At 72.3% G+C, this 54,749-nt stretch carries 54 protein-coding genes, 1 tRNA gene, 2 pseudogenes and 1 riboswitch (1 of these 58 only partly in view); of the genes and pseudogenes, 27 read left to right on the forward strand and 30 right to left on the reverse strand.

Features of this window, described 5'->3' with window-relative positions:
- Positions 1-105 precede the first annotated feature (105 nt).
- Positions 106-549, reverse strand: a complete 444-nt coding sequence (locus ACF09K_RS07305; protein WP_392241518.1) for an Hsp20/alpha crystallin family protein — start codon at positions 547-549, stop codon at positions 106-108.
- A gap of 162 nt (positions 550-711) precedes the next feature.
- Here ACF09K_RS07305 and ACF09K_RS07310 point away from each other — a divergent pair, with 162 nt between their 5' ends.
- Positions 712-1,014 (forward strand): hypothetical protein, encoded by a 303-nt coding sequence (locus ACF09K_RS07310; protein WP_392241519.1) that lies wholly within the window; start codon positions 712-714, stop codon positions 1,012-1,014.
- Positions 1,015-1,050: 36 nt separating this feature from the next.
- Here ACF09K_RS07310 and ACF09K_RS07315 read toward each other — a convergent pair whose 3' ends face one another.
- Positions 1,051-2,073 (reverse strand): GlxA family transcriptional regulator, encoded by a 1,023-nt coding sequence (locus ACF09K_RS07315; protein ID WP_392241520.1) that lies wholly within the window; start codon positions 2,071-2,073, stop codon positions 1,051-1,053.
- A 320-nt stretch (positions 2,074-2,393) separates the two neighbouring features.
- Between ACF09K_RS07315 and ACF09K_RS07320 the strand changes: the two genes are divergently transcribed.
- Complete coding sequence (locus ACF09K_RS07320; protein ID WP_392241521.1) at positions 2,394-2,903, forward strand: hypothetical protein; 510 nt, start codon at positions 2,394-2,396, stop codon at positions 2,901-2,903.
- 173 nt (positions 2,904-3,076) lie between these two features.
- On the opposite strand, the gene ACF09K_RS07325 is transcribed toward ACF09K_RS07320, so the two are convergent.
- Both ACF09K_RS07325 and ACF09K_RS07330 read right to left on the reverse strand, forming a co-directional pair.
- Positions 3,077-4,585: an MFS transporter gene (locus ACF09K_RS07325; protein ID WP_392241522.1), complete on the reverse strand. Its 1,509-nt coding sequence runs from the start codon at positions 4,583-4,585 to the stop codon at positions 3,077-3,079.
- A 53-nt stretch (positions 4,586-4,638) separates the two neighbouring features.
- Positions 4,639-5,949, reverse strand: coding sequence for a DUF445 domain-containing protein (locus tag ACF09K_RS07330; RefSeq protein ID WP_392241643.1), 1,311 nt, complete (start codon positions 5,947-5,949; stop codon positions 4,639-4,641).
- A 194-nt stretch (positions 5,950-6,143) separates the two neighbouring features.
- Between ACF09K_RS07330 and ACF09K_RS07335 the strand changes: the two genes are divergently transcribed.
- Positions 6,144-7,559, forward strand: a complete 1,416-nt coding sequence (locus tag ACF09K_RS07335) for an SGNH/GDSL hydrolase family protein (protein ID WP_392241523.1) — start codon at positions 6,144-6,146, stop codon at positions 7,557-7,559.
- A gap of 151 nt (positions 7,560-7,710) precedes the next feature.
- On the opposite strand, the pseudogene ACF09K_RS07340 reads toward ACF09K_RS07335, so the two are convergent.
- The 4 genes and pseudogenes from ACF09K_RS07340 to ACF09K_RS07355 all read right to left on the reverse strand — a co-directional run bounded on the left by ACF09K_RS07340 (position 7,711) and on the right by ACF09K_RS07355 (position 11,162).
- Positions 7,711-8,392: pseudogene (locus ACF09K_RS07340) on the reverse strand (DUF1707 domain-containing protein).
- Between the two features lie 10 nt (positions 8,393-8,402).
- Positions 8,403-9,512: an ATP-binding cassette domain-containing protein gene (locus ACF09K_RS07345; protein WP_392241524.1), complete on the reverse strand. Its 1,110-nt coding sequence runs from the start codon at positions 9,510-9,512 to the stop codon at positions 8,403-8,405.
- On the reverse strand, positions 9,410-10,174 hold the full coding sequence (locus ACF09K_RS07350; protein WP_392241644.1) for an ABC transporter permease: 765 nt from the start codon (positions 10,172-10,174) through the stop codon (positions 9,410-9,412). Before ACF09K_RS07350 ends, ACF09K_RS07345 begins: the two co-directional genes overlap by 103 nt.
- Before the next feature lie 187 nt (positions 10,175-10,361).
- On the reverse strand, positions 10,362-11,162 hold the full coding sequence (locus ACF09K_RS07355) for an ABC transporter permease (RefSeq protein ID WP_392241525.1): 801 nt from the start codon (positions 11,160-11,162) through the stop codon (positions 10,362-10,364).
- A gap of 687 nt (positions 11,163-11,849) precedes the next feature.
- On the opposite strand from ACF09K_RS07355, the gene ACF09K_RS07360 reads away from it, so the two are divergent.
- The gene (locus ACF09K_RS07360) at positions 11,850-14,639 is read left to right on the forward strand and encodes a transglycosylase domain-containing protein (RefSeq protein ID WP_392241526.1); all 2,790 of its coding nucleotides are present in this window, start codon (positions 11,850-11,852) and stop codon (positions 14,637-14,639) included.
- A gap of 46 nt (positions 14,640-14,685) precedes the next feature.
- On the opposite strand, the gene ACF09K_RS07365 is transcribed toward ACF09K_RS07360, so the two are convergent.
- The 3 genes from ACF09K_RS07365 to ACF09K_RS07375 all read right to left on the reverse strand — a co-directional run bounded on the left by ACF09K_RS07365 (position 14,686) and on the right by ACF09K_RS07375 (position 15,935).
- On the reverse strand, positions 14,686-15,006 hold the full coding sequence (locus ACF09K_RS07365; protein WP_392241527.1) for a DMT family transporter: 321 nt from the start codon (positions 15,004-15,006) through the stop codon (positions 14,686-14,688).
- Between the two features lie 36 nt (positions 15,007-15,042).
- A riboswitch (guanidine-III (ykkC-III) riboswitch) is annotated at positions 15,043-15,117 on the reverse strand.
- A gap of 79 nt (positions 15,118-15,196) precedes the next feature.
- Positions 15,197-15,499, reverse strand: a complete 303-nt coding sequence (locus tag ACF09K_RS07370; protein WP_236052880.1) for a co-chaperone GroES — start codon at positions 15,497-15,499, stop codon at positions 15,197-15,199.
- 97 nt (positions 15,500-15,596) lie between these two features.
- Positions 15,597-15,935, reverse strand: coding sequence for a DUF3618 domain-containing protein (locus ACF09K_RS07375; RefSeq protein WP_392241528.1), 339 nt, complete (start codon positions 15,933-15,935; stop codon positions 15,597-15,599).
- Positions 15,936-16,036: 101 nt separating this feature from the next.
- Between ACF09K_RS07375 and bcp the strand changes: the two genes are divergently transcribed.
- The 4 genes from bcp (at position 16,037) to ACF09K_RS07395 (ending at position 18,213) form a co-directional block, all read left to right on the forward strand.
- Complete coding sequence (bcp, locus tag ACF09K_RS07380; protein WP_392241529.1) at positions 16,037-16,504, forward strand: thioredoxin-dependent thiol peroxidase; 468 nt, start codon at positions 16,037-16,039, stop codon at positions 16,502-16,504.
- A gap of 369 nt (positions 16,505-16,873) precedes the next feature.
- On the forward strand, positions 16,874-17,266 hold the full coding sequence (locus tag ACF09K_RS07385) for an HNH endonuclease (RefSeq protein ID WP_392241530.1): 393 nt from the start codon (positions 16,874-16,876) through the stop codon (positions 17,264-17,266).
- Positions 17,263-18,126 (forward strand): HNH endonuclease, encoded by an 864-nt coding sequence (locus ACF09K_RS07390; protein WP_392241531.1) that lies wholly within the window; start codon positions 17,263-17,265, stop codon positions 18,124-18,126. Before ACF09K_RS07385 ends, ACF09K_RS07390 begins: the two co-directional genes overlap by 4 nt.
- A gap of 12 nt (positions 18,127-18,138) precedes the next feature.
- A tRNA-Leu gene (locus ACF09K_RS07395) sits at positions 18,139-18,213 on the forward strand.
- Between the two features lie 55 nt (positions 18,214-18,268).
- Here the strand turns inward: ACF09K_RS07395 and rdgB are convergent.
- The 4 genes from rdgB to ACF09K_RS07415 all read right to left on the reverse strand — a co-directional run bounded on the left by rdgB (position 18,269) and on the right by ACF09K_RS07415 (position 20,957).
- Complete coding sequence (rdgB, locus tag ACF09K_RS07400) at positions 18,269-18,871, reverse strand: RdgB/HAM1 family non-canonical purine NTP pyrophosphatase (RefSeq protein ID WP_392241532.1); 603 nt, start codon at positions 18,869-18,871, stop codon at positions 18,269-18,271.
- 209 nt (positions 18,872-19,080) lie between these two features.
- A complete protein-coding gene (locus tag ACF09K_RS07405) occupies positions 19,081-19,491 on the reverse strand; it encodes a hypothetical protein (RefSeq protein ID WP_392241533.1) in 411 nt (136 codons plus the stop codon).
- 237 nt (positions 19,492-19,728) lie between these two features.
- Complete coding sequence (gene rph, locus ACF09K_RS07410) at positions 19,729-20,466, reverse strand: ribonuclease PH (RefSeq protein WP_392241534.1); 738 nt, start codon at positions 20,464-20,466, stop codon at positions 19,729-19,731.
- A gap of 89 nt (positions 20,467-20,555) precedes the next feature.
- Positions 20,556-20,957 carry a glucose PTS transporter subunit EIIB gene (locus tag ACF09K_RS07415; protein WP_392241645.1) on the reverse strand — a complete coding sequence of 134 codons (402 nt, stop codon included), beginning with the start codon at positions 20,955-20,957 and terminating at the stop codon, positions 20,556-20,558.
- A gap of 63 nt (positions 20,958-21,020) precedes the next feature.
- Between ACF09K_RS07415 and ACF09K_RS07420 the strand changes: the two genes are divergently transcribed.
- Both ACF09K_RS07420 and ACF09K_RS07425 read left to right on the forward strand, forming a co-directional pair.
- Entirely contained in the window at positions 21,021-22,322 is a 1,302-nt protein-coding gene (locus ACF09K_RS07420) for a PTS transporter subunit EIIC (protein ID WP_392241535.1), read from the forward strand.
- Positions 22,323-22,559: 237 nt separating this feature from the next.
- Positions 22,560-23,813 carry a PTS transporter subunit EIIC gene (locus ACF09K_RS07425; protein WP_392241536.1) on the forward strand — a complete coding sequence of 418 codons (1,254 nt, stop codon included), beginning with the start codon at positions 22,560-22,562 and terminating at the stop codon, positions 23,811-23,813.
- 95 nt (positions 23,814-23,908) lie between these two features.
- Here the strand turns inward: ACF09K_RS07425 and ACF09K_RS07430 are convergent, their stop codons facing one another.
- A complete protein-coding gene (locus ACF09K_RS07430; protein WP_392241537.1) occupies positions 23,909-24,661 on the reverse strand; it encodes an MBL fold metallo-hydrolase in 753 nt (250 codons plus the stop codon).
- Between the two features lie 247 nt (positions 24,662-24,908).
- Between ACF09K_RS07430 and ACF09K_RS07435 the strand changes: the two genes are divergently transcribed.
- Entirely contained in the window at positions 24,909-25,409 is a 501-nt protein-coding gene (locus tag ACF09K_RS07435; RefSeq protein ID WP_392241538.1) for a type II toxin-antitoxin system PemK/MazF family toxin, read from the forward strand.
- A 67-nt stretch (positions 25,410-25,476) separates the two neighbouring features.
- Here the strand turns inward: ACF09K_RS07435 and ACF09K_RS07440 are convergent, their stop codons facing one another.
- The 5 genes from ACF09K_RS07440 to ACF09K_RS07460 form a co-directional block, all read right to left on the reverse strand.
- On the reverse strand, positions 25,477-26,427 hold the full coding sequence (locus ACF09K_RS07440; protein WP_392241539.1) for a PLP-dependent cysteine synthase family protein: 951 nt from the start codon (positions 26,425-26,427) through the stop codon (positions 25,477-25,479).
- 9 nt (positions 26,428-26,436) lie between these two features.
- Positions 26,437-26,715 carry a MoaD/ThiS family protein gene (locus ACF09K_RS07445; protein WP_392241540.1) on the reverse strand — a complete coding sequence of 93 codons (279 nt, stop codon included), beginning with the start codon at positions 26,713-26,715 and terminating at the stop codon, positions 26,437-26,439.
- A gap of 101 nt (positions 26,716-26,816) precedes the next feature.
- A complete protein-coding gene (locus tag ACF09K_RS07450; RefSeq protein ID WP_392241541.1) occupies positions 26,817-26,912 on the reverse strand; it encodes a putative leader peptide in 96 nt (31 codons plus the stop codon).
- 88 nt (positions 26,913-27,000) lie between these two features.
- Entirely contained in the window at positions 27,001-27,423 is a 423-nt protein-coding gene (locus ACF09K_RS07455; protein WP_392241542.1) for a Mov34/MPN/PAD-1 family protein, read from the reverse strand.
- Between the two features lie 131 nt (positions 27,424-27,554).
- A complete protein-coding gene (locus ACF09K_RS07460) occupies positions 27,555-28,988 on the reverse strand; it encodes an amino acid permease (RefSeq protein WP_392241543.1) in 1,434 nt (477 codons plus the stop codon).
- 19 nt (positions 28,989-29,007) lie between these two features.
- Between ACF09K_RS07460 and ACF09K_RS07465 the strand changes: the two genes are divergently transcribed.
- A complete protein-coding gene (locus ACF09K_RS07465) occupies positions 29,008-29,259 on the forward strand; it encodes a hypothetical protein (RefSeq protein ID WP_392241544.1) in 252 nt (83 codons plus the stop codon).
- A 250-nt stretch (positions 29,260-29,509) separates the two neighbouring features.
- On the opposite strand, the gene ACF09K_RS07470 is transcribed toward ACF09K_RS07465, so the two are convergent.
- Together ACF09K_RS07470 and clpS are read right to left on the reverse strand one after the other, a co-directional pair.
- On the reverse strand, positions 29,510-30,112 hold the full coding sequence (locus ACF09K_RS07470; protein ID WP_392241545.1) for a DUF2017 domain-containing protein: 603 nt from the start codon (positions 30,110-30,112) through the stop codon (positions 29,510-29,512).
- 11 nt (positions 30,113-30,123) lie between these two features.
- Positions 30,124-30,441, reverse strand: coding sequence for an ATP-dependent Clp protease adapter ClpS (gene clpS / locus ACF09K_RS07475; RefSeq protein ID WP_392241546.1), 318 nt, complete (start codon positions 30,439-30,441; stop codon positions 30,124-30,126).
- A gap of 137 nt (positions 30,442-30,578) precedes the next feature.
- On the opposite strand from clpS, the gene ACF09K_RS07480 reads away from it, so the two are divergent.
- Both ACF09K_RS07480 and ACF09K_RS07485 read left to right on the forward strand, forming a co-directional pair.
- The gene (locus ACF09K_RS07480) at positions 30,579-31,925 is read left to right on the forward strand and encodes a nicotinate phosphoribosyltransferase (protein ID WP_392241547.1); all 1,347 of its coding nucleotides are present in this window, start codon (positions 30,579-30,581) and stop codon (positions 31,923-31,925) included.
- Positions 31,926-32,271: 346 nt separating this feature from the next.
- Positions 32,272-32,859 carry a nicotinamidase gene (locus ACF09K_RS07485; protein ID WP_392241548.1) on the forward strand — a complete coding sequence of 196 codons (588 nt, stop codon included), beginning with the start codon at positions 32,272-32,274 and terminating at the stop codon, positions 32,857-32,859.
- A gap of 190 nt (positions 32,860-33,049) precedes the next feature.
- Here ACF09K_RS07485 and ACF09K_RS07490 read toward each other — a convergent pair whose 3' ends face one another.
- Entirely contained in the window at positions 33,050-33,403 is a 354-nt protein-coding gene (locus tag ACF09K_RS07490) for a hypothetical protein (protein WP_392241549.1), read from the reverse strand.
- A gap of 144 nt (positions 33,404-33,547) precedes the next feature.
- On the reverse strand, positions 33,548-35,893 hold the full coding sequence (locus ACF09K_RS07495; RefSeq protein WP_392241550.1) for an immune inhibitor A domain-containing protein: 2,346 nt from the start codon (positions 35,891-35,893) through the stop codon (positions 33,548-33,550).
- Between the two features lie 352 nt (positions 35,894-36,245).
- Between ACF09K_RS07495 and ACF09K_RS07500 the strand changes: the two genes are divergently transcribed.
- Positions 36,246-36,521 carry a hypothetical protein gene (locus ACF09K_RS07500; RefSeq protein ID WP_392241551.1) on the forward strand — a complete coding sequence of 92 codons (276 nt, stop codon included), beginning with the start codon at positions 36,246-36,248 and terminating at the stop codon, positions 36,519-36,521.
- Between the two features lie 63 nt (positions 36,522-36,584).
- On the opposite strand, the gene ACF09K_RS07505 is transcribed toward ACF09K_RS07500, so the two are convergent.
- Complete coding sequence (locus ACF09K_RS07505) at positions 36,585-37,286, reverse strand: RDD family protein (RefSeq protein ID WP_392241552.1); 702 nt, start codon at positions 37,284-37,286, stop codon at positions 36,585-36,587.
- Between the two features lie 90 nt (positions 37,287-37,376).
- Complete coding sequence (locus tag ACF09K_RS07510) at positions 37,377-39,077, reverse strand: RDD family protein (RefSeq protein ID WP_392241553.1); 1,701 nt, start codon at positions 39,075-39,077, stop codon at positions 37,377-37,379.
- Positions 39,078-39,303: 226 nt separating this feature from the next.
- Here ACF09K_RS07510 and ACF09K_RS07515 point away from each other — a divergent pair.
- Positions 39,304-39,792, forward strand: a pseudogene (locus ACF09K_RS07515) (SsgA family sporulation/cell division regulator); the annotation flags it as partial.
- Positions 39,793-39,911: 119 nt separating this feature from the next.
- Here the strand turns inward: ACF09K_RS07515 and ACF09K_RS07520 are convergent.
- Positions 39,912-41,318, reverse strand: a complete 1,407-nt coding sequence (locus ACF09K_RS07520) for an FAD-binding oxidoreductase (RefSeq protein WP_392241554.1) — start codon at positions 41,316-41,318, stop codon at positions 39,912-39,914.
- Positions 41,319-41,410: 92 nt separating this feature from the next.
- On the opposite strand from ACF09K_RS07520, the gene ACF09K_RS07525 reads away from it, so the two are divergent.
- Positions 41,411-42,907 carry a tetratricopeptide repeat protein gene (locus ACF09K_RS07525; protein WP_392241555.1) on the forward strand — a complete coding sequence of 499 codons (1,497 nt, stop codon included), beginning with the start codon at positions 41,411-41,413 and terminating at the stop codon, positions 42,905-42,907.
- Between the two features lie 21 nt (positions 42,908-42,928).
- Here the strand turns inward: ACF09K_RS07525 and hppD are convergent, their stop codons facing one another.
- Positions 42,929-44,074 carry a 4-hydroxyphenylpyruvate dioxygenase gene (gene hppD, locus ACF09K_RS07530; RefSeq protein ID WP_392241556.1) on the reverse strand — a complete coding sequence of 382 codons (1,146 nt, stop codon included), beginning with the start codon at positions 44,072-44,074 and terminating at the stop codon, positions 42,929-42,931.
- A 122-nt stretch (positions 44,075-44,196) separates the two neighbouring features.
- On the opposite strand from hppD, the gene ACF09K_RS07535 reads away from it, so the two are divergent.
- From ACF09K_RS07535 to ACF09K_RS07580, 10 genes are all read left to right on the forward strand, one after another.
- Positions 44,197-44,691 (forward strand): Lrp/AsnC family transcriptional regulator, encoded by a 495-nt coding sequence (locus ACF09K_RS07535; RefSeq protein WP_392241646.1) that lies wholly within the window; start codon positions 44,197-44,199, stop codon positions 44,689-44,691.
- Between the two features lie 6 nt (positions 44,692-44,697).
- Positions 44,698-45,345, forward strand: coding sequence for an ABC transporter permease (locus ACF09K_RS07540; protein WP_392241557.1), 648 nt, complete (start codon positions 44,698-44,700; stop codon positions 45,343-45,345).
- Positions 45,338-46,570 carry a betaine/proline/choline family ABC transporter ATP-binding protein gene (locus ACF09K_RS07545; RefSeq protein ID WP_392241558.1) on the forward strand — a complete coding sequence of 411 codons (1,233 nt, stop codon included), beginning with the start codon at positions 45,338-45,340 and terminating at the stop codon, positions 46,568-46,570. Before ACF09K_RS07540 ends, ACF09K_RS07545 begins: the two co-directional genes overlap by 8 nt.
- Entirely contained in the window at positions 46,567-47,376 is an 810-nt protein-coding gene (locus ACF09K_RS07550; protein ID WP_392241559.1) for an ABC transporter permease, read from the forward strand. Before ACF09K_RS07545 ends, ACF09K_RS07550 begins: the two co-directional genes overlap by 4 nt.
- Positions 47,373-48,329 (forward strand): glycine betaine ABC transporter substrate-binding protein, encoded by a 957-nt coding sequence (locus tag ACF09K_RS07555; protein ID WP_392241560.1) that lies wholly within the window; start codon positions 47,373-47,375, stop codon positions 48,327-48,329. Before ACF09K_RS07550 ends, ACF09K_RS07555 begins: the two co-directional genes overlap by 4 nt.
- 423 nt (positions 48,330-48,752) lie before the next feature.
- Positions 48,753-50,672 carry an ATP-binding protein gene (locus ACF09K_RS07560; protein ID WP_392241561.1) on the forward strand — a complete coding sequence of 640 codons (1,920 nt, stop codon included), beginning with the start codon at positions 48,753-48,755 and terminating at the stop codon, positions 50,670-50,672.
- Positions 50,673-50,792: 120 nt separating this feature from the next.
- Positions 50,793-51,212, forward strand: coding sequence for a roadblock/LC7 domain-containing protein (locus ACF09K_RS07565; protein ID WP_382783735.1), 420 nt, complete (start codon positions 50,793-50,795; stop codon positions 51,210-51,212).
- Positions 51,209-51,565 (forward strand): DUF742 domain-containing protein, encoded by a 357-nt coding sequence (locus ACF09K_RS07570; protein WP_363088542.1) that lies wholly within the window; start codon positions 51,209-51,211, stop codon positions 51,563-51,565. Before ACF09K_RS07565 ends, ACF09K_RS07570 begins: the two co-directional genes overlap by 4 nt.
- On the forward strand, positions 51,546-52,163 hold the full coding sequence (locus tag ACF09K_RS07575) for an ATP/GTP-binding protein (protein ID WP_392241562.1): 618 nt from the start codon (positions 51,546-51,548) through the stop codon (positions 52,161-52,163). Before ACF09K_RS07570 ends, ACF09K_RS07575 begins: the two co-directional genes overlap by 20 nt.
- Positions 52,160-53,422 carry a cytochrome P450 gene (locus ACF09K_RS07580; protein WP_392241563.1) on the forward strand — a complete coding sequence of 421 codons (1,263 nt, stop codon included), beginning with the start codon at positions 52,160-52,162 and terminating at the stop codon, positions 53,420-53,422. The genes ACF09K_RS07575 and ACF09K_RS07580 overlap by 4 nt, the downstream gene beginning before the upstream one ends.
- 317 nt (positions 53,423-53,739) lie before the next feature.
- Here ACF09K_RS07580 and ACF09K_RS07585 read toward each other — a convergent pair whose 3' ends face one another.
- A protein-coding gene (locus ACF09K_RS07585; RefSeq protein ID WP_392241564.1) for a cytochrome P450 crosses the window boundary here: on the reverse strand, positions 53,740-54,749 show its 3' portion. The gene runs 217 nt beyond the window's last position; 1,010 of the gene's 1,227 nt are visible here — the last part of the coding sequence; the start codon falls outside the window, past its right edge — the gene reads right to left on this strand; the stop codon is at positions 53,740-53,742.

A 54,749-nucleotide genomic window follows, 5' to 3' on the forward strand; every position in this document is an offset into this window, starting at 1 on the left:
GTAGGGGGGGGGGGGGGGGGGGGGGGGGGGGGGGGGGGGGGGGGGGGGGGGGGGGCGGGGGGGGGCGGCCGCCCCGCCCGGGGGGGGGGGGGGGGGGGCGGGACGTCAGCCGCTGATCTGCTTGCGGCCGCCGTCGCCGCCGGAGATCTGGATGCGGCGCGGCTTGGCCTGCTCGGCCACGGGGATGCGCAGGGTCAGGACGCCGGCCTCGTACGAGGCGTCGATGCGCTCCGTGTCCAGCGTGTCGCCGAGGAAGAGCTGGCGGGTGAAGGTGCCCGTCGGGCGTTCGGCGACGACCAGTTCCGCACCTTCGGGGGCGGGGGCGCGGCGCTCGGCGCGGACGCTGAGGACGTTGCGTTCGACGTCGAGCTCGATCGTCTCGGGGTCGATGCCGGGGAGGTCGAAGTGGACGAGGAAGTCGTCCCCCGAACGGTAGGCGTCCATCGGCATGGCGGCGGGGCGGTTGCCGGTCCCCGTGGCGGCGTTGGTACCAAAGACCTGCTGCGCGAGTCGGTCGAATTCGCGGAAGGGGTCGGTACGCATGAGCATCACAGTCCACTCCTCTCTTCAGAACTGTCGGTGCGATGCCCTACGACTTCTTATATAGCTCGAAGGAGGAAACTTGACAAGCCTCGACTCAGGTCGGGGGTGATTCGTGGTCGCGCACTACCCTTTGGGCGACTTCGGGGGACTCGATTCGTGGAGGCAGTGATGGCGAAGGTTCCCAGTTCGGTGATCGCCGCGGGCGGGCTCGTCGGCGGGTACGGCGTGGCCCGGTGGACGAGGAAGCGGCCGCTCGGCGGGGCCGTGCTCGCCGTGGCGGGGGCCGCGGCGGCGCAGCAGTGGCGGCAGCGGGCGGGCGGGAAGGCCGCGGGCGCGCTGGGCGTGGCCTACGTCGCCGCGTTCGCCGGGTCGCACCCGCTGGCCAAGAAGGTGGGCGCCTGGCCGTCGGTGTTCGCGGTCGCGGGCGCCGTCGCGCTGGCCTCCTGGGCGGTCGCGGACCGCCGGGGCTGACCCCGCCTGCTCCGGATCCCCCGCCCCGCAGGACCCCTACCCCGCCTGCGCCGCCGGCCCCGGCCGTGGCGCCGTACCCGTCCCCGGCTCCGGCCCCACCCGTGGCGCCGTACCCGAGCGGAACGCCCGCCGGTAGCCCTGCGGGCTCGTCCCCACCACCTTGCGGAAGCGTTCGCGGAAGGCCGTCGGGGAGCCGAAGCCCGTCTGTGCCGCGATCCGTTCGACGGAGTGCGCGGTCGTCTCCAGCAGGTACTGCGCCCGCCGCACCCGCGCCCGGTGCAACCACTGCAGGGGCGTCGTGCCGGCCTGTTCGCGGAAGCGGCGGTTGAGGGTGCGGGTGCTCATGCCCGCCCGGTCCGCGATCTCGTCCAGGGTCAGGTCGCGGGCGCAGTGCTCCTCCATCCAGCGCAGGACGGGTTCCAGGGTGGCGCCGGACGGGGCGGGCGGCAGGTCGTGGACGATGAACTGGGCCTGGCCGCCCTCGCGTTCGAGGGGCATGACCGACATGCGGGCGGCCTGTGCGGCGACGGCCGAACCGTGGTCCCGGCGGATCATGTGCAGGCACATGTCGAGGGCCGCGGCGGCGCCCGCCGAGGTCAGGAACTGGCCGTTGTCGACGTAGAGGACGTTCGCGTCGACCGTGATCCCCGGGTGGCGTTCGGCCAGTTCGCGGGCGGCGGTCCAGTGGGTCGTCGCGCGCAGGCCGTCCAGCAGGCCGGTCGCGGCGAACAGGAACGCGCCGACGCAGATCGACGCGATGCGCGTGCCGTTCGCCGCCGCCGCGCGCAGCGCCTCCGCGACGCCGTCCGGCAGCGGGTCCCGCGGCTGCCGCACGCCGGGCAGGATGATCGTGTCCGCCTCCGCCAGGGCCTCCACGCCGTAGGGCGCCCGCACCGTGAACGCCCCCGCGCTCACCTCGCCCGACGGGTACGGCGAGCAGACCCGCACCCGGTACGCCTCCCGGCCGTCGGGCAGCCGGGCCCAGCCGAAGGCGTCGATCGGGGCGGACAGGTCGAAGGGGATGACCCCGTCCAGGGCCAGGATGACGACGGTGTGCATGGCGAGAGGGTAGGGGTACGACGGGATGGCGCCAACCCGTGAACCCGGCGCCCCGGCAATCTGGCCTCCCAGCAGCTCGGCGGCCCGGCGACCCGGCGACCCGGCCGGCCTGCGGACCGGCGGGACCGCTTCGCCGCCTTCCGGCGCCCGCCTCCTGTCCGTCCCCCACCCCCTTCCCATCCGTCCCCCACCCCCTTCCCACTCGCTTCCCGCCCGTCTCCCGCCCGGCACCGGCTGCGGGGAAGCGGCTGGCGGGAATCCGTCGGACCCTGGCAGTCCCGCCACTTCTGCGGGGCCGGCCGGACGCCTACCGTCGGCCCGTGACCAAGTTCCTCCTCGCCGTCCACGTCATCGCCGCCATCGTCGCGATCGGTCCCGTCACCGTCGCCGCGAGCATGTTCCCGCCCGCCGCGCGCCGGGCCCTGGCCGCCCCGCAGGACGTCCGCGCGGCCGGGACCGTACAGCTGCTGCACCGGATCTGCCGGGTGTACGCGGCCGTCGGGATCACCGTGCCCGTCTTCGGGTTCTTCACCGGGAGCGCGATGGGCGTGCTCGGCGACGCCTGGCTGATCGTGTCGATCGCGCTGACCGTCCTGGCCGCGGTCGTCCTCGTGGTGCTCGTGCTGCCCGGTCAGGAGGTCCTCGTGGAGGGTCACCCCGACACCGGCACCGGCACCGGCACCGGCGCCGGCACCGATCAGGGCGCCGTGGGCACCGTGACGCGGGAGGCGACCGTCCGGCTCGCCATGTCCACCGGGATCTTCAACCTGCTGTGGGCGACGGTCACCGTCCTGATGATCGTCCGGCCGGGGTCGACGACGGGGGCGTAGGAAGCGGAGGGGCGGAGGCGGCGTGGAGCGCGTGCCCTCCGTCGGAAAAAGCCTCCCGGGGACCGTTCTCCAGGTCCACGGGAGGCTTCCTCCGCTCTCGGGTGCCGGGGCTTCCGCCGTCGGGCCCTCCGAGGCGCCCCTTCGTCGTCGGCCGTCCGAGGCACCCTCCGCCGTCAGGCCCCCGAGGCCTCCTCCGCCGTCGCGACCCCCATCGCCGGGCGGGCCTTCGCCGCCGCCGTCAGGGGCGTCGCGATGTCCTCCAGGGAGCGGCGCTCGGCCCGTACCGCGAGGAACGCGGCGACCAGGCCCGCCGCGCACATCAGGCCCGCGCCGATCTGGAAGGCGAGGACCGTGTCGCCGACCTTGCCCGTGCCGGTGAGGTCGGCGAACAGCAGGGGGCCGCTGATGCCGCCCGCCGCGGTGCCGAGGGCGTAGAAGAAGGCGATGGACATGGCGCGGGTCTCCATCGGGAAGATCTCGGAGACCGTGAGGTAGGCGCTGGAGGCGCCCGCGGAGGCGAAGAACAGCACCGCGCACCAGCAGGCCGTCATGGTGGTCGCGCTCAGCGCGCCGCGGTCGAACAGCCAGGCCGTGGCGAACAGCAGCAGGCCGGAGAGCAGGTACGTCGACGAGATCATGATCCGGCGGCCGACCGTGTCGAACAGCTTGCCCAGCAGCAGCGGGCCGAAGAAGTTGCCGAGGGCGATCACGGCGAAGTAGTAGCCGGTGTGGCCGGTCGGCACGTCGAAGAAGGTGGTCAGGATCGCGCCGAAGCCGAAGGTGATCGCGTTGTAGAGGAAGGCCTGCCCGATGAAGAGGGAGAAGCCGAGGACCGCGCGCCGGCGGTAGTCGGAGAAGACCGTGCGGGCGATCTCCAGGAAGGAGACGCCGCGGCGCTGGTGGATGGTGAGTTCGCCCTCGGCCGCCGGCAGCGGCCCGCCCCGCTCGGACTCGATCCGCCGCTCGATGGAGGAGACGATCTCCTCCGCCTCCCGGTCCCGGCCGTGGATCAGCAGCCACCGCGGACTCTCCGGGACGTGACGCCGTACGAGGAGGATGACCAGGGCGAGGACGGCGCCGAGCGCGAACGTCAGGCGCCAGCCCACGTTCGCCGCGAACAGGTCCGTGTTCAGCGCGACGATCGACAGCAGCGAACCGCCGACCGCGCCCAGCCAGAAGCTGCCGTTGATCATCAGGTCGACGCGGCCCCGGTACTGCGCCGGGATCAGCTCGTCGATCGCGGAGTTGATCGCCGCGTACTCGCCGCCGATGCCGAAGCCGGTGAGGAAGCGGAAGAGCAGGAACCACCAGGTGTCGAAGGAGATCGCGGTCAGCGCGGTCGCGGCGAGGTAGACCGCCAGCGTGATCATGAAGAGTTTTTTGCGCCCCCAGCGGTCCGTCAGGCGCCCCCAGAACAGCGCGCCGATACAGGCTCCCGCCACGTAGAGGGCGGCGGCGATGCCGGTGACCTGCCCGGAGGTGATGGGCAGGCCGCTGCCGGGCTCCGACAGCCGTCCGGCGATGTTGCCGACGACCGTGACTTCGAGGCCGTCGAGGATCCATACCGTGCCGAGACCGATCACGATCGTCCAGTGCCAGCGCGACCAGGGGAGGCGGTCCAGGCGGGCGGGGATGTCCGTCGTGATGGTGCGGCCGGACTCGGCCTGTGCGGCTGTGGTCATGGGCTCCCTCCTCGTCCAGCGGAACCACCACCGGATGCCCCGAGGACGGGCCGCTACGCCCCCAGCGCCCGCGCCACCGTGTAGATCAGCAGGCCCGCCAGCGAGCCGACCACCGTGCCGTTGATGCGAATGAACTGCAGGTCGCGGCCGATGTGCGCCTCGATCTTGCGGGTGGTGTGCTCGGCGTCCCAGCCGGCCACGGTGTCGGTGATCAGCAGGGTGATCTCCTTGCGGTACGTCGACACCACGTGCACCGCCGCGCTCTCCACCCAGCCGTCGACCTTGCCCTGCACCTTCTGCTCGGTCGCCATCCGGGACCCCAGCGACAGCAGCGCGGCCCGCACCCGCAGCCGCAGCTCGCTGCGCTCGTCCTCGGCCGCGGAGACGATCATCGCGCGGACGGCCGTCCACACGGACGCGATCAGGTCCTGGACCTCGCCGCGGCCCAGCACCTCGCCCTTGAGTCGCTCCACCTTCGCGCGGGTCTCGGTGTCGGACTGGAGGTCGGCGGCGAAGTCGCGCAGGAAGCGGTCCAGGGCGCCGCGGGCCGGGTGGGAGGGCATGTCCCGCATCTCCGCGCAGAACCGCAGCAGCTCCTTGTAGACCCGCTCGCCGATGCGCTTGTCGACGAACCGGGGCGTCCAGCCGGGCGCGCCGCCCTGCACGGCGTCCATCACCGAGTCGGAGTGCAGCACCAGCCAGTCGTGGGCCCGCCCCACCACCAGGTCGACGGCCCGCCGGTGGCCGCCGTCCGCGACGACCTTCTCCAGCATCTTGCCCATGCCCGGCGCGATCTCCTGGGCGTTCGCCCGGCGCGTGATCGCCTCCCCGACCACCGCCTGCACGTCGGAGTCCCGCAGCACGGTCAGCGCGCCCCGCAGCGCCGTCGCCAGCTCCGCCGTCACCCGCTCCGCGTGCTCCGGCTCCGCCAGCCAGGTCCCCAGCCGGCTGCCGATGCCGACCGCGCGCAGCCGCTGCCGCACGACCTCGCCGGAGAGGAAGTTCTCGCCGACGAACTCGCCCAGGGAGACGCCCAGCTGGTCCTTCTTCGTCGGGATGATCGCCGTGTGCGGGATGGGCAGGCCCAGCGGACGGCGGAACAGGGCGGTGACGGCGAACCAGTCGGCGAGCGCGCCCACCATGCCCGCCTCGGCCGCCGCCGCCACATAACCCGCCCAGGGGCCGGCGCCCCGGTGGGAGGCCCACTCGGCGAGGGCGTACACCACCGCCACGAACACCAGCAGCCCGGCCGCGGTGAGCTTCATGCGCCGCACGCCTCGTTGGCGCTCCTCGTCGGCGGCGCTGAAGACGTTCATGGCGCGCGCCGCGGGCGTCGCCCCGTCCTGTGTTCCCTTGCGTTCCATCCGCTCCACCCGTTCCCGGTCCCCCGTGACCCGCACGCCGCCATTGTCCCCACCTGTCCGGTGTCCCACCCGTTCGACTCCTGGAACGAAACAGGAGTTCCCGGCGTCTGTCAGGTGGGGGAGTTCAACGGTGATCTCCCGCACTGTCCTGCCGGAGCCTCGCCGCTCCACCGTCCGAGGAGACACACACCCGCATGACCAGGCACGACGGCGGGGGTCCCGGGGTGCCCCATGCCCGCCGCAGCATCCGCCTCCACCCCCGTCCCGACATCCGTGACCGCGCCCGTCACCACGCCCTCCTGTCCGCGCTCCTCGCCGTGACCGTGGGCCTCTCGGCCGCCATATACGCCGGGGTCGACGCCGGGGACGGCGGGCGCCGCCACGACGACGTCCTCGCCGCCTCCCGCACCGGCCCCCACTCCGCCGCGGCCGCCTCCACCGGCGTGTGGGTCGGCAGCTGGGCCGCCGCCCCGACCGGCCGCGAACCGCTCACCGAGACCGACGGCACGGCGGGACGCACGGTGCGCAACGTCGTGCACACCAGCGTCGCGGGGACGAGTGCCCGCATCACGCTGTCCAATCTCTACGGCACCGGCCCGCTGACCGTGAGCGCCGCCACCCTCGCCGTCGCGGCGGACGACGACGGTCCGGCCGCCGACCCCGCCACCCTGCGCCGACTCACCTTCGGCGGCCGCCCGTCGATCACGATCCCGGCGGGCGGACAGGCCGTCAGCGACGCCGCCCCGCTCGCCGTCCCCGGCGACACCGACGTCCTGGTCAGCCTGCACACGCCGTACTCCGCGGGCCCGGTCACCTTCCACCACCGGGCCCGGCAGACGAGCTACGTCGCCGACGGCGAGCACACCGGCGACGTGAGCGGAGCCCCGTACACCGGGCAGATCACCTCCTGGCGCTACGTCACCGCGCTGGACGTCCTCAACGACGGGGCCGACGGCACCGTCGTCGCCCTCGGCGACTCCATCACCGACGGCTCCACCTCCACCCCTGGCGCCGACCGCCGCTGGCCCGACGTCCTCTCCGACCGGATCCACGCCGCCCTCGCCGCCGGCGGGGACGCCCCGCGCTACGGCGTCGTCAACGCCGGCATCAGCGGCAACCGCGTCCTCGCCGGCGGACCGGGCCGGCCCGCGGCCAACGCCAGCGCCCTCGACCGCTTCGAACGGGACGTCCTCGGCCGGCCGAACGTGCGGGCCGTCGTCATCGACCTCGGCGTCAACGACATCCTCCGCGCCCGCACCACCGCCGACCCCGACGCCGTCCTCGACGGGCTGCGCGCCCTGGTCCGCCGCGCCCACGCCCACGGCGTCAAGGCCGTCGGCACCACCCTGCTCCCCTTCCGCGGCTTCCGCGGCTACACCGACGCCCGCGAGGACGTGCGGCAGGAGATCAACGCGGCGATCCGGTCCGGCTCGGTGTACGACACGGTCGTGGACGTCGACCGGGCGATGCACGACCCGTACGACCCCCGGCGGCTGCGCTCGGAGTACGACTCCGGCGACCACCTCCACCCCAGCGACCGGGGATACCGCAAGATGGCCGAACTGATCGAGTGGGAGCAGCTCAGGGGGGCGGGCCGGGCGGATTCGTAGCCCGCGGCCGGGGCGGAGACGTAGCCGGCTCGGGCGGGGGCACGGTGCGGGCCGGCGGAGGGCGCGGCGCGGGCCGGCGGGAGGCACGGGCCGACGGGGCGCGGGACGGAGCAGCGGGGAGCAGCGGGGAACCCGGCGCGGGTGGGGCGTCTCAGTGCCCCAGATGGCGCCGTCCGTCCCGGTCCCGGGGCAGCTCCCGCTTCCCGCGGTCCCGCCAGGGCTTGCGTTCGACGCCGACCCCGCCCCAGAAGGCGAACCCGGTGATCACCACCCGGGGGGCGCCCGGCGCGGCCGGCACCCCCTGCTCCCGGTGGTCGAAGCCGCCCATGATCCCGACGCCCCGCACCACGACCTCGACGCCGGGCGGCACCACGACGTTCACCCCGCCCATGACGGCGACGCAGTTGATCACGACCTCCCCGGCCGCGAAGTCCGCCTCACGCAGGTCGAGCTCGCCGCCGCCCCAGAAGGCGAAGGCGGTGAACCGCCGGGGCACCGTCCACCGCCCCTTGCGCTGGAAGCCGGACATGACGGCCACGGCCCACGCGGACGACCCCTCGCCGCCCGTGATCCGCCCCGCCCACTCCCCCCTCGCCCCGCTCCCCGGGCTTGTGCAGCGACACGGCGGGCGGCGCGGCGGCCCCCGCCGCCGGCAGGTCACGCGTGAGCGGCGTCAGCTCGCCGTAGGTCCGCGCCCGGTACGCCGCGTCCAGCCGCTCCTCGAACTCCGCCATGTCGAGCCGGCCCTCGGCGAGGGCCTCCCGCAGGACCTCGGCGACCCGCTCACGGTCGGCGTCGGAGGCGCGGAGGTCCGGGACTGCGTCGTCGGTCATGCACGGCAGCCTACGAGTTCCCCGTGCCCGGCACCACGGTCTCCGAGGGCTCCCGGCCCGCGTACATGCGGCCGATCACCGCCTCGATGTCGGGCTCGCGCACCGACAGGTCCACCAGCGGGTACCCGGCCGCGATCCGCGCCACCAGCGGGGCCGCCGACACGGACGCCGGGAAGGCCAGCCACTGGCGCGGCCCCTCCACCCGCACGACCCGCGCCTCGGGGCCCGCGTCCACGGGCGGCAGCTCCCGCTCCAGGTCCACGACCAGGGTCCGTTCGCTCTCCCCCGCCTCGTGCAGCCCCGCGAGCGGACCGTCGTACATCATCCGCCCGTGGTCGACGACCATCACGCGGGAGCAGAGCCGCTCGATGTCCTGGAGGTCGTGGGTGGTGAGCAGGACCGTCGTGCCGCGCCCGGCGTTCAACTCGCCCAGGAACTCCCGCACCCTCGTCCTGGACACGACGTCGAGGCCGATCGTCGGCTCGTCGAGGTAGAGGATCTCGGGGTCGTGCAGCAGCGCCGCCGCGATGTCGCCGCGCATCCGCTGGCCGAGCGAGAGCTGCCGCACCGGCACGTCCAACAACGCCTCCAGGCCGAGGAGTTCGACGAGCCGGTCGAGGTTCTCCCGGTAACGGGCGTCCGGGATGCGGTACATGCGGTGCGCGAGCCGGTAGGAGTCGATCAGCGGGAGGTCCCACCACAGCGACGTCCGCTGCCCGAACACCACCCCGATGCGGTGCGCGAGCCGGGTGCGCTCGCGGGCGGGGTCGATGCCCGCCACCCGCAGCCGGCCGCCGCTCGGCGTGAGGATGCCCGTCAGCATCTTGACCGTCGTCGACTTCCCGGCGCCGTTCGGCCCGATGTACCCGACCATCTCACCGCGCGCCACGGTGAACGACAGCCCGTCCACCGCCCGCACCCGCCGCCGCTCCCGGCGCAGGAAACCGGTGCGCCTGCGCACGTCGAAGACCTTCTCCACACCGTCGAGTTCGATGAACGCGTCCACCGCCACCTCCGTCAGTTCCCCGTGCTCCGATACGACCTCAGCCCCGCCCGCCAGGCCAGCCCCGCCGCCGCGCAGCAGAGCGCCGCCACCAGCGGCGGGGCGTACGCCGTCCATCCCGGCAGGCCCAGCGGAGACGGCCGCCCCAGCACGTGCGCCGCCGGCACCCAGTTCACGAAGGCCAGCGGGAACACGAACGTCACCGCGCGCACCAGTTCCTTCCCGAACACCGTCGGCGGGTACTGCAGCAGCGTCTGGCCGCCGTACGTGAAGGCGCTCTGCACCTCCGCCGCGTCCTGCGCGACGAACTGGAACGCCGCCCCCGCCACCAGCACCGCGCCGAAGATCACCGCACCGCCGGCCAGCGTCACCGGCACCAGCAGCACCCTGTCCGCCGTCCAGTCGACGTCCACCGCCGCCAGCGCGTACCCCAGCACCAGCACCCCCTGGGCGATCCGGGAGAGCCGGCGCAGCGCGAACCGGTCCGCCGCCACCTGCGCCAGCACCGGCGCCGGACGCACCAGCAGCGTGTCGAGCGTGCCGTCGCGCACCCGCGAGCCCAGCCGGCCCGCCGAGCCGATCGCCAGGTCCGCGATCCCGAACGAGGTCGCGGACAGGCCGTACAGGAGGGCCACCTCCGGCAGCGTGTAGCCGCCGAGCGCGTCGATCCGCGAGAACATCAGCAAGATCGCGACAAAGTCCAGGCCCGTCACCAGCAGCCCGCTCAGCAGCGTCATCGCGAACGACAGCGGATAGACCATCGTCGAACGGATCCACATCCCCGCGATCAGCCGGTACGCCCGCAGCCCCTCCCGCACCCGCCCGGCCGGCCCCGCCGGCCACGCCTCCCACGCCTCGTCCGCCGGTCCCGCCTCCCACGCCGTCCGCGCCTCCCGCACCTTCGGTGCCTGCCCCGCCCGCCACGCCTCGTCCGCCCGTCCCGCCTCCCCCACGGGTCCCGTCGTCTCACCCACCCTGGACCACCACCCGCCGCGTCGCCGCCGCCTGCACCACCCGTCCCAGCACCAGCAGCACCACCGCCCAGCCCGCCTGGAAGACGTACGTCCCCCACGCCCCGGCCTCCCCCATCAGCAGGTCCGCCGGCATCTGGAGCATCGCCGACCACGGCAGCGCCCGCACGATCCGGCCCAGCGGCTCCGGGAACGCGTTCAGCGGCAGCGCCATTCCCGTGCAGAACATCCCCGTCACCACCAGCATCTGGAGCGCCCCCGTGCCGTCCAGCAGCCAGAAACCGCTCAGCGCCACCAGGAACCGGATGCCGAAGCTCACCACCATCGCCAGCAGCAGGGCCACCAGGAACCGCAGCCACGACCAGGGGTCGGCGGGCAGCGCCGTCGGGAACACCAGCGTCCCGAACACGAACGGGACCACCCCCCGGCCCAGCAGTTGGAACGCAGAGCGCCCCAGGTCGGCGGCCAGCCACCACATCTGGAGATCGACCGGGCGGTACAGGTCGACCGCCACCGCACCCGACCGGATGCGCTCCATCAACTCCGCCTCGAAACCGCCGCCCTGCATCGCGAGCGTCGCGAACAGCGCCTGCCCCAGCCAGACGTACGTCACCGCCTGCGCCTGGTCGTAGCCCCCCAACTGCGGCCGCTCGTCCCACAACGCCAGGTATGTGTAGACGAGGATCAGGCCGAAAACCGTGTTGGTGAACACCCCCGCCGCCGTCGCCACGCGGTAGGTCGCGTACCTTCTGAAACCCCCCGCCGCCACGGCCGCGTACAAGCGCACCGAACCCACGGCACCAGCCCTCCTCACCCGCGGCGATCCCGCGCCCGTCCCGCCACGGCGGCGAAGCGCAGGAGCCTAGTGGGCGGGCTTCCCCCCGCGCCACGCGATTTCCGGGCACCCGTCCGGCGCGCGCGGCACGGGGCGCGTGCGGCACAACACGCGCCGATTGCCGGGAACGGAACGCATGGTGCGAGAGTCTTCAACAGGGGGCGCAGAACGCGTACGACACGTACGGCCACGTACGAGGCGAATCAGGAGTCCGAGCAACACATGAGCGACGAGCCGCAGCCGAAGCCGAAGCAGCCCACCGGGGACCGGGCGACCGGTACCCCCGAGGCGGCCGGCACACCCGAGGCTGCCGGTCCACCGGAAGCGCCGCGGGAACCCGGGGCCTCGCGGGAACCCGGGGCCGCGCGGAAACCCGGAGCGGCACAGAAGTCCGGAGCGGCACAGAAGTCTGGAGCGGCACGGGAACCCGAGGGCGCACAAGAACCCCGGGCGGCACGGGAAACCGGGGCCGCACGGAAACCCGGGGCCGCACGGAAACCCGGAGCGGCACGGGAAACCGAGGGCGCGCGGGAAGCCCAGGACGCCCGAGGGTCCGAGGAGACGCGTGAACTCCGGGCCGTACGGGAGCCCCGGGCGGCACGGAAAGCCGGGGACGCGAGGGAAGCCGACGACGCGCGGGGGCCCGAGGTGACACGCGAACTCCGGGCCGTACGGGGCCCCGGCGCGGCCCGCGCTTCCTCCGGGGCCGCGCGTGCCCCCGAGGCCGCCGGGGTCCCCGGGGCGGCCGGTACCTCCAAAGCGGCCGGTGCCCCCGGGACGGCCCGCACACCTGGAGCAGCCCGCACACCCGAGGCCGCCGGTACCCCTGAGGCCGCCGGTGTCCCCGAGGCGCGCCGGGCCGCCGCCGCGGCCCACCGGCCCAAGGCCGCGCACACCCCGGGCCCGGCCCGCGGCGGCCCGGCCCCCGCCCCCCGGGCGGCCGGCGCACCCGCGGCGGCCCGCACGCCCGGGGCGCCCGACGCCCCCCGGGCGGCGAGCCCCGCCGGCACCCCCGACCGCGCCGACACGACAGACCACACCGACACGACCGACACGGTCAACGCGGCCGACGCCGTCGACGGGCCCAAGCGTCCGAAGCGGCCCAAGCGCACCGGCTGGCGCCGCCTCTTCCCCACCTGGCGCATGATCCTCGGCACCTTCGTCCTCGGCGTGGTCCTCGTCGTCGGCCTGTTCTTCGTCGGCTACTCCATGGTGAAGATCCCGTCGGCCAACGCCCTCGCCACCAAGCAGAGCAACGTCTACCTCTACGCCGACGGCACCGAGATCGCCCGCGACGGCACCGTCAACCGCGAGAACGTCGACCTCTCCCAGATCTCCAAGGACGCCCAGCACGCCGTCCTGGCCGCCGAGGACCGCGACTTCTACAGCGAGTCCGCCGTCGACCCCAAGGCGATGCTCCGGGCCGGCTGGAACACCGCCCTCGGCAAGGGCAAGCAGTCCGGCTCCACGATCACCCAGCAGTACGTGAAGAACTACTACCTCGCCCAGGAACAGACCGTCACCCGCAAGGTGAAGGAGTTCTTCATCGCCATCAAGCTGGACCGCGAGACCTCCAAGGACGACATCCTCGAGGGCTACCTCAACACCAGCTACTTCGGCCGCAACGCCTACGGCATGCAGGCCGCCGCCAAGGCCTACTACGGCGTCGACGCCGCCGAACTCACCGCCGCCCAGGGCGCCTACCTCGCCGCCCTGGTCAACGCGCCCAGCGAGTACGACGTCATCGCCCACCCCGAGAACCGCAAGGCCGCCGAAGCCCGCTGGAACTACGTGCTCGACGGCATGGTCACCAAGGGCTGGCTCAGCGAGGCCGACCGCACCGGACTGGCCTTCCCCGGCCCCAAGGAGACCTCCGGCGCCGACAACGGCATGTCCGGCCAGCGCGGCTACCTCGTCACCGCCATCAAGGACTACCTGCGCACCAACAAGATCGCCACCACCGAGGAACTCGAGGCCGGTGGCTACCGCATCACCACCACCCTGGACAAGAAGAAGCAGAACGCCTTCGTCAAGGCCGTCGACGACCAGCTGATGGACAAGCTCGACCCGAAGAACCGCAAGGCCGACACCTACGTCCGCGCCGGCGGCGCCGCGGTCGAACCCAAGACCGGCAACGTCCTCGCCCTCTACGGCGGCATCGACTACGTCAAGCAGTACACCAACAACGCCACCCGCCGGGACTTCCAGGTCGGCTCCACCTTCAAGCCCTTCGTCCTCACCGCGGCCGTCGAGAACGACTCCGAGACCCAGGACCGCCGCCGCATCACCCCCAACACCGTCTACGACGGCACCAACAAGCGCCCCGTGCAGGGCTGGAGCGGCGAGACCTACGCCCCCGAGAACGAGGACTACGTCAACTACGGCGACATCGACGTCCGCACCGCCACCGACAAGTCCGTGAACTCCGTGTACGCGCAGATGGCCGTCGACGTCGGCCCCGAGAAGGTCAAGCAGACCGCCGTCGACCTCGGCCTGCCCGGCGACACCCCCGACCTCAACCCCTACCCGTCGATCGCCCTCGGCACGGCCACCGCCAGCGTCCTCGACATGGCCGAGGCCTACGCCACCCTCGCCAACCACGGCCGGCACGGCACCTACACCCTCATCGACAAGGTCACCAGGAACGGCGTCGACGTCGCCGACCTCCCCGAGCGCAAGACCTCCCAGGCCGTCAGCCGCGAAGCCGCCGACACCACCACCTCGGTGCTGCGCAGCGTCGTCCAGAACGGCACCGCCACCGCGGCACTCGCCGCCGGCCGCCCCGCCGCCGGCAAGACCGGCACCGCCGAGAAGGACACCGCCGCCTGGTTCGCCGGCTACACCCCCGACCTCGCCACCGTCGTCGCCGTCATGGGCCAGGACCCCGTCACCGCCGCCCACAAACCGCTCTACGGCGCGCTGGGCCTGCCCCGCATCAACGGCGGCGGCGCGCCCACCCAGATCTGGGCCCAGTTCACCAGGAACGCCCTCAAGGGCACCCCCGTCAAGGACTTCACCCTCCGGCTCCAGGAAGGCTCCGAGGAAACCGCCCTCCCCTCCTCCGAACCCTCCGCGGGCGAGCCGAGCACGAGCGACGAGACGGACGGCACCACCGGCGGCCAGAACACCCAGACCCCCGGAACGAGCCAGGGCGGGACCGACGGCGGCACCACCGGAGGCAGCACCACCGGCGGCGGCACGACGACCGGCGGCACCCCCACCACCGGCGGCACCACCGACGGCGGCAGCACGGGCGGGAACACCTCCACCGGCGGCACCCCCACCACGGGCGGCACCACCGGCGGCGGCACGGGCGGCACCACCGGCGGGGACACCTCCACCGGCTCGACCACCGACGGAAGCACCACGGACGGCGGCACCGGCACCCTGGGCGGCACCTTCCCCCAGCTCGCGAACCGCCGGCCGGTCGAGGAGTGACCCACCCCGGACCCCGCCGCCGTCGCCGTCGGGGTCCGGCCAGGGGTCAGTGCCCCGAGGTCGCCTTCAGCCCCACCACGGCGACCAGCAGCAGACACACGAAGAAGATCCGGGCGGCGGTCGCCGGCTCCCCCAGCACCGCCATGCCGAACACCGCCGCCCCCGCCGCCCCGATCCCCACCCACACGCCGTACGCGGTACCGATCGGCAGCGAACGGGCGGCGTACGACAGCAGCAGCATGCTGGCGACGATCCCGGCCCCGGTGAACAGGCTCGGCACCAGCCGCGTGAACCCGTCGGTGTACTTCATCCCGACCGACCAGCCCACCTCCAGCAGACCGGCGACGACCAGCAGGACCCAGGCCATGACAGCACCTCCGAGAAACGAGCGCTCGACGACTACGGTGCGTCGTCTTCGCCTTCGTCCACCCCGGTACGGCGCGTCTCGTCGGGGTCCCTCCACGCCAGCAAAGCACACCGAAGCACACGGGAGAAGGGCTGGTGACCACGGTCACCAGCCCTTCCCACCCGCAGCGTCACCCGCTGCCTCACCGCTGTCAGAGATACAGGCCCGTCGAGTCCTCCGACCCCTCGAACCGGTCCGCGGCCACCGCGTGCAGATCACGCTCGCGCATCAGCACGTACGCGACGCCCCGCACCTCCACCTCGGCCCGGTCCTCCGGGTCGTACAGCACCCGGTCGCCCGGCTCGACGGTCCGCACGTTCTGGCCGACCGCCACGACCTCCGCCCACGCCAGCCGACGGCCCACGGCCGCCGTCGCCGGGATCAGGATCCCGCCGCCGGAACGCCGCTCGCCCTCACCGGTCTCCTGACGCACCAGGACCCGGTCGTGCAGCATCCGGATGGGGAGCTTGTCGTCGTGGTCGCTGTGCCCGCTTCTGTTACCGCTCACGCCACGAACCTACCTGCCTCCGCCCGGCGGCGACGCCTCCGGGTCAGCCCTTGCGGCGCCGCGTACCGAACGTGAGCAGACCCACGACCCCGATCACCACGAGGGCCACCGGCACCACCCGCTCCAGGCGCGGCGCGCCCTCCTCGTCCACGAACTGCGCCCGCACATCGCTCACCATCCGGTTGACCTGCACATAGGCCCTCCCGAGGGTGTGATCGACATTGGCCGCGACCTTCGCCCTGGCATCGCCGACGATGGTCTTCGGGTGCACCCGCACCCCGATCTCGTCGAGCGTCTCGGCCAGCACGTCTCGGCGGCGCCTGATGTCCGCCTCGATCTGCGCCGGGGTTCTGGTGTCCGACGTGTCCGACGTGTCCGCCACGGTGGGGCCTCCGAAGTGAGCCGACGTTTCCTACGTGTTCTGGACAGTCTGTCAGTTCCCCGCGCGCCCGCACTGTCAGGACCCCCGGTTACGCTGGCCCGATGAGCGAGCGACTCCAGCCCGGGGACGTGGCCCCCGCCTTCACCCTCCCCGACGCCGACGGCCACCAGGTGTCCCTGTCGGACCACAAGGGCCGCAAGGTCATCGTCTACTTCTACCCGGCCGCCCTGACCCCCGGCTGCACGAAGCAGGCCTGCGACTTCACCGACAACCTCGACCTCCTCGCCGACGCCGGGTACGACGTCATCGGCATCTCCCCGGACACCCCCGAGAAGCTGGGGAAATTCCGCGAGAAGGAGTCCCTGAAGGTCACCCTGCTGGCCGACCCCGACAAGAAGACCCTGGACGCCTACGGCGCCTTCGGCGAGAAGAAGAACTACGGCAAGACCTACCTGGGCGTCATCCGCTCGACGATCGTCGTCGACGAGGACGGCAAGGTCGCGCACGCCTTCTACAACGTCCGGGCGACCGGCCACGTAGCGAAGATCATCAAGGACCTGGGCATCTGAGTCCCCGCCCCTCTTCCCCGCGGCCCGCACCGGCACCCCGGCACGGGCCGCTCCCCCTTTCCGGGCGTGACCGCCCGACAGACGTTTCGTTACTCCGTACGAGACCACGAACGGGTGGTCGGGGACGGAGGGGATTCGGTGGCCGCGAGGTACACCCGTGAGTTGCTCCAAGAAGCCGCTCGTGCGACAGCGAACTGGGACGATGCCGTGCGGTGGTGTGGAGGGACGCCGACCGCGGGCAGCAGACGCTATCTGCGACAGAAGATGGCGGACGCGGACATCGACGTCTCCCACTTCCCCGCCGGATGGGCCCGTCACAGTGAAGCGCTGCTGCGAGAGGCAGTGGCCGCGTCCTGCAGTGTCAAGGAGGTGGTTCGCCGCCTGGGCATCAACCCGGTGGGCGGCAACCACTCCCACATCAGCCGCCGCATCACGAGGCTCGGCATCGACACATCCCACTTCACCGTGCGACGAGGGGCACCGAAGGGCTCGCGGGGCAATCCACTCGCCCTCGGATCACCGGACGACGGCAGAACCCCCGGCAGCCGCCTTCGGCAACGACTCCTGCGAAACGGTGTCGAGGAGGTCTGCACGATGTGCGGCACGGGCCCCGAATGGAACGGCAAGCCCCTTCGGCTGGAGGTCGACCACATCAACGGCGACTGGTGGGACAACCGGCCGGAGAATCTGCGACTCCTCTGCCCCAACTGCCATGCGGTGACGGACACCTACCGCGGGCGCAAGCAGAGGACGATCACATGAACAGGCCGCAGTTGACGTGCGCCGTGCTGACCCGGGCTGCCGCCAGGGCCACGAGCACCACCGACCTGATGTGCGAGCTGGGCATCCCCGTGGGCAGCGGCCCGCGCCGCTATCTGAACCAGCGCCTTCGGCACTACGGCATCGACACCTCCCACTTCCGGGAGCAACCCCTGCCACAGCGTGAGCGGCGCAGCTACCCGGAAAGCCTCCTCCGGGAAGCGGCCGCCCGCTCGTACAGCATCAAGGAGATGCTGGAGTACATGGGCTTCCCTCCGTGCGACAGCCCGTACGGCCACATCAGGAAGCAGCTGGACAAGTTCGGGATCGACACCTCGCACTTCACCGGAGGTCGCAGATACGGACCCGGCATTCCTCGCCGCGACGAACTGGCACCCGCGGTCGAGGCGGCGACAAGTCTGGCCGGCGTTCTGGCCGTCCTCGGCCGGAAAGACAACAATGCGGCCCGGACGCTCGTGAAGCGCGGCATCGAGTTCCACGGTTTGTCGACCGCGCACTTCACAGGCCAGGGCCACTTCCGTGGTACTCGTTCCCCGAACCGGAAATCCGCGACCGAGATCCTGGTGCTCCTCCCTCCCGGAAGCCCACGCACCAAGACACTGCTGCTCAGGCGGGCCCTCGACGATCTCGCGGTACCGCATGTCTGCGCTGAATGCGGACTCGGAGACACATGGCAGGACCGCAAGCTCGTGCTGGAGATCGATCACGTCAACGGCCACCCTCTGGACAACAGGCGGCAGAACCTGAGGTATCTGTGCCCTTCCTGCCACAGCCAGACAAGCAGTTTCTCGAACCGCCGCCGGGCGCAAGTCACTTCCCCGGCACCTGGGCAGGCACAGTAGAGTAAGCGACCTGGGCCCGTACTCCAGCTGGCTAGAGAGCGCCGGTTTAGGTCCGGTGTGTCGTGGGTTCGAGTCCCACCGGGCCCACGGACAGATCAAGCCCCGCACCTTCGATTCAAAGGTGCGGGGTCTTTGCGTTGTCTCAGCCCAGCAGCTCCCGCACCACCGGCACCAGCTCCCGGAACGCCTTCCCGCGGTGGCTGATCGCGTTCTTCTCCGCGGGGGTCAGTTCCGCGCAGGTGCGGGTCTCGCCGTCCGGCTGGAGGATCGGGTCGTAGCCGAAGCCGTTCGTGCCGGCGGGGGTGTGGCGGAGCACGCCCGTCAGCCGGCCCTCGACGACGCGTTCCGTGCCGTCGGGGAGGGCGAGGGCCGCCGCACAGGCGAAGTAGGCGCCCCGGTGTTCGTCGGCGATGTCGGAGAGCTGGGCGAGGAGGAGGTCGAGGTTGGCCTTGTCGTCGCCGTGGGTGCCGGCCCAGCGGGCCGAGAAGATGCCGGGGGCGCCGCCCAGGACGTCGACGCAGAGGCCGGAGTCGTCGGCGATCGCGGGGTGGCCGGTGGCCCGGGCGAGGGCGTGGGCCTTGAGGAGGGCGTTCTCGGCGAAGGTGACGCCGGTTTCCCTGACGTCGGGGATGTCGGGGTGGGCGTCCGCGCCGACGAGGTCGTGGGGCAGTCCTGCGTCGGCGAGGATCGACCTGAGTTCGGTGATCTTTCCGGCGTTGCGGGTGGCGAGGATCAGGCGGGTCATGTGCCCAGTATCCCGACTGCCGGGTGGCCCGGCCGGTTGGTGTCCCGACTGCCGGGCGCCCCGACCGGTGGGGGTCCCGACTGCCGGGTGTTCCGGCCGGCCGGGTGTTCCGGCCGGCCGGCGCCCCGACTGCCCGGTGTTCCGGCCGGCCGGGTGGCTCGACCGGTGGGTGTCCCCGCTGCCCGGTGTCCCGGCCCGCGTACGGGGTGCTACGGGGTGCAGACCTTGGTCAGTTCGCCCGCCGCGTCGGTGACGGGGCTGAGGTCGGGGGTGTTGTCACCGTTCTCGAGGGCGGTGCGGACGTTGGTGACGGCCTCGCGGAGGTCGTCGACCGCCTTGTCGACGTCGGCGTTGTCGGTCTTGTCACCTATCTTGTCGAGGTTCTTCTCGATGGAGGTGAGGGACTCCTGGGTCTGCGTCGGGTCGTCGGCGGCGTTCTCCACGGCCTGCTGGAGGTCGGTGACGCTGTCGGCGATGGAGTCGGCGGTCTGGACGCAGTCGAGTGCCTTGTTCACGGCGTCGCAGCCGGTGGTCGTGAGTCCGAGGGTCAGCGCGACGGCCGCGGTGGCGGCGGCGACGGTGATGCGGCGGTGTCGGTGACGGCCGGCGGACTGGGACATGACGGTGTTCCTCCCCTTGTGCAGGCCCCCCGGGAGGCCCCCGTTGTGTACGGCCCGGTGCGGACCGCGTGTACGGCCCTGGTGGGGGGCCGCCCGCACGGCCCTGGTGCGCGGTCCGTGCGGGCGGCCGTCGTCCGGGCCGCCCGTGGGTGCGGCCGCGCGGGGCCGTCGTACTGCGCAAGACGCAGGGACGGACGGCGGGGTTGCCCGCGCGTCCGGCCCTGTTTGGCATGCTCTTTACTTTTGCAGGACGGTGTCAAGTGCCGCGCGTTGCAGGGAGGCCAGTTCCGTGCAGCCCGAAACGGCCAGGTCGAGAAGGGAGTTGAGTTCGTCGCGGGCGAACGGCTCGGCCTCGGCGGTGCCCTGGACCTCGACGAAGCGGCCGTCGCCGGTGCAGACGACGTTCATGTCGGTCTCGGCGCGCACGTCCTCCTCGTAGCAGAGGTCGAGGAGGGGGACGCCGCCGACGATGCCGACGGAGACGGCGGAGACGGTGCCGGTGAGGGGCCGGCGGCCGGCCTTGATCAGCTTGCGTCCCTGGGCCCAGGTGACGGCGTCGGCGAGGGCGACGTAGGCGCCGGTGACGGCCGCGGTGCGGGTGCCGCCGTCGGCCTGGAGGACGTCGCAGTCGAGGACGATGGTGTTCTCGCCGAGTGCCTTGTAGTCGATGACGGCGCGCAGGGACCGGCCGATGAGGCGGGAGATCTCGTGGGTGCGGCCGCCGATCCTGCCGCGGACGGATTCGCGGTCGCCGCGGGTGTTGGTGGCGCGGGGGAGCATGGAGTACTCCGCGGTGACCCAGCCCTCGCCGCTGCCCTTGCGCCAGCGGGGGACGCCTTCGGTGACGGAGGCGGTGCAGAAGACCTTGGTGTCGCCGAAGGAGACGAGGACGGAGCCTTCGGCGTGCTTGCTCCAGCCGCGTTCGATGGTGACGGGGCGGAGCTGTTCGGGGGTGCGGCCGTCGATGCGAGACATGGCGTCGAGCCTATCGGCAGGCGCGGCAGGGGCCCCTCCCGCGGGTGCGGTGGGGCCCCTTCGGGTGAGTGGTGGGCTCACGCCGCGGCTCACATCATGTCTTCGATCTCCCCGGCGATGGGGTCGGCGTCGGTGCCGATGACGACCTGGACGGCGGTGCCCATCTTGACGACGCCGTGGGCGCCGGCGGCCTTCAGGGCGGCTTCGTCGACCTTGCTCGCGTCGATGACCTCGGTGCGCAGGCGGGTGATGCAGCCTTCGACTTCTTCGATGTTGTCGATGCCGCCGAGCCCGGCGACGATCTTCTCAGCCTTGCTGGCCATGTCCTTCTCCCTGGAGTCCCTGAAGCCTTCGGAGTGCCTGGGTTGCCCGGGGCGCCCGGTCGCCCGGTCGCCCGGTCGGCTCGGTGCGATCCGGCCGGAACCGCCTTGTCGCAGTAACCCACAGTTGGCCCATCTTTGCGAGCGATTGCGCCGGATGTGCCGAAGGATGACGCCACAGCCACGAAATCGTCCGTAGCTGGTCTACACCACCTGACAGGCGGTCGCCAAACCATGAGTGCCGAGAGCGCCGACACCACGGCCGGTCCCGGGCGGGCCCGCTGGAACAACCTGTTCCAGGGCCTGCAGAAGATGGGGCGCAGTCTGCAGCTGCCGATCGCGGTGCTGCCGGCCGCGGGCATCCTCAACAGGCTGGGTCAGCCGGACGTGTTCGGGGCCGACGGGCTGGGGTGGACGGACGTCTCGAAGGTGATGGCGGGCGCGGGCGGTGCCCTGCTCGACGGTCAGCTGGGTCTGCCGCTGCTGTTCTGCGTCGGGGTGGCCATCGGGATGGCGAAGAAGTCCGACGGGTCGACGGCGCTGGCGGCGGTGGCGGGTTTCCTCGTCTACTACAACGTGCTGCGGCAGTTCCCGGAGGACTGCGGCGAGGGGGCGAAGGCCGTGCCGGGCATCGGCTGCCAGGGGGTGGAGGACGGCACGGTGGTGGCGTTCACGTACCAGAACCCCGGTGTCTTCGGCGGCATCGTGATCGGTCTGCTGGCGGCCTATTTCTGGCAGCGGCTCCACCGTACGAAGCTGGTGGACTGGCTGGGCTTCTTCAACGGGCGCCGGCTGGTGCCGATCGTGATGGCGTTCGTGGCGATCGCCTTCGCGGCACTGTGCCTGTGGGTCTGGCCGCCGATCGGGGACGCGCTGGAGAGTTTCAGCGACTGGCTGGACGGTCTGGACGCCTGGGGTGCGGGCATCTTCGGGGTGGCGAACCGGGCGTTGCTGGTGATCGGTCTGCACCAGTTCCTGAACGTGCCCATCTGGTTCCAGTTCGGCTCGTACACCAAGCCGGACGGGACGGTGGTGCACGGTGACATCAACATGTTCCTGGCGGGCGACCCGGACGCGGGGCAGTTCACCTCGGGCTTCTTCCCGATCATGATGTTCGCGTTGCCGGCGGCGGCCCTGGCGATCACGCACTGCGCGCGGCCGGGCCGCCGCAAGGAGGTCGGGGGCCTGATGCTGTCGGTGGCGCTGACGTCGTTCGTGACGGGCATCACGGAGCCGATCGAGTACTCGTTCCTGTTCGTGGCGCCGGTGCTGTACGTGATCCACGCGGTGTTGACGGGTGTGTCGATGGCGGTGACGTGGGGGCTGGGGGTGCACGACGGCTTCAGCTTCTCCGCGGGTCTCATCGACTACGTCATCAACTGGGGTCTGGCGACGCGACCCTGGGCGATCGTTCCGATCGGCCTGGGTTTCGCTCTCCTCTACTACGCGATCTTCCGTTTCGCGATCACCCGGTTCGACCTGAAGACGCCGGGCCGGGAGCCGGAGGAGGAGCGGGAGGACATCACCAAGGCCTGAGAGGGGCCTTGCGGGGCGCCTTGCGGAGCAGGGATGTGGGGCCTTCGGACCGCCGGTCCGGGGGCCCTTCGCCGTGCCGCGCCGGGGGCGTTCGGACGGGTGCGGTGCGAGCGCGGCGCGGGTGCGGTGCGTAGCGCTCCGGTCGCAGTTCTGACGGGTTCCTTATACCGCCTTCATCGTGCTAGAAACAGGTCTACACCACTGAGTGGTGTAGACCACCACCGATGGAGGAAGTCTATGAGCACCGCCACCTCGCCAGCGGCGGCCCCCCCGAAGAAGTGGGGATCAGGCCTGTTCCAGGGCCTTCAGAAGGTCGGCCGCAGTCTCCAGCTGCCCATCGCCGTGCTGCCGGCCGCGGGCATCCTGCTGCGGCTCGGCCAGGACGACGTCTTCGGCAAGGACGGTCTCGGCTGGGACAAGGTCGCCAAGGTCTTCGCGACCGCCGGTGACGCCGTCTTCGCGAACCTGCCGCTGCTGTTCTGCGTGGGCATCGCCATCGGCTTCGCCAAGAAGGCCGACGGCTCGACCGCCCTCGCCGCGCTCGTGGGCTTCCTCGTCTACAAGAACGTCCTGACCGCGTTCCCGATCACCGAGGCGAAGGTCACCGAGGGTGCGGACGTGGCCGCCACCTACAACGACCCCAAGGTCCTCGGCGGCATCATCATGGGCCTGATAGCCGCGGTCACCTGGCAGCGCTTCCACCGCACCAAGCTCCCCGACTGGCTGGGCTTCTTCAACGGCCGCCGCCTGGTCCCGATCCTGATGGCCTTCATCGGCACCGCCGTGGGCGTCTTCTTCGGACTGGTGTGGGAGCCGATCGGTGACGTCATCACCAACTTCGGCGAGTGGATGACCGGTCTCGGCTCGGTCGGCGCGGGCATCTTCGGCGCGATCAACCGCGCGCTGCTCCCGGTGGGCATGCACCAGTTCGTCAACACGGTGGCCTGGCAGGAGATCGGCTCCTTCAAGGACGCCTCCGGTGCCGTCTGGCACGGTGACCTGCCGCGCTTCTTCCACGGTGACCCGACCGCGGGCCAGTTCATGACCGGCTTCTTCCCGATCATGATGTTCGCGCTGCCCGCCGCCGCTCTCGCCATCACGCACACCGCGCGTCCGGAGCGCCGCAAGGCGGTCGGCGGCATGATGGTCTCGCTGGCGCTGACCTCGTTCGTCACCGGCATCACCGAGCCGATCGAGTTCGCCTTCATGTTCATCGCGCCGCTGCTGTACGTCATCCACGCGGTGTTGACGGCCGTGTCGATGGCCGTCACGTGGGGCCTGGGCGTCCACCACGGCTTCAGCTTCTCGGCCGGCGCGATCGACTACTTCCTCAACTGGAACCTGGCCACCAAGCCGTGGCTGATCATCCCGATCGGCCTGGTCTTCGCGGTGATCTACTACGTGGTCTTCCGCTTCGCCATCGTGCGGTTCAACCTCACCACCCCCGGCCGCGAGCCGGAGGAGGAGGTCGAGGACCTCACGAAGGCGTGAGTCCCGCCCGGCACACGACGTACGCACACGCGAAGGCCCCCGGAGCCCTGAACCGCTCCGGGGGCCTTCGCGTGTCCGCTCATGTGGTGCGGACGTCAGATCTCGTACGTCGCCCCCGGTGCCGCCACTTCCGCCGGTCCGTCGAACACGGCGCGGGCGTCCGCGAGGTTGGCCTGGGGGTCGGTCCACGGGGGGATGTGGGTGAGGACGAGGCGGCGGGCGCCTGCACGGGCCGCCGTCTGTCCCGCCTCGCGGCCGTTGAGGTGCAGGTCGGGGATGTCTTCCTTGCCGTACGTGAACGCGGCCTCGCACAGGAACAGGTCGCTGTCGCGGGCGAGTTCGTCGAGGGCCGGGCTGACTCCGGTGTCGCCGGAGTAGGTGAGCGTCCGCCCGCCGTGCTCGATGCGGATGCCGTACGCCTCGACCGGGTGGGCCACGCGTTCCGTGTGGACCGTGAACGGGCCGATCTCGAAGGTGGAGGGCTTGACGGTGTGGAAGTCGAAGACCTCGCTCATGGAGGAGGCCGAGGGGGTGTCGGCGTAGGCCGTGGTGAGGCGGTGTTCGGTGCCCTCGGGGCCGTACACCGGGATCGGGTCGCAGCGGCCGCCGTCGTGGCGGTAGTAGCGGGCGACGAAGTACGCGCACATGTCGATGCAGTGGTCGGCGTGCAGATGGCTCAGGAAGATCGCGTCGAGGTCGTACAGACCGCAGTGGCGCTGCAGCTCGCCCAGGGCGCCGTTGCCCATGTCGAGAAGCAGCCGGAAGCCGTCGGCCTCGACGAGGTAGCTCGAGCAGGGCGATTCCGCGGACGGGAACGACCCCGAGCAGCCGACGACGGTGAGCTTCATGGAGCAGAAACCTCCGCTGGCGGGGACCGGGAAGTACCGGGGAAGGTCGGAAGACGGACGGTCGTGAAAAGAGGACGACAGGGGTCGTGCGGTCCGTCGAGCGTAAGGCGCGAAACCTTCGGTCGCTCCTCCACCAGGGGCTGTTGTGGGGGAACTCACCTGTGCTGTCACCGGTTCGGCTGGACCCGGAGCGCGGGGCGTGCGGAAGGGCGCGCACGGGGGAACGCGCCCCGGTACGGTCGTGCGTATGGACACGTCCTGGTGGCTGGCTCTCGTGGCGGTGGTGCTGCTCGCACTGGTCGCCACGCTCGTCGACGGCTGGGGGCGCGGCCGGCGTCCGGGCCGGCGTCCGGTGGGGCGTGGGTCCCGGCCGCCGGGGCGGCCCGGACGGGAACGGCCGCCGGGACGGCCGGAGCGGGAGCGCGGGCGGGACGCCGGGCGGCCGCGGCCGGCGGAGATCTGGTGGGCGAACGTGCCGTTCGAGGACGGGCCGGGCGCGAAGGACCGGCCGTGCCTGGTGCTGGCGGTGCGGGGGAACCGGGTGACCGTCGTGAAGATCACCAGCAGGCGCCACGACGAGCGGGCCGGGGTGATCGCGCTGCCGCCGGGCTCGGTCGGGGACGCGCGGGGCCGGGCGAGCTTCCTGGAGACGGACGAGCTGCGCCAGGTGCCGCTGGGCGACTTCCGGCGCCGGGTGGGTGTGGTGGACCCGGCCCTGTGGGACCAGGTCCGTCACCTGACGGCATAGCGGGCCGGGCGGGCGGGACCGGCTGGTCGGGCCGGGCGGGCGGGACCGGCTGGTCAGGCCGGTCCGCTCACGCCCAGAGCTGGCCCTGGAGCGTCTCGATGGCCTCTTCGGTGGTGGCGGCCGTGTAGACGCCGGTGGAGAGGTACTTCCAGCCGCCGTCGGCGACGACGAACACGATGTCGGCGCTCTCGCCCGCCTTGAGGGCCTTCCTGCCGACGCCGATCGCGGCGTGCAGGGCGGCGCCCGTGGAGACGCCCGCGAAGATGCCCTCCTGCTGGAGCAGCTCGCGGGTGCGGGTGACGGCGTCGGCGGAGCCGACGGAGAAGCGGGTGGTGAGGACGGAGGCGTCGTACAGCTCGGGGACGAAGCCCTCGTCGAGGTTGCGCAGGCCGTAGACCAGGTCGTCGTAGCGCGGCTCGGCGGCGACGATCTTGACGTCGGGCTTGTGTTCGCGCAGGTAGCGGCCGACGCCCATGAGGGTGCCGGTGGTGCCGAGTCCGGCGACGAAGTGGGTGACGGAGGGGAGGTCGGCGAGGATCTCCGGGCCGGTCGTGGCGTAGTGGGCGCCGGCGTTGTCCGGGTTGCCGTACTGGTAGAGCATCACCCAGTCGGGGTGCTCGGCGGACAGCTCCTTGGCGACGCGCACGGCGGTGTTGGAGCCGCCGGCGGCGGGGCTGGGAATGATCTCCGCGCCCCACATGGCGAGCAGCTCGCGGCGTTCCTGGGAGGTGTTCTCGGGCATGACGCAGACCATGCGGTAGCCCTTGAGCTTGGCGGCCATGGCCAGCGAGATGCCGGTGTTTCCGGAGGTCGGCTCCAGAATGGTGCAGCCGGGGGTGAGCCGGCCGTCCTTCTCCGCCTGCTCGATCATGTGCAGGGCGGGGCGGTCCTTGACGGAACCGGTGGGGTTGCGGTCCTCCAGCTTGGCCCAGATGCGGACGTCGGCGGAGGGCGAGAGCCGCGGCAGGCGCACCAGGGGGGTGTTGCCCACCGCGGCGAGGGGGGAGTCGTAGCGCATCGGACCGGCTCAGGCCATGCCGCCGGCCACGGCCGGCAGGATCGTCACGGTGTCGCCGTCGGCCAGCTTGGTGTCGATGCCGTCGACGAACCGGACGTCCTCGTCGTTCAGGTACACGTTGACGAAGCGGCGCAGCTGGCCGTTGTCCACGATGCGGGCCTGGATGCCCGTGTGCCGGGCCTCGAGGTCGGCGAACAGGTCGGCGAGGGTCTCGCCGCTGCCCTCCACCGCCTTCTGACCGTCGGTGTACTGGCGGAGGATGGTGGGGATGCGGACCTCGATGGCCATGGCTCAGGGCTCCTGTTCGGAAGGTGTGGGCAGCGCGGGACAAGGCGGGACAAGCGTGCGAGGGCGCCGCGGCACACGGCCGTACGGCGGCAGGGCCGGCGTCAACAGATGGCGCTGGCGAGCCTGCACAGGTCGACGTGCAGCCGCGCCACGAGCAGGGCGCCCGGCGTCTTCTCGCTCACGTCAGGGAGAACCATGGGCACATCGTATCGATTCCCGGTCCGGGCCCTGGAGTGTGATCCCACATTCTGGATGCTTTCCGACCGGATGCCGGGATCGGCGGGGTCAGTACGCCTCGACGACCTTGACCTCCTCCTCCGTGACCTGGCCGTCCACGATCCGGTAGGAGCGGAACTGGAAGGGGCCGGCGTCGTCGGTGTCCGCGGTGGAGACGAGGACGTAGTGGGCGCCGGGCTCGTTGGCGTAGGAGAGGTCGGTGCGCGAGGGGTAGGCCTCGGTGGCGGTGTGGGAGTGGTAGATGATCACCGGCTCCTCGTCGCGGTCGTCCATCTCGCGGTAGAGCCTGAGCAGGTCCTGCGAGTCGAACTCGTAGAAGGTGGGCGAGCGGGCCGCGTTGAGCATGGGGACGAACCGCTCGGGGCGGTCCGAGCCGGCGGGGCCCGCGACCACGCCGCACGCCTCGTCGGGGTGGTCCTCGCGGGCGTGGGCGACGATCTGGTCGAACAGGGCCTGGGTGAGGGTCAGCATGGTCGCCAGGATAAGCAGAGGGGCCGCGCCGTACCGAGGGGCGGTACGGCGCGGCCCGTATGCCGGACGTCCTGAGCGGCGGCCGCGGGGGGCGCCACGAGTGCTCCCCGCCTGCCGGACGTCCTCGGGGGTCAGCCCACTTCGTCGAATTCCGGTCGGCGGTCCCGGGCGGTCTGCGGGGTGCGGGACTTCAGCACGGCCCAGCCGACGCCGAGGGCGGCGGCCCAGCCGGCCATCACGTAGAGGCAGACGCGGGAGTCGGCGTCGTAGGCGATGAGGCCGGTGACGAAGAGGAGGAAGGCGATGGCGACGTAGCTGCACTTCGCGCCGCCGGGCGCCGGGAAGGGCGAGGCGGGCAGGCGGCCCGCGTCGACCGCGCGGCGGTAGAGGACGTGGCTGATCAGGATCATCAGCCAGGTCCAGATGCCGGCCGCGGTGGCGACGGAGGTGACGTAGCCGAAGGCCTTCTCGGGGACGACGTAGTTGAGGACGACGCCGATGCCCATGAAGGCGACGGAGACGGCGATGCCGAGGGCGGGCGTCCTGGTGGCGGACAGCTTGCGGAAGGCGGCGGGGGCCTCGCCGCTGTCGGCGAGGTTGCGCAGCATGCGGCCGGTGGAGTACATGCCGGAGTTGCAGGAGGACAGGGCGGCGGTGAGCACGACGAAGTTGACGATGGCGGCGCCGGCCGGGATGCCGATCTTGGCGAAGGCGGCGACGAAGGGGCTCACGCCGGGCGCGAACTCGGTCCACTTGACGACGCAGAGGATGACGGTGAGCGCGCCGACGTAGAACAGCGCGATGCGCCACGGCAGCGTGTTGATGGCCTTGGGGAGGGTCTTCTCCGGGTCCTCGGACTCGCCCGCGGTGACGCCGACCAGCTCGACGGCGAGGTAGGCGAACATGACGCCCTGGAGGGTCATGAGGGAGGAGCCGACACCCTTGGGGAAGAAGCCGTCGAAGGCCCACAGGTTGGAGACGGCGGCGGTGTCGCCGGCCGAGCTGAAGCCGAAGGTGAGGACGCCGAGGCCGATGACGATCATGCCGATGAGCGCGGTGACCTTGACCATGGAGAACCAGAACTCCAGCTCACCGAAGAGCTTGACGGAGATCAGGTTGACCCCGAAGAGGACCACCAGGAAGACCAGGGCCGTCACCCACTGGTGGATGGAGGGGAACCAGTAGTTGACGTAGATCGCGGCGGCCGTCAGTTCGGCCATGCCGGTCACGACCCACATCAGCCAGTACGTCCAGCCGGTGAAGTAGCCGAAGAACGGGCCGAGGAACTCGCGGGAGTACTCCGCGAAGGACCCGGAGACCGGGCGGTAGAGGAGCAGCTCGCCGAGCGCCCGCATGATGAAGAAGATGATCACGCCCGCGAGGGCGTACATGAGGATGAGGCTGGGGCCGGCCTTGGCGATGTTCGCCCCGGCTCCCAGGAAGAGGCCGACGCCGATGGCGCCGCCGATCGCGATCATCTGGACCTGGCGGCTGCCGAGTCCGCGCTCGTAGCCCTCCTCCGAGCCCTCGGGGGCCTTCTCCGTGTCGACCTGAGCGGAGGTCATGTGTGGTGCGCCTTTCTCCATGCCGAACCGGGCCTTCGTCGGCCGCGGATCGGTTCTCGATCCCCCCGGACTGATGGAGCGTTGTGCCTGGCCGGCGATCCGCCGGCTCGGTGGCGCACCCGGCGCGCATACGGATGGTGTGCGCCGGGCGGTCGTGAAGATTTATCACGCCCGTCATCCTGGCCGTCCGGGCGGCGTGTGGCGCATCGCACAAGAAGAAGCGGCCAAACTGGACACAAAAGGGGCACAGTCGGCCGCGCCGGTGACGTGATCGTTATCCGGATTTGAGCGTCCTCTGAGCGAACACCCGGTCGTCACGGATCACGCCATACCGGTTGATCCCGGCGGGCCCGAGGGGGCCCGAGGGGGTCCGAGGGGCCCGGTGAGCCCGACGGCGGCCCGGCGGACTCGGTGAGCCCGACAGCGGTCCGGCGGCCCGGCGGACCCGACGGGGGTCGGCAGGCCCGACGAGGGTCGGCAGGCCCGACGGGGGTCGGCAGGCCCGACGGGGGTCGGCGGGCTCAGCCCATGAGGGTGGTCACGAGCGTCTCCTGGAGGCCGCCCAGCCACAGGTACGCCATCACCATCGGCTTGCGCGGGTCCTCGTCCGGCAGCCGGTAGAGGAGGTCGGTGTCGTCCTCGGCGGTGATGTCCAGCCGGGAGCCGATCGCCAGCCGCAGGTCGTTGAGCGCGCCGAGCCACTGCCGGGAGTCCTCGGGCGACAGTTCGAGGACCGCCACGCCGTCGTCCTCGGCGACCAGCGCGTCCAGGGAGCGCACGACCGCGAGCGCGTTCTCGCGCTTGCCGGCCCTGAGGTCGTTCTCGGTGAAGCGGCGGAACTCGGCGGAACGGGAACGCCGTTCCTCCTCCTCCCGGGGCCCGGGGGCGGCCTCGGGGTCGACGTAGGCGTCGGGGAAGAGGCGCTTGAGGACCGGGTCGGCGGGCGGTTCGCTCGGGCCCTCGGCGAAGAGTCCCGCGAGCGGGTCGGCGGAGGCGTCCTCGGCGGGGCCGGGGCCGATCAGCTCCAGGAGCTGGACGGCCAGCGACCGGATGATGGAGATCTCGACGTCGTCGAGGGCGACGGCCGCGCCGCCGCCGGGGATCGGTTCGAAGTGTCCGGGCATCGGTGAGGTGACTACTTCCGGTCCTGCTGGAGGGTGGCCCACAGTCCGTAGCCGTGCATCGCCTGCACGTCGCGTTCCATCTCCTCGCGGCTTCCGCTGGAGACGACCGCCCGGCCCTTGTGGTGGACGTCGAGCATGAGCTTGGTGGCCTTGTCCTTGGAGTAGCCGAAGTACGTCTGGAAGACGTACGTCACGTAGCTCATCAGGTTGACCGGGTCGTTGTGGACGATCGTGACCCAGGGGACGTCCGGCTCCGGTACGGCGAAGACCTCCTCCGCCGACTCGGTGCGTTCGGTCTCAAGGGGCGCGGGTGACGTCACACAGCCCATGCTGCCATGCGGCACGGAAATCGTCACACCGACGAAAAGGGGGTACGATCCCTGGCATGCGAAGCGCTCCGGGGGGACGCCCCCCGGAACCCCGGCCTGGCCGGGGCACCCGGAGAGTCATGGACTAGGTGAGGCAAGTGGACGTAGCGGATCTCGGGCTGCCGGTGGATGTTCCCTCGACGGCGCTCTTCACGGACCAGTACGAGCTGACGATGCTGCAGGCCGCGCTGGAGGCGGGCACCGCCGGGCGGCGCAGCGTCTTCGAGGTCTTCACCCGGCGGCTGCCCGAGGGCCGGCGCTACGGCGTGGTGGCCGGCACCGGCCGCGTCCTGGACGCCGTCGAGAACTTCCGCTTCGACGCGGACGTCCTCGGCTTCCTGCGCGAGCGGGAGATCGTCGACGAGGCCACCCTGGAGTGGCTGGCCTCCTACCGCTTCTCGGGTGACGTCTGGGGCTACCCGGAGGGCGAGGTGTACTTCCCCGGTTCGCCGGTCATGCGGGTCGAGGGCTCCTTCGCCGAGTGCGTGCTGCTGGAGACCGTGATCCTGTCCATCCTCAACCACGACTCCGCGATCGCCGCCGCCGCCTCCCGGATGTCCTCGGCGGCCGGGGAGCGCCCGCTGATCGAGATGGGTGCCCGCCGCACCCACGAGCTGGCGGCGGTGGCCGCGTCCCGCGCCGCGTACGTCGGCGGCTTCGCCACCACCTCCGACCTGGCGGCGGGTTTCCGCTACGGCATCCCCACGGTGGGCACCAGCGCGCACGCCTTCACCCTCCTGCACGACACCGAGCGCGACGCCTTCCGCGCCCAGGTGGAGTCGCTGGGCCGCGGCACCACCCTCCTCGTGGACACCTACGACGTGGCCGAGGCCGTCCGCACGGCCGTGGAGGTCGCCGGGCCCGAGCTGGGCGCGGTGCGCATCGACTCCGGCGACCTGCTGCTCGTCGCGCACCGGGTGCGCCAGCAGCTGGACGAGCTGGGTGCGACGGACACGAAGATCGTCGTGACCTCGGACCTCGACGAGTACGCCATCGCCTCCCTGGCCGCGGCGCCCGTGGACGCGTACGGCGTCGGCACCCAGCTGGTGACCGGCTCCGGGCACCCGACGGCCTCCATGGTCTACAAGCTGGTCGCCCGCGCCGAGTCCGACGACCCGCGGGCGCCGCTGGTGCCGGTGGCGAAGAAGTCGTCCGGCGGGAAGACCTCGATCGGCGGCCGCAAGTGGGCCGCGCGCCGCCCGGACGCGGACGGCGTCGCGGAGGCCGAGGTCGTCGGCACCGGCCAGGTCCCCGCCGAGCTGGCCGACCACCAGCTGCAGGTCGAGCTGGTCAAGGGCGGCGAGGTCGTCGGCCGCGAGCCCCTGGACGTGGTCCGCGACCGGCACGCGGCCGCCCGCGCCGGACTGCCGCTGTCCGCCGCCCAGCTCTCGCGCGGGGAACCCGTCCTCGCGACGGAGTACGTCCAGGGACGCTCGGGTAGCTAGGGGGTGTTTCGAAAGTGGCGTCGTCTGCCCGAAGGGCAGGCCCGGCGGCGTCTGGTGCGTGCGATCGCAAGGCGGAGGGTCGCCCCGATACTGGTTGTATCGGGGTGATCCCGACAACGCGGCTGGGGGTGCCCCCTCTGGGGGAGTGCGTGCCAGGCGTCGCCGGGCTGGGGGCACCCCCTCTGGGGGAGGGACTTTCGAAACACCCCCTGGTCCCGCGACAGGCGACGTCCCCGGGACGGGACCGGTCGTGCCCCTCCCCTACCGCCGCCGAAGTCTCTAGGCTCGATTACTTCACCCTCCCCGGGCTCGAGAGAACCGGGGCTCCCACCGAAGGACACCCACCATGCGCCGCGCCTTGATCGTCGTAGACGTGCAGAACGACTTCTGCGAGGGGGGCAGCCTCGCGGTGTCCGGCGGTGCCGACGTCGCCGCCGCCATCACCGAGCTGATCGGGCAGGCCCCCGCCGGGTACCGGCACGTGGTGGCCACCCGCGACCACCACATCGCCCCCGGCGGACACTTCGCCGACAACCCCGACTACGTGCACTCCTGGCCCGCGCACTGCGTCGCGGGCACCGAGGGCGTCGGCTTCCACCCGAACTTCGCCCCGGCGGTCGCCTCCGGCGCCGTCGACGCGGTCTTCGACAAGGGCGCCTACGCCGCCGCGTACAGCGGGTTCGAGGGCGCCGACGAGAACGGCGTCACACTGGGCGACTGGCTGCGGACCCGCGGCATCGACGAGGTGGACGTGGTGGGCATCGCCACCGACCACTGCGTGCGGGCCACGGCGCTGGACGCGGCCCGGGAGGGCTTCCGCACCCACGTCCTGCTCGACCTGACCGCCGGGGTCGCCCCGGAGACAACCGAGCGGGCGCTCGAGGAGCTGCGCGGGGCGGGCGTGGAACTGTCGGGCAAGCCGGTCGTGTTCTGAGCCCGCAGGGCCCCCGGGGCGCCTGCGTCCGGACCGGGCGCGGACGGGACGCGGTCCGGGCACGGACGGGGACGGCCAGAGGCGGGCCGGGCGGGCCGGGGGCGGACCGGGGGCGGACCGGGGGCGGGCCGGGAGGGCCGGCGGTCACGGGCCCGGCCCCGCGTCCCCGGCGTGATCCGCCGGACGGGCCCTACGTCCCGGTGGCCGCCGGGCGGCGGAGCAGCGCGCGGATCGGGCGCCACGGTTCGGGCACGCCGATCAGCGGGGTGACAGCGTTGTCAGCGCTGTCGGGGGCCGTTCGCCATATCAGGCCGTCGGGGTGGTGCAGGACCGCGGTGATCTCGTCCGGGCTGGGCGGAGCGGCGTTGCCCCGCAGGTAGACGGCGCGCAGACCCAGGTTGCGGAGCCTGGTCAGGGCTCGGGCGCGGTTCTGGGCGACGACGAGGAAGCGGACGGCGGCGCCGCCGTCGGCGGCGGGACTGGGCAGGTTCAGCGCCACCACCACCGAGCCGTTCGGCAGTTTGCAGAAACCTCCTGCGGCCATGCGGTCACACCCCCGTGCGTGTCGGTGCCGGAGCGGTCGCCCCCGGGACTGTCAATAAGAAGAGCACAGGAGGCACCTAAACACGATCGGCGGCAACCCGCCAGGGGTTGCCGCCGATACGCTTCTGACCTGCCGGAACGTCGACTACTTGGTCGACGGACCCACCTTCACGGTGACCGTCGAGCCGCTCAGGGGCTCGTTGACGATCTTGATGGAGGTGTTGGTGTCAGTGATCTTGACACCCGCGGCCGGGTTCGACGCGTCGTAGTAGGTCGACCTGCCGTCGTCGAAGACCGGGACGCCCGGGCGGGCCTTGATCTTCGTGGCGACGTCGGCCTTGTGCAGCGTGATCGCGTCGGTCGGGTACCAGCTGAAGGGGGAGTCGAAGGCCTGGACGCGGTTGCGCATCAGGGTGCCGTCGGACCACTTCAGCGGGGTCGGGTGCGAGTCGACCGGGAGGATCAGGCCCTCACCCGGGTGCTGGCTGGTGTTGTCGTCGGCCTGGGAGGTGTCCCACTTCCAGATCAACAGGCCGTTCTGGTACGGGTAGTGCTCCACCCAGTCCGGACGGGTCGTCGAGAAGCCGTAGTTGTACGGGCCGACCTTGAGGACCTTGTCGTACGAGACGTACTGGCGGTTCTCGGCGATGTAGTACTGCGCGTAGTCGTCCGTGATGGCGGAGCCGATGCGGCTGAAGCCGTTGGCCGTCCACGCGGCGTCCGCGCTCTCCGCGTCGTCGGAGAACAGGGCGGCGCCGTCCGCGGTCACGGTGATCTCGTCGGCCGCGAAGCCCTTCTGGGCCACGCCGCCGTCGGTGGCGTAGCGGAAGCGGACGTCGATCTTCTGGCCCGCGTAGGCGTCCAGGGAGTACGTCAGCTTCTGGTAGGCGTCGACCGTGCCGGTGAGGGCGGGCTTGCCGCTGCCGTCGCGCGGGACGGCCGAGCCGTCGGCGAGCTTGCCGTCGACCGGCGTCCAGTTGGAGCCGTCCGTGGACACCTCGGTGTAGAGGTAGTCGTAGTCGGCCTCGATGTCCCACCAGCCGTCCAGCGACAGCGCCGCCGTCGACTTGCCGGTCAGGTCGACCGAGCGGGTCAGGGTGTTGCGCAGGTCGTCACCGCTGCCGCTCCACCACTGCGTGGCGCCCTGGGCGGGCGCGACGACCTCGGTGGTGACGGTCTTCTCGGGCAGGGAGACGATGAGGGCCTGCGGGTTCTTGGTGTTGTACTCCGCGACGCCCAGCGTGTGGCGGGACTTGACGCCCGCCTTGGCGACCTCGTAGTCCAGCCAGCCGAGCTGGAGCTTGTCCCAGGAGTTCATGTCGCCGGGCAGGTCGCCGATGGAGTCCTTGCCGGTGCCGAGCCAGGAACCGGAGGACATCAGCGTCCAGAAGCCGGTGGAGTTCTCGCCGCCCGCCGTGTCGTACTCGTCGGGCAGGCCGAGGTCGTGGCCGTACTCGTGGGCGAAGACGCCCAGGCCGCCGTTCTCCGGCTGGATGGTGTAGTCGCCGACCCAGATGCCGGTGTCGCCGATCTGGGTGCCGCCGAGCTTGTTGGTGTCCGGGCCGGTGGAGCCGGCGTCGGTGCCGAAGGCGTACCAGCGGTGGGCCCAGATGGCGTCCTCGCCCTGGGCGCCGCCGCCCGCGGACTCGTCCTCGCCGGCGTGCACGATCTGGAAGTGGTCGATGTAGCCGTCGGACTCGTTGAAGTCGCCGTCGCCGTCGAAGTCGTAACGGTCCCACTGGTCGTACCCGGCCAGTTCGGCCTTGATCTCGGCGGCGGTGTCACCGGCGGCCTCGCGCTCGGCGACCCACGCGTTGACGCCGTCCTGCACGGCGTACCAGGCACCGGTGGAGGCGTCGTTGGAGCCGTAACGGGCCTCGTTGTAGGGGACCTTGACCCAGTCGGTGACCTCACCGTCGACCGAGTAGCGGCCCGAGGACTGCTTCTCGTAGTACTTCTTCAGGGACTCGGTGCCCGCGGCGGTGCCGAAGTACAGATCCTGGAAGTGCTTCTGGTCGTAGTCCGCCTGCCAGGCGGTGCTGTTGTCCTTGGTGCGGTCCGGCTGCGCGATCTGGTTGTGCAGCGGACCGGGGGTGCCGCCGTAGCGGCTGTCTATCTGATCGCCGAACTCGACGAGGATCGTGAAGATCTTGTCGGTCTTCTCGCGGCCGAGTTCGACGTACTTGCTCTCGCCCTTGCGGCTGTCGAGCTGGACGACCTTGGAGCCGTCCCGGTTCTTGACCGTGGCTTCGCCGGAGATGACCTGCTCGAGGGCTTCCTCGCGCTGGGCCTCCTGCGTCTTGCTGAGCGGCCCGTCGAAGTCGTGTTCGCGGGTGTCGGCCGGCTGCGGGTCGTGCCGGTCCACCGCCGGGGTGTCGGCCGGCGCGTTGTCGGCCGCCTGTGCCACGGCGAACGTCGAGAACGTCGCCGAGGCCGCCGCGAGGGCGACGACCGTGGCGGCCGTCCTGAACGTCCAGGATCTGCTGGTCACTTGATTGCCTCCCCTAACGCGTGCCGGACGCGCGGAAGGGGGATCCATGTCAAGGGAAGTCCGCGCGCGGTTATACGCGTGTAGTCAAGTGACGCCATTTGACTACTGCTTCATCGGAAAAGACAGACCTTGACTTGAACAGGTCAACGCATTATTGGAAGCGTGCGTTCGCATTGCGGACACGTCACGGTCATGTGACGGGCGCGTGGTCCCGTCCGGCAGGCGGACGTCATGACTCCGTGCGCCCCCTGTGCACCGGCACCGTGTGTCAGCTCACGCTTACCGCTCGTTCCCGTCGGGCATGCAGCCGAATAGAGTCGAGACCGCCCCCGCTTCCGAGGACACGATTGCCATGCCTCGTCCGACTGTCGCACAGCTCGCGTACGGTTCCTGCACCGTCATCCTCTCGACGCTCGTCATGCTGCTGCTGTCCCGGACGAGTTCGGGCTCGCTCGTCGCGGTCATCGCCGTCACCGCGCTCGCCCTCGGCGTACTCGTCGCCATGACGCTGCCGGCCCCGCGCCGCCGGACCGCCGGCGTCACCGTGGCACGCTCCACCGTGGACGAGCCCGCACCCACCCCGGTCGCCGCGGCGCCCGGGCCGGTGCGGGAGCCGTCGGCACGCTGAACGGCACGACGGGAGGGTCCGCGCCGGTACGGAGCGGGCCCTCGCCGGCGCGGTGACGTCACGTCAGTCGACGCTGACGACGACCGTCTTGGCGGCCTTGTCGTGCAGTCCCTGCTTGTAGGGCTTGTCGAAGAAGCTCCAGCCGCCGCAGATCGCCGTCCACAGACAGGCGCAGCAGAACGCGAACGGCACCCACAGCACGAGGGCGCGCACCAGTGAGGTCTGCACGGAGGGCGTGGAGCCGTCGTCGAGGTCGGCCACGCGCAGGCCGAACCACTTCTTCCCCAGCGTGCGGCCGGACCTGGCGGTCATGAAGGTGTCGTAGGCGATGTACAGCACGGCGGCCACGACGGACTGGGCGAGCGACTTGCCGACCTCGATGTTGTCCGCGGCGTACTCGTTGACCCCGAAGCCCCACGTCAGCAGCCACACGACGACGGCCACCAGGATCATGTCGACGATCCGCGCCAGCGTGCGCTTGCCGCTGTCGGCGAGCGGGGGCATCCCGGAGAGCGGGTCCGCGGGGTAACCGCCGTAGGGGTCCCCGCCGTAGGGGTCCCCGCCGTAGGGTCCGCCCCCGTACGGCGGTTGCTGTCCGCCTCCGTACGGGGGCTGCTGTCCGCTCGAACCGCCGTGCGGGCTGTCGTACGGCGAACCCTGCGGGCCCTGCCCCGGTCCGTGCGGGGGCTGCTGCGGGGGCTGCTTCCTGAACGGATCGTCCTCCGGCGGCTCGCCGCCGGACCCGGGGGGCGGTTCGGTCGTCATGGCCCGAGTCGAACGCGAACCGCCCGCCCCCGCATCCGGCGAGCGGCCGTCCGGGGGTACGGGACGCGCGGGCCGTTCGTGGCGGGGCCGCTACCCCGCCACGAACGTGTGCGCCGCCTTGTCGTGCCAGCACTGGCGCCACGGCCTGTCGAACAGGCCCCACACGATGCCGATGATCCCGACGGCGAGGAGACCCGGGACGCTGTAGACGAGCCAGCGGCGCAGGGCGAGGCCGAACGACGGGGGCTCGTGGCCCTCGATGTCCCGCACCTGCAGACCGAACAGCTTCTTGCCCAGGGTCCGGCCCCATCTGGCGGTCGGCAGCGCCTCGTACACGACGCCGAAACAGATCAGGACGGCCAGGACCACGCCGAGGTACACCGACGTGGTGCCGTCCAGCAGCCAGACCGTGACGGTCTCGCCGGTGAGTTCGGCCGCGTCGATCTTGTCGTTGACGTGCTCGACCGCCTTCAGGCCGAGCGGGACCGCCGCCGTGCCGGTGACGGCCGCGAGGACGAGCGTGTCGACGAGCCGCGCGCCCAGCCTCCGGCCGAGCCCGGCGGGGCGCGCCGCCGCCTGGCGGCGGGCGGCGGCCTGGAACACGTCGTCCACCGGCGGCTTCCACGGCACCACGGGCTGGTCGTCCCCGGCGCCCGCGAGCCGGTGCACCTGCTGCGCCCAGGACTGCTGTCCGCCTCCGGGACCCACGGCCATCGGCGCACCGCCGACGCCCGGCCCGGCCGCCGGGGGCCCGTCGGCCTGCCCGGGGAGGCCGGGGGCGCCCGGAGTGCCGGAAAGGGGCAGGGCCCCCTGCGCGGGGGCGGCCTGCGGGACCGGGGCGGGAGCGGGCTGCGGGACCGGGGCGCTCCGGGCGGGCACGGCCTGCGGGGTCGGGACGGGGGCGCTCCGGGCGGGCACGGCCTGCGGGGTCGGGACGGGGGCGCTCCGGGCGGGCACGGCCTGCGCCGCCGCGGCGCGGTCGGCGGCTGCCTTGCCCGCGCCGAATCCGGGCTTCCCGGGAGCGGCGGGAGCACCGGGCGCACCGGCCGCGGCCGGACCCGCCGCACCGAAGCCGGGGCCGGGGCCGGGGCCGGGATCGCCCGGCCCCCCGGAACCCGGCGGGCCGAATACCCCCGCGCCGGGTTCGCCGGTGGCGGAGCCGCTCGCGCCGCCCACGCCCACCGGCCCCTGGGGGCCGGCGCCCGCCTGCTCCGGGGCGCGCGGGGACGGCGTACGGAAGATCATGGTGCCCTCGTCCGCGGCCGCGGGGCCCACGGTCGGGCGGCGCGACATGAAGGTGGAGTCCGGCGCGGCGTCGGGCGGTGCCGTGCGGGGGTCCGGGGTCAGGGGGCCCGGCTGGGGGCCGCCCCAGGAGACGCGGCGGTCCTGGTCGCCGCCGAAGCCGGACTGCCGGGAGCGGTCGGCGCCCCACGCGGAGGCCGGTTCGGGCCGGCCGCCGTACTGCTGCGGATCCTCGTCGAAGAAGTGCGGGCCCGTCTCCTCGACGGAGGCCGGAGCCGGGACCGGAGTCGGGGCCTGGGGCTGGGGCTGGACCTGGGGCTGGGCGAGGGCGGGGGACGAAGCCGGGGCCGGGGACGCTCCCGGAGCGGGGGACGACGCCGGGGCCGCTCCCGGAGCGGCGAGCGGTTCGCCGCCGGACGGCGCGGGCCGGCTGGTGCCGGGCACCCAGGAGGAGCCGTTCCAGTACCGCACGTAGCCGGGGATGGACGGGTCCGGGTAGTACCCCTCACGGGGGCTGTCGTCGCCTGGTGCCGGGGTTGGGGCGCTCATGTCCGTCGTCCCGTATCTGCTCGGGGGTGGGATGGGGGCCTCCACATCTACCAGACGGGCGCAACTCCCATCGCCGGTCCGGCCGGACCCACTCCTTTCCGGGCAACGGTGTGCACGCGACGCACAGGTTCGGACCGTCCGCGAAAAAGTTCCCCGAACCCGCGTAACGGTCGAATCCGAAGTCGCTCTCCCTCCCGTACGCATCCACAGCGAGAGGAGAACGGACATGCACCACATCGTGGTGGAACGGGAGCTGGAACTGCGGCTGGTCCTGTCGCCGGAGCACAGCGTCGCGGTGCCGGCGCGGCTCGGCTACCGCAGCGACGACCCCTTCGCCGTCCACGTCAGCTTCCACATCGACTCGGAGTGCCCCGTCCACTGGACGTTCGCCCGCGATCTCCTCGTGGAGGGCGTGTTCCGGCCGTGCGGGCACGGGGACGTGCGGGTGTGGCCGGTGAAGGCGGACGGGCGCGACGTCGTGCTGATGGCGTTCGGCTCACCCGACGGCGACGCGCTGCTGGAGGCGCCCGCGGAGCAGGTGTCGGCCTGGCTGGAGCGGACGCTGCGGGCGGTGCCCCCGGGGACCGAGGGCGGGCGGCTCGACGTCGACGAGGCGCTGGCCGGACTGCTCGCCCCGCCTCCGGCGGACGAGCCGCGGCCGTACGACCCGTGGCCGTGCGAGCCGTGGCCGTCGGACGAGCCGAAGGACGGCGAGCGACGGCGAACGACGGGGCCCGACGGGACGGGACTCGACGGGACGGGACTCGACGGGACCGGGCTCGACGGGACCGGGCTCGACGGGACGGGACTCGACGGGGCGTGACGGGGCGAGGCTCAGAACAGCTTGCCGGGGTTGAGGATGCCCAGCGGGTCGAAGACCTGCTTGATCCGCCGCTGCATCTCCAGGCCGACGGGGCCCAGTTCGCGCGCCAGCCACTCCTTCTTCAGCACGCCCACGCCGTGCTCGCCGGTGATGGTGCCGCCCAGTTCCAGGCCGAGCGCCATGATCTCGTCGAAGGACTCGCGGGCGCGCCGTGCCTCGTCGGGGTCGGCCGCGTCGAAGCAGACGGTGGGGTGGGTGTTGCCGTCGCCCGCGTGGGCGCAGACCCCGATGGTGAGGCGGTGCTTCCGGGCGATGCGCTCGACGCCCTCGAGCATGTCGCCGAGGCGGGAGCGGGGCACGCACACGTCGTCGATCATCGTCGTGCCCTTGACCGCCTCCAGGGCCACCAGCGCGGACCGCCGGGCCTGGAGGAGGAGTTCGGACTCGGCGGCGTCCTCGGCGGGGACGACCCGGCTCGCGCCGGCGGCCTCGCACAGCGCGCCGACGGCGGCGAGGTCGGCGGCCGGGTCCGGGGTGTCGAAGGCGGCGAGGAGGAGGGCCTCGGTGGTCTCCGGCAGGCCCATGCGGGTCAGTGCGTTGACCGCCCCGACCGTCGTGCGGTCCATCAGTTCGAGGAGGGAGGGGACGTGGCCGCCGGCCATGATGCGGCAGACGGCGTCGCAGGCGGCGCCGGCGGAGGGGAACTCGGCGGCCAGGACGAGCTGCCGCGGCGGCCGCGGCCTGAGCGCCAGGGTGGCGCGGACGACGACGCCGAGGGAGCCCTCGGAGCCGACGAACAGGCGGGTGAGGTCGTACCCGGCGACGCCCTTCGCGGTGCGGCGGCCGGTGGACATCAGCCGTCCGTCGGCGAGGACGACGTCCAGGCCGAGGACGTACTCGGCGGTGACGCCGTACTTCACGCAGCACAGGCCGCCGGAGGCGGTGCCGATGTTGCCGCCGATCGTGCACGTCTCCCAGCTGGAGGGGTCCGGCGGGTAGTACAGGCCGTGCTCGCCCACCGCGCGGGACAGCGCGGCGTTGACGACTCCCGGTTCGACGACGGCGACGCGGTCGACGGGGCTGATCTCCAGGATGCGGTCCATCTTCGTCAGGGAGAGGACCAGGCAGCCGTCGGAGGCGTTGGCGGCGCCCGACAGGCCGGTGCGGGCGCCCTGCGGGACGACCGGGACGCGCAGCTCGGTGGCGGTGCGCAGGACGTGCTGGACCTGTTCGACCGTGCGCGGCAGCACGACGGCGGCCGGGGTGCCGGCCGGGCAGAAGCTCGCCATGTCGTGGGCGTAGGAGGCCGTGACGTCGGGGTCGGTGAGGACCGCCTCGGCGGGCAGGCCGTCGAGCAGTCGGTCGAGGAGGTTGCCGGTCACCTCGTCGCGAGGGGCTTCGATGCGGCTCATGATCACAGCGTCGCACCCGCCGCCATCGGTGTGAACCCCGCCTGCGGCACCCGGCCGACACCGGCGCGCGGTCGTCGCCCTGGCGCACAGTGAGCGCCATGGAGAGCGCTGCCGAGACCGCCGAAGCCCCCGCCGACGCCGAAACCCCCGCCGACGCCGAGACTCCCGCCGACGCAGCGGCCGCCGCGGCGCGGGCCGGGGCGGGGAAGGCCCGCTCCCGGCGGCGCCGGCGGGTGTCGGCCGGCTCGGTGGCCGGCGCCCTCGTGCTGGGCGGGGTCCTGTGGTGCCTGCCCGGCGAGGAGGCGGGCCGGCCGGCGCCGGGGCCCGCCGCGGGGGCGCAGGCACAGGCGGCGGTGCGGACCGGGACGGCCGCCGCGCTGCCCGCTCTGGAGGCGCTGATCGACGAGCACGAGGCGCGGGTGCGCGCCCGTCCGCGGGACGCCCGCTCCTGGGCGGTCCTCGGCGCGGCCTACGTCGAGCGCGGCCGGCGCACCGCCGACGCGGCCGTCCTCTACCCCGAGGCCGAGCGGGCGCTGCGGACCTCCCTGTCGGTGCGCCCCGCGGGGAACACCGAGGCCCTGGTCGGGCTGGCCGCCCTGGCCAACGCCCGCCGGGACTTCCCGGCCGCGCGGTCCTGGGGCGAGGCCGCGCGCGAGCGGGCTCCGAAGCGCTGGACGGTGTACCCGCAGCTGATCGACGCCTACACCGGGCTCGGCGACCACAAGAGGGCGGCGGCCGCGCTGGAGCGGCTGCTGGAACTGCGCTCGGGACCGGTGGCGCTGGGGCGGGCGGCGGCCGTCTACCGGGACCAGGGCCGGCGCGAGGACGCGGCGGCGGCGCTGTCGGACGCGGCGGCCGGGGCGGCCGCTCCCGCCGAACGGGCGGCCTGGCTGGAGCGGGCAGGGCAGCTCGCCTTCGAGCGCGGCGACCGGGAGCCGGCGCTGCGGTACTTCCAGGAGGCGGTGCGCCTCGACCCCGACCAGCGGGCCGCGCAGGCCGGGCGGGGGCGGACGCTGGCCGCGCTGGGCCGGACGTCGGAGGCGCGGGCCGCGTACCGGGCGGCCCTGGCCGGGCAGCCGCTGCCGCAGTACGCGCTGGAGCTGGGCGAGCTGTACGAGTCGCTGGGGATGCCCGAGGCGGCGGGCGCGCAGTACGACCTGCTGCGCGAGCGGGTCCGGCGGGAGGCGGCGGGCGGGGTGGACGGGGCGCTGGTGCTGGGCCGGTTCGAGGCCGACCACGGCGATCCGCAGGCGGCCGTGCGGCGGCTGCTGGCGGAGTGGCGGCGCCAGCCGGGGATCGAGGTCGCCGACGCGCTGGGCTGGGCCCTGCACCGGGCCGGGCGGCACAAGGAGGGGCTGCGGTACGCCGTGACCGCCACCGACCGGGCGCACGAGGGCACGGTGCGCAGCGCGCCGTACCTCTACCACCGGGGCATGATCGAGCTGCGGGTGCGGCGGGAGGGGGCGGCGCGGCGGCATCTGGAGGAGGCGCTGCGGATCAACCCGTACTTCTCCCCGCTGCACGCGCGGACGGCCCGCACGGCGCTGGTGGCGCTGGGCGAGCCGTCGGTGGCGCGGGTGCCGGACTTCTCGTGACCGGCGGCCGGCGGCCGGCTGTCAGAGGTTGCCGCGCTTGGCCTGTTCGCGTTCGATCGCCTCGAAGAGGGCCTTGAAGTTGCCCTTGCCGAAGCCCATCGAGCCGTGGCGTTCGATGATCTCGAAGAAGACGGTCGGCTTGTCCTGGACCGGCTTGGTGAAGATCTGGAGCAGGTAGCCGTCCTCGTCGCGGTCGGCGAGGATCTTCAGCTCGCGCAGGGTCTCGACGGGGACGCGGGTGTCGCCGACCCACTCGCCGAGGGTGTCGTAGTACGAGTCGGGGGTGTCGAGGAACTGGACGCCGGCGGCGCGCATGGTGCGGACCGTCTGGACGATGTCATTGGTGTTGAGGGCGATGTGCTGGACGCCCGCGCCGCCGTAGAACTCCAGGTACTCGTCGATCTGCGACTTCTTCTTCGCGATCGCGGGCTCGTTGATCGGGAACTTGACCTTGAGCGTGCCGTCGGCGACGACCTTCGACATGAGGGCGCTGTACTCGGTGGCGATGTCGTCGCCCACGAACTCCTTCATGTTGGTGAAGCCCATGACGTCGTTGTAGAACCCCACCCACTCGTTCATCCGGCCGAGTTCGACGTTGCCGACGCAGTGGTCGATCGCCTGGAAGGTGCGCTGGGCGGGCGGCTCGACGATCGGGCTCGCGGCCACGTAGCCGGGCAGGTAGGGGCCGTCGTAGCCGCCGCGCTCGACGAGGGTGTGGCGGGTCTCGCCGTAGGTGGCGATCGCGGCCAGCACCACGGTGCCGTGCTCGTCCTTCAGCTCGTACGGCTCGGCGACCGAACGGGCGCCGTGCTCCAGGGCGTAGGCGTACGCGGCGCGGGCGTCCGGGACCTCGATGGCGAGGTCGACGACGCCGTCGCCGTGCTCGGCCACGTGCCGTTCGAGGAAGTGGCCCCAGGCGGTGTCGGCCTTGACCACCGAGGTCAGGACGAAGCGGGCGGAGCCGTTCTCCAGGACGTAGGAGGCGGTCTCGCGGCTGCCGTTCTCCGGTCCGGAGTAGGCGACCAGCTTCATGCCGAAGGCGGTGGAGTAGTAGTGCGCGGCCTGCTTGGCGTTGCCCACGGCGAAGACGACCGCGTCCATTCCCTTCACCGGGAAGGGGTCGGCCTGCCGGGCGGTGTCGGGGGTGTGGTGTGTGGTCTGCGTCATGGCCGAAGCGTCGCGCCACCCTGCAAGGTGCGCAATAGTTCGTCGTACCGCTGGTCATCATGTGCAGTGGCACGGCGGTCCCGGCGGCTTTTCTGTACAGGGTGACCATCTCGGAGGCGGGCGTGGCGATCGATCATCTGGACGGGCGGATCATCGTGCTGCTGGCGCGGGAGCCGCGGATCGGCGTGCTGGAGATGTCCCGGCGGCTGGGGGTCGCCCGGGGGACGGCGCAGGCGCGGCTGGACCGGCTTCAGTCGAACGGAGTCATCCGCGGGTTCGGTCCCGAGGTGGACCCGGCGGCGCTCGGCTACCCGGTCACCGCGTTCGCCACGCTGCAGATCCGGCAGGGCCAAGGCGCCGACGTGCGAGCCCACTTGGCGTCGGTGCCGGAGGTGCTGGAGCTGCACACCACCACCGGCACCGGGGACATGCTGTGCCGTCTGGTGGCCCGTTCCAACGCCGATCTCCAACGGGTCATCGACCGGGTCGTCGGCTTTGATGGCATTGTCCGGGCCTCCACCGCGATCGTGATGGAGAACCCTGTGCCCCTGCGGGTCATCCCGCTGGTGGAGCAGGCCGCGGACGATCGGGAAGGGCCTGGCCGGACGACGGGGTGAGGGCGTGTGAGCTTCTGGGAGTACCTGGGCAACCGGCATCAGCAGCTGCTCACCGACGCCTACCAGCACGCCAGCGTCGTCTTCCAGTGCATGGTCCTGGCCACGCTGATCGGCGTGCTGCTCGGGGTCGCCACCTACCGCAGCGATTGGGCCGGCAACCTCGCCACCACGGCCACCTCCACCGTCCTCACCGTCCCGTCCCTGGCCATGATCGGTCTGCTGATCCCGGTGGTGGGCCTGGGCGTGCCGCCGACGGTGATCGCGCTGACGCTGTACGGGCTGCTGCCGGTCGTGCGGAACTCCGTCGTGGGGCTGCGGGGTGTCGACCCGTCCCTGGTGGACGCGGCCCGGGGCATCGGGATGTCCGGCGTGATGCGGCTGGCGCGGGTCGAGCTGCCGCTGGCCTGGCCGCCGATCCTGACGGGCATCCGGGTCTCCACGCAGATGCTGATGGGCATCGCCGCCGTCGCCGCCTACGCCTCCGGGCCGGGCCTGGGCAACGAGATCTTCCGCGGTCTGGCCTCCCTGGGCAGCAAGAACGCGCTCAACCAGGTGCTCGCGGGCACGCTCGGCATCATCGTGCTGGCCCTGCTGTTCGACGCCGCCTACGTCGTCGTCGGCCGGCTGACGATCCCGAGGGGGATCCGTGTCTGAGTCCCACGGCGCCGCGATCGAGCTGGAGAACCTCACCAAGCGCTACCCGGGCAGCGCGGCTCCGGCCGTGGACAACGTGAGCATGGAGATCAAGGCGGGCGAGATCGTCATCTTCGTCGGGCCGTCCGGCTGCGGGAAGTCGACGACCCTGAAGATGATCAACCGGCTGATCGAGCCGAGCGGCGGCCGCATCCGCATCGGCGGCGAGGACGTCACCGACATCGACCCGGTGAAGCTGCGCCGCAAGGTCGGTTACGCCATCCAGGCCTCGGGGCTGTTCCCGCACATGACGGTCGCGCAGAACGTCGCGCTGGTGCCGGGGATGATCGGCTGGCCGAAGGGGCGCATCAGGGACCGGGTGGAGGAGATGCTCGACCTGGTCGGGCTGGACCCCGGGGAGTTCCGCCACCGGTATCCGCGCCAGCTCTCCGGCGGTCAGCAGCAGCGGGTGGGCGTGGCGCGGGCGCTGGCGGCCGATCCTCCGGTGCTGCTGATGGACGAGCCGTTCGGCGCCGTGGACCCGATCACCCGCGACCACCTCCAGGACGAGCTGATCCGGCTCCAGCACGAGCTGCACAAGACGATCGTGTTCGTCACCCACGACTTCGACGAGGCGATCAAGCTGGGCGACCGGATCGCGGTGCTGCGCGAGCGCTCGCACATCGCCCAGTTCGACACCCCGGAGGCGATCCTCACCAACCCGGCGGACGACTTCGTGTCCGGGTTCGTGGGCGCCGGGGCGGCGCTGAAGCGGCTCAACCTCACGCGCGTACGGGACGTGGAGGTCACCGGGTGTCCGACGGTGAGCGTCGACGACCCGCTCCAGACCGTCTTCGACCGGATCCGCTCCAGCGGGACGAACGAGATCCTGCTGCTGGACAGGCGCGGCCGGCCCTACAAGTGGCTGCGGCGCGGCGACCTGATGCGGGCCAAGGGCTCGCTGGCCCGCGCCGGCACGCTGGTGACCGACACGGTGACCCGGGACGCGACGCTGCGGGACGCCCTGGAGGCGGTCCTCACCGACAACACCGGGCGGGTCGCGGTGACCGGGCGGCACGGCGAGTACACCGGGGTCGTCGACATGGAGACGCTGATGAACTCGGTGCACGAACTGCTGGAGGCCGACCGGCTGGAGGCGCTGGAGTCCCAGCACGAACTGGAGGAGGTCCGAGCCGCGCAGACGCACGCGGAACAGGAGGGCCCCGGCGGGGAGGCGAAGGCATGAGCACCTCCGAGCCGGCCGGCCTGGTGGAGCGGGAGGAGCCCCCGGCCGCGCCGCCCGCTCCCCCGCGCCGCCGCGTCGGCTGGCCGAAGCTGGTCCTCGTGCCCGCGTTCGTGGTCGCGATGCTGCTCGCCACCTGGCTGTGGTTCGCGCAGGCGGACCTGGACACCGTCTCCGAGAACGCGCTGGCCGAAGGACAGGTGTCCAAGGCGCTGTGGCAGCACATCCAGCTGACGGTGATCTCGACCTTCTTCGTGCTGGTCATCGCGATCCCGCTCGGCATCCTGCTGACCCGGCCCGCCTTCCGCAGGGCCACGCCGGTCGTGATGGCCCTCGCCAACATGGGCCAGGCCACCCCCGCGATCGGCCTGCTCGCCCTGCTGGTGATCTGGCTGGGCATCGGCCGCCGGGCGGCCCTGATCGGGATCATCGCCTACGCCGTCCTGCCGGTGCTCTCCAACACCGTCGCCGGCCTGAAGGCGAACGACCCGACGCTGCTGGAGGCCGCCCGCGGCATCGGCATGTCCCCGCTCGGGGTGCTCACCCGCGTGGAACTGCCGCTGGCGGTGCCGCTCGTCCTCGCCGGTGTGCGTACGGCGCTGGTCCTGAACGTGGGCACGGCCACCCTGGCGACCTTCGGCGGGGGCGGCGGGCTGGGCGTGCTGATCACCGCCGGCATCACCAACCAGCGCATGCCGGTGCTGGTGCTGGGTTCGGTCCTGACCGTGGCGCTGGCCCTGCTGGTCGACTGGCTGGCCTCGCTGGCCGAGGTGCTGCTGCGGCCGCGCGGACTGGAGGTGGGGCGGTGAGAAGGACGCCGTGCGCTCTCGCGGCGCTGCTGGTGCTGGCCTCCGGCTGCGGGCTGACCAGCGGTTCCCCCATGGTCGACGACGTCTCCCCCGGCTCGATCGGCAAGGGGGAGCCGCTCAGGGGCGCCGATCTCACCGTGACGTCGAAGTCGTTCACCGAGAGCCTCATCCTCGGCGCGATGCTGGGCATCGCCTTCGAGGCGGCGGGTGCGGACGTCCTGGACCGCACCGGCATCCAGGGCTCGATCGGCGGCCGCGAGGCGATCCGCAAGGGCGACGCCGACGCCATGTACGAGTACACGGGCACCGCCTGGATCACGTACCAGGGCAACAGCGAGCCCATCACCGACCCGCGGCGGCAGTGGGAGGCGGTGCGGGACGCCGACGTGCGCAACGGGGTGACCTGGCTGCCGCAGTCCCGGCTGAACAACACCTACGCGCTGGCGATGAACCGGGCGAACCACGAGAAGTACGGCACGAGGACGCTGTCGGAGGTGGCCGCGCTGTCCCGGTCCGACCCGAAGGCCGTCACGCTGTGCGTGGAGGGCGAGTTCGCCAACCGCGCGGACGGGCTGCCGGGCATGCAGAAGGCGTACGGCATGGACGTGCCGACGGACCGGATCACGCAGATGGACACCGGGATCATCTACACGCAGACGGCGAAGGGCAGCTGCACCTACGGGGAGGTGTTCACCACCGACGGCCGCATCAGGTCCATGGACCTGGTGGTGATGGCCGACGACAAGAAGTTCTTCCCCAACTACAACGCGGCGCCCGTGATCAACACCGGCACCTTCGAGAAGTGGCCGGCCATCGCCGAGGTCATCGACCCGGTGACCGCCAGGCTGGACAACGCGGTGGCGCAGGAGCTGAACGCGAAGGTGGACGTGGACGGGGAGGATCCGCACCAGGTCGCGCTGGACTGGATGAAGGCGGAGGGATTCGTGAAGTAGGCGGTTCCTTCCGTTCCCGTGGCGGATTTCGTGGGGAATCTGTGATCGGTCTGCACGATTTCCGACTCATACCGCGCGCACGCCTTTCAGAATTGACCGGAAACCGATGCTCCTCCCTGTGCGCCACGCCCTCCGGGCAGGGGAGCAGGGGCAGTTGACGCCCGCGACCGCCCGTCGCGCGGGAGGGACACCGGGAGAAAAGCACCATCCCGGGGTTACCACGATGCCCGTTTCCACCAGCGGCTTTGCGACGAATTCGGCTCCTCGGCAGGCTGGGCGAGCAGTGAGATCACCACCCCCGGCGCAATGACTAGCATGAGCCGGTACCCGGATCGGAAAATCACATCTTTCTCGCTCCCGGGCCTGCGGCCGTCGTGTCGGTCGATCCGTTCTTCCTGCTCTCGAGGACCGAGGAACCGCGGAATGCCTCTGCCTGCACCACACCGTCAGCGTCGGTCAGCCGAACCCTCCCCCGCCTCGTCGGCCGTACCCGTGACCGTGCTGCTGCTGAGTGCCGCAGCCGCGGGTGCGGCCGTCGCCCTGGCCCCCTCCGCGGCCCGCACCTGGACGGTGGTCACGGCCGTGGCCGCCTGGTGCTGCGTGGCGGCCGCCGTCCTCGTCTGCGGCCTGCTGCTCCGGCGGGTCCGCCGCACCGCCGCGGCGACGGACGCCGAGGTCGCCCGGCTGACCGCGCAGTCGGCGCAGCGGTCGGCCGAGTCGGCGCACCTGGTGAACGTCACCGTGCCCGCCCTCGTGAGCCGGCTGCGGGAGGGCGCCCGGGCGAAGGACGCCCTGGAACAGGTGACGCTGCCCGCCGACGTCCAGCTGCGCCGGACCGTGGAGGCCTTCAGCTCCGCGGTGGAGCAGGTCGTGCAGTACGCGGCGGCCACGGACGCCGAACGGCTGCGCGCCCGCGAGGAACTGGCCCAGGTCACCGAAGAGGTGGCGCAGGTGACGCGGACGGTCCTGCCCGACGTGGTGGGGCAGTTGCGGGAGGGCAACTCGGCCGACACCGTGCTCGCCGGGTGGGAGTGGCCCCCCTCCTCCCTGCTGCGCTCCCCCGTGGAGGCGTTCGTACGGGAACTCGCCCGCAGCGAGCGGCGGGCCGCCGCCGCGCAGGCCGCCTCCGCGAAGGCCCTGAGCCGGGTGCAGGCCAAGACCGTGAGCATGCTGGCCGATCTGCGCGAGATGCAGGAGCGGCACGGCGAGGAGGTCTTCGGCGACCTGCTGAAGCTGGATCACGGCACCTCCCAGCTGGGTCTGATGACCGACCGGCTGGCCCTCCTCATGGGCGGTCGGTCCAGCCGCGCCTGGAACAAGCCGATCGTGATGGAGAGCATCCTGCGCGGTGCGGCCGGCCGGATCGCGGCGTACCAGCGCGTACGGCTGCACTGTTCCACGAGTGCCGCGATCTCCGGGTTCGCCGCGGAAGGCGTGATGCACCTGATCGCCGAACTCATGGACAACGCCGCCAACTTCTCGCCGCCCATCGACGAGGTCCACGTCTACGTCGACGAGCACAGCGCCGGGCTCGTCGTCACGATCGAGGACAGCGGCCTGAAGATGTCGGACGCCGCGATGCGGCACGCCGAGGAGGCCGTGGCGGGGCACATGACCGACCTCGCCTCGCTGCCCGGCACCCGGCTCGGCCTGGCCGTGGTCGGCGGGCTCGCCGTCAAGTACGGCATCAGCGTCAACTACCGGCCCTCGTCCCGCGGCGGCACCGGCGTCGTCGTCCTGCTGCCCCGGCAGCTGCTCGCCCAGCGGCGGGACACCGCACCGCAGGAGACCGCACACCGGCCCGCCGTGGCGACGACCGCGCCGGAGACCGCACGGGCCACGGCGGGCACCGCGCAGCCGACGACGGGCGGAGTGTCCATGCCGGGTGAAGAGTCCGTGCCGGGCGGGGTTCCGGGGACGAGCGGGGTTCCGGGAACGGGCGGAGTGCCCGCTCCCGCCGTGCGACCGGCCGCCGCCCCTCCCGCGGCACCGGCACCGGCACCGGCTGCGGCCTCGACACCGGCTGCGACTCCGGCTGCGGCTCCGGCCTCGCCTTCGTCGGAGGTCCGCGGTCGTGACGCGTCCCGCCGTCCGGTGGCGGCGACGCCGAACGGCCTGCCCGTCCGCGCCCCCGGCCGCACGATGGCCGAGGCCGAACAGGAACGGCAGCAGCGCAGGACGGCGGCCGACTCCCCCGCGCCGGGCGGCGCACCGGGACAGACCCCTCCCGGCGCGCGCGACGCGGGCACCCGCTTCGGTGCCTTCCACAGCGGGCGCACCTCCGCCGGCGAAGCCGGCCCGTCCGGGACCGGCACCGCGCCCGAGCCGCCGGCCGCCCGGTAACCCCACGTCCTTCCCCTCCGGCGCCGGAGCCACGGCGCCCCCTTCCCCGCTTCAGCTCGTGAGATTGGAGGAACGGGCCGGTGACCTGGGCTTTTGGGCCCTACCGTCCCCACACCTACCATGCAGACCACCGACAACAGCCTCACCTGGCTTCTGCAGGGCCTTCTGGAGCGCGTTCCCGGCGCCCGGCACGCCCTGGTCCTGTCCCGGGACGGCCTGAAGCTGTGCTGGACCGAACACCTGGCGCTCGACCAGGCCGACCAGCTGGCAGCCATCTGCTCGGGCATGCAGGCCCTCGCCCAGGGCGCGTCCGTCGAGTTCGGCGACGGGAGCGGTGGTGTCCGCCACTCCATGACCGAGTTCCACGGCGGTCAGCTCTTCATCGTGCAGGCGGGCGACGGCGCGCATCTGGCGCTCCTCTGCGCGGAGAGCGCCGACCCCGGAGTGGTGGGTCACCAGATGACCGAGCTGGTCGAGCAGATCGGTGAGCACCTGCGGGCCGAGCCCCGCGGGGGCACGCAGGGGAGCGCATCGTCGTGACGCGTCGGCCCGTGGACACCGGCGACCCCGACCGCCTCTACACGATCACGGGCGGGCGCAGCCGCGCGGACGACGCATTCGACCTGGTCACCCTGATCGTCAGTGAGAGCGCTCCCACCGCCGGGATGCAGTCGGAGCACGCGCGGATCCTGGATCTGTGCCGGCATCCGACGGCCCTCGTCGAGGTCGCCGCGGAGATGAAGCTGCCGATCACGGTGGTGCGCATCCTCCTCGGCGACCTGCTCGCCATGGGCCGTATCACCGCCCGTCACCCACCCGCGCCGCGGTCCCTCGCCGCGCTCCCCGACTCCGCCCTACTCATGGAAGTGCTGCATGGGCTCCGCAACCTCTGACCTGCCCTCCCTGCGTACGCCCCTGTCCGACGCCGCCGAGACCGGCCTGAAGATCGTCGTCGTGGGCGGCTTCGGGGTCGGCAAGACGACCCTGGTCCGCTCGGTCAGCGAGATCCGTCCGCTCAACACCGAGGAGGTGATGACGCAGGCGGGGGTCGGTGTCGACGAGACCCGGCAGGTGGCCGCGAAGACCACCACGACGGTCGCCTTCGACTTCGGCCGGATCAGCCTCAACAAGCGCATGGTGCTGTACCTGTTCGGCGCACCGGGCCAGGAGCGGTTCTGGTTCCTGTGGGACCGGCTCTTCTCCGGCACCCTCGGCGCGGTCGTCCTGGTCGACACGCGCCGGATGGACGACTCCTGGTACGCGATCGACCGGCTGGAACACCACAGGACGCCGTTCGTGGTGGCCGTCAACCGGTTCGACGACGAACCCGACCGGTACTCCCTCGACGAGATCCGCCAGGCGCTCGCCCTGCCCGCGCACGTGCCCCTCGTCGACTGCGACGCGCGCGTCCGGTCGTCGGGCAAGGACGTGCTGATCACCCTCGTGGACCACCTCTACGAAATGGCCATGGCCCAGGAGATGACATCGTGACCGACACCGGATCCCTTCCCCCGCACGCGCCCGGCCCGGGGTGCCCCGCGCACGCGGGCGCCGTGCGGCTGGGCGGTCTGGAGTACCAGCAGACACCGGCGCAGCTGTACCGGTCCCTGCGCCGGGAGCACGGCGCGGTGGCGCCCGTGCTGCTCGACGGGGACATCCCCGCCTGGCTGGTCCTCGGTTACGCCGAGGTCAGCTACGTGACCGGTCACGACGAGCTGTTCGCCCGCGACTCGCGGCGCTGGAACCAGTGGGAGAACATCCCCGCCGACTGGCCGCTGCTGCCGTTCGTCGGGTACCAGCCCTCGGTGCTGTTCACCGAGGGCGAGGAGCACCGGCGGCGGGCCGGCGTCATCACCGAGGCGCTGGAGGGCGTCGACCAGTTCCAGCTCTCCCGCGACTGCCGGCAGCTCGCCGACCGGCTCATCGCGTCGTTCGCCGGCAGCGGCCGGGCCGAGCTGATGAGCATGTACGCGCACGCGCTGCCGATGCGCGCCGCGGTCCAGATGTGCGGGATGCCGCACACGGGTGAGGCCACGCAGCAGCTCGTCGAGGACCTGCGGATCTCCCTGGACGCCGCGGAGGGCGACGACCCGGTGGCCGCGTACACGCGCGTGGGCGAGCGGATCCAGCAGCTGGTCAAGGAGAAGCGGGAGCGTCCGGGGCCGGACGTCACCTCGCGCATGCTGCAGCATCCGGCCGGGCTGACCGACGAGGAGGTCGTGCAGGACCTGATCTCCGTCATCGCCGCGGCGCAGCAGCCGACCGCCAACTGGATCTGCAACACGCTGCGGCTGCTGCTCACCGACGAGCGGTTCGCCGTCAGCGTGTCGGGGGGCAGGCTCAGCGTGGGCGAGGCCCTCAACGAGGTCCTCTGGCTCGACACCCCGACACAGAACTTCATCGGCCGCTGGGCCGTGCGCGACACCCAGCTCGGCGGGCGGCTGATCCGGGCGGGCGACTGCCTGGTGCTGGGGCTCGCCGCGGCCAACACCGACCCGCAGATCTGGCCCGAGTCGCACGTCGGGGCGGAGAGCTCCGCGCACCTGTCGTTCAGCAGCGGGGAGCACCGGTGCCCCTACCCGGCCCCGCTGCTGGCCGACGTCATCGCCCGCACCGCGGTGGAGACCCTGCTGGAACGCCTGCCCGACCTGGTCCTCACGGTGGAGCCGGAGGAACTCACCTGGCGCCCGTCCATCTGGATGCGCGGCCTGCACTCGTTGCCGGTGGAGTTCACCCCGATGGTGCGGTAGCGGGGGACCGGCGGGGGCGCGCAGGCGGCAGACGCGTGCGGTCGGCGGGGACCCGCCGACCGCGGGGGCGTGCGGCGGCGGGGCGTGCGGCGGCGGGTCCCCGCCGGTCCGGTCCGGTCGACCGCCCCGCCGCCGTGCGCGGACGACGCACCCCGCACTGCCGCCGCAGCCGACGTGATGAGAACGCCCGCGGTGCGGGGTGACGGCCGTACGGGGGGAACGGCCGTACGGGGGGACGGCCGTACGGGGGGACGGCCGTACGGGGGGACGGCCGTACGGGGGGACGGCCGCCCGCGCGCGGCCCGGGTCCGCGGCGGTCAGCCGGCGACGGGGGTGAAGCGCACGGGCAGCGTCTGCGGTCCCCGCGTGAAGACGCCCTGTTCCACGAGTTCGGCGCCGTCGGCGAGGCGGAGGTCCGGCATGGCGTCGAGGAGCTGGCCGACCCCGATCTCGACCTCGGCCTTCGCAAGCAGGGCGCCGACGCAGAAGTGGCGGCCGAGCGCGAAGGAGAGGTGGTCGGCGGCGGCCGAGAAGGCGGTGGTCGTGGTCAGGTCGTCGCGGAAGATGTCGAACCGGTCCGGCTCCCGGTAGCGCCTCTCGTCCCGGTTGGCGGCGCCGATCAGGCAGGTGACCGTGGCGCCGGCCGGTACGACACCGCAGCTGAGGGTGACCTCGGTGGCCGACTGCCGCATGATCATGTGCACGGGGGGCGTGTAGCGCAGCGTCTCGGCGAAGGCGCGGGCGATGAGGCCGCGGTCCTCCCGGACGGCCGCCAACTGCTCGGGGTGCTGCAGCAGGTTGGCGAAGATGCCCGCGATCGCCTTGTCGGTGGTCTCGCCGCCCGCGGCGAGCAGCAGGCTGCAGAAGGCCTTGATGTCCTCGTCGCTCATCCGCACGCCGTCGACCTCCGCGGCGCACAGCGTCGACAGCAGGTCGTCGCCCAGGTTGTCGCGGCGCTCCCGGATGATCGGCACCATGTACTCGGCGAACTCCACCCGGGTGCGCTCCCCCGCCGCCGCCACCTCGGGGTCGCCCGAGAGGTTGCCGAGGAAGGCGATGACCGACGTGTACCAGCGGTGGAACCGGGCGTGGTCGGCCTTGTCCAGGCCCAGCATGTCCGCGATCACGTTGACGGGGAAACGGGTCGCGTAGTCGGACACCAGGTCGGCGGAGCCGGTGGACCGGAAGGCGTCGATCAGCTCACGGGAGTTGCGCTCGATCACCGGCAGGAACTTCTCCTGGAGGTCGCTGCCGCGGAAGGCGGGGGCGACCAGGGCCCGCCGCACCGCGTGCTCCCGCCCGCTGAGCTGGAGGATCGTCTTGCCGT

The organism is Streptomyces sp. NPDC014882 (assembly GCF_043081325.1).
Taxonomy (GTDB): Bacteria; Actinomycetota; Actinomycetes; order Streptomycetales; family Streptomycetaceae; genus Streptomyces.

What these genes read in the sequence shown, in the direction of transcription:
- ACF09K_RS07305 (WP_392241518.1), bottom strand. Translation starts at nt 549, where the DNA reads ATGCTCATGCGTACCGACCCCTTCCGCGAATTCGACCGACTCGCGCAG.
- ACF09K_RS07310 (WP_392241519.1), top strand. Translation starts at nt 712, where the DNA reads ATGGCGAAGGTTCCCAGTTCGGTGATCGCCGCGGGCGGGCTCGTCGGC.
- ACF09K_RS07315 (WP_392241520.1), bottom strand. Translation starts at nt 2,073, where the DNA reads ATGCACACCGTCGTCATCCTGGCCCTGGACGGGGTCATCCCCTTCGAC.
- ACF09K_RS07325 (WP_392241522.1), bottom strand. Translation starts at nt 4,585, where the DNA reads ATGACCACAGCCGCACAGGCCGAGTCCGGCCGCACCATCACGACGGAC.
- ACF09K_RS07330 (WP_392241643.1), bottom strand. Translation starts at nt 5,949, where the DNA reads ATGGAACGCAAGGGAACACAGGACGGGGCGACGCCCGCGGCGCGCGCC.
- ACF09K_RS07335 (WP_392241523.1), top strand. Translation starts at nt 6,144, where the DNA reads ATGACCAGGCACGACGGCGGGGGTCCCGGGGTGCCCCATGCCCGCCGC.
- ACF09K_RS07345 (WP_392241524.1), bottom strand. Translation starts at nt 9,512, where the DNA reads ATGGACGGCGTACGCCCCGCCGCTGGTGGCGGCGCTCTGCTGCGCGGC.
- ACF09K_RS07350 (WP_392241644.1), bottom strand. Translation starts at nt 10,174, where the DNA reads ATGTGGATCCGTTCGACGATGGTCTATCCGCTGTCGTTCGCGATGACG.
- ACF09K_RS07365 (WP_392241527.1), bottom strand. Translation starts at nt 15,006, where the DNA reads ATGGCCTGGGTCCTGCTGGTCGTCGCCGGTCTGCTGGAGGTGGGCTGG.
- ACF09K_RS07370 (WP_236052880.1), bottom strand. Translation starts at nt 15,499, where the DNA reads ATGCTGCACGACCGGGTCCTGGTGCGTCAGGAGACCGGTGAGGGCGAG.
- bcp (WP_392241529.1), top strand. Translation starts at nt 16,037, where the DNA reads ATGAGCGAGCGACTCCAGCCCGGGGACGTGGCCCCCGCCTTCACCCTC.
- ACF09K_RS07390 (WP_392241531.1), top strand. Translation starts at nt 17,263, where the DNA reads ATGAACAGGCCGCAGTTGACGTGCGCCGTGCTGACCCGGGCTGCCGCC.
- rdgB (WP_392241532.1), bottom strand. Translation starts at nt 18,871, where the DNA reads ATGACCCGCCTGATCCTCGCCACCCGCAACGCCGGAAAGATCACCGAA.
- ACF09K_RS07405 (WP_392241533.1), bottom strand. Translation starts at nt 19,491, where the DNA reads ATGTCCCAGTCCGCCGGCCGTCACCGACACCGCCGCATCACCGTCGCC.
- rph (WP_392241534.1), bottom strand. Translation starts at nt 20,466, where the DNA reads ATGTCTCGCATCGACGGCCGCACCCCCGAACAGCTCCGCCCCGTCACC.
- ACF09K_RS07420 (WP_392241535.1), top strand. Translation starts at nt 21,021, where the DNA reads ATGAGTGCCGAGAGCGCCGACACCACGGCCGGTCCCGGGCGGGCCCGC.
- ACF09K_RS07425 (WP_392241536.1), top strand. Translation starts at nt 22,560, where the DNA reads ATGAGCACCGCCACCTCGCCAGCGGCGGCCCCCCCGAAGAAGTGGGGA.
- ACF09K_RS07430 (WP_392241537.1), bottom strand. Translation starts at nt 24,661, where the DNA reads ATGAAGCTCACCGTCGTCGGCTGCTCGGGGTCGTTCCCGTCCGCGGAA.
- ACF09K_RS07435 (WP_392241538.1), top strand. Translation starts at nt 24,909, where the DNA reads ATGGACACGTCCTGGTGGCTGGCTCTCGTGGCGGTGGTGCTGCTCGCA.
- ACF09K_RS07440 (WP_392241539.1), bottom strand. Translation starts at nt 26,427, where the DNA reads ATGCGCTACGACTCCCCCCTCGCCGCGGTGGGCAACACCCCCCTGGTG.
- ACF09K_RS07445 (WP_392241540.1), bottom strand. Translation starts at nt 26,715, where the DNA reads ATGGCCATCGAGGTCCGCATCCCCACCATCCTCCGCCAGTACACCGAC.
- ACF09K_RS07450 (WP_392241541.1), bottom strand. Translation starts at nt 26,912, where the DNA reads ATGGTTCTCCCTGACGTGAGCGAGAAGACGCCGGGCGCCCTGCTCGTG.
- ACF09K_RS07455 (WP_392241542.1), bottom strand. Translation starts at nt 27,423, where the DNA reads ATGCTGACCCTCACCCAGGCCCTGTTCGACCAGATCGTCGCCCACGCC.
- ACF09K_RS07460 (WP_392241543.1), bottom strand. Translation starts at nt 28,988, where the DNA reads ATGACCTCCGCTCAGGTCGACACGGAGAAGGCCCCCGAGGGCTCGGAG.
- ACF09K_RS07465 (WP_392241544.1), top strand. Translation starts at nt 29,008, where the DNA reads ATGCCGAACCGGGCCTTCGTCGGCCGCGGATCGGTTCTCGATCCCCCC.
- ACF09K_RS07470 (WP_392241545.1), bottom strand. Translation starts at nt 30,112, where the DNA reads ATGCCCGGACACTTCGAACCGATCCCCGGCGGCGGCGCGGCCGTCGCC.
- clpS (WP_392241546.1), bottom strand. Translation starts at nt 30,441, where the DNA reads ATGGGCTGTGTGACGTCACCCGCGCCCCTTGAGACCGAACGCACCGAG.
- ACF09K_RS07485 (WP_392241548.1), top strand. Translation starts at nt 32,272, where the DNA reads ATGCGCCGCGCCTTGATCGTCGTAGACGTGCAGAACGACTTCTGCGAG.
- ACF09K_RS07490 (WP_392241549.1), bottom strand. Translation starts at nt 33,403, where the DNA reads ATGGCCGCAGGAGGTTTCTGCAAACTGCCGAACGGCTCGGTGGTGGTG.
- ACF09K_RS07500 (WP_392241551.1), top strand. Translation starts at nt 36,246, where the DNA reads ATGCCTCGTCCGACTGTCGCACAGCTCGCGTACGGTTCCTGCACCGTC.
- ACF09K_RS07505 (WP_392241552.1), bottom strand. Translation starts at nt 37,286, where the DNA reads ATGACGACCGAACCGCCCCCCGGGTCCGGCGGCGAGCCGCCGGAGGAC.
- ACF09K_RS07510 (WP_392241553.1), bottom strand. Translation starts at nt 39,077, where the DNA reads ATGAGCGCCCCAACCCCGGCACCAGGCGACGACAGCCCCCGTGAGGGG.
- ACF09K_RS07525 (WP_392241555.1), top strand. Translation starts at nt 41,411, where the DNA reads ATGGAGAGCGCTGCCGAGACCGCCGAAGCCCCCGCCGACGCCGAAACC.
- hppD (WP_392241556.1), bottom strand. Translation starts at nt 44,074, where the DNA reads ATGACGCAGACCACACACCACACCCCCGACACCGCCCGGCAGGCCGAC.
- ACF09K_RS07550 (WP_392241559.1), top strand. Translation starts at nt 46,567, where the DNA reads ATGAGCACCTCCGAGCCGGCCGGCCTGGTGGAGCGGGAGGAGCCCCCG.
- ACF09K_RS07560 (WP_392241561.1), top strand. Translation starts at nt 48,753, where the DNA reads ATGCCTCTGCCTGCACCACACCGTCAGCGTCGGTCAGCCGAACCCTCC.
- ACF09K_RS07565 (WP_382783735.1), top strand. Translation starts at nt 50,793, where the DNA reads ATGCAGACCACCGACAACAGCCTCACCTGGCTTCTGCAGGGCCTTCTG.
- ACF09K_RS07575 (WP_392241562.1), top strand. Translation starts at nt 51,546, where the DNA reads ATGGGCTCCGCAACCTCTGACCTGCCCTCCCTGCGTACGCCCCTGTCC.